This window comes from Victivallis sp. Marseille-Q1083, from assembly GCF_903645315.1.
In the GTDB taxonomy this organism is placed as follows: Bacteria; Verrucomicrobiota; Lentisphaeria; order Victivallales; family Victivallaceae; genus UMGS1518.
The window spans coordinates 519,043-576,713 of sequence record NZ_CAHJXL010000001.1; the positions used below are offsets into that span (position 1 = coordinate 519,043).

54 protein-coding genes (2 of these 54 only partly in view) are annotated in these 57,671 nt (G+C 58.9%); 33 read left to right on the top strand and 21 right to left on the bottom strand.

Going from position 1 to position 57,671, the window contains the following annotated elements; translation table 11 throughout:
- From HWX74_RS02010 to ilvD, 9 genes are all read left to right on the top strand, one after another.
- Positions 1–477 carry the end of a hypothetical protein gene (locus tag HWX74_RS02010; protein WP_176011944.1) on the top strand. 1,032 nt of this gene lie to the left of the window's left edge, so only the last 477 of its 1,509 coding nucleotides appear in the window; its start codon lies off the left edge, out of view; its stop codon occupies positions 475–477.
- A gap of 12 nt (positions 478–489) precedes the next feature.
- Entirely contained in the window at positions 490–1,056 is a 567-nt protein-coding gene (locus HWX74_RS02015; protein ID WP_176011945.1) for a hypothetical protein, read from the top strand.
- Positions 1,057–1,060: 4 nt separating this feature from the next.
- Complete coding sequence (locus tag HWX74_RS02020; RefSeq protein ID WP_176011946.1) at positions 1,061–1,984, top strand: hypothetical protein; 924 nt, start codon at positions 1,061–1,063, stop codon at positions 1,982–1,984.
- Between the two features lie 21 nt (positions 1,985–2,005).
- The gene (locus HWX74_RS02025) at positions 2,006–4,276 is read left to right on the top strand and encodes a hypothetical protein (RefSeq protein ID WP_176011947.1); all 2,271 of its coding nucleotides are present in this window, start codon (positions 2,006–2,008) and stop codon (positions 4,274–4,276) included.
- A gap of 11 nt (positions 4,277–4,287) precedes the next feature.
- Positions 4,288–4,692: a hypothetical protein gene (locus HWX74_RS02030; RefSeq protein WP_176011948.1), complete on the top strand. Its 405-nt coding sequence runs from the start codon at positions 4,288–4,290 to the stop codon at positions 4,690–4,692.
- Positions 4,689–4,859 carry a hypothetical protein gene (locus HWX74_RS02035; RefSeq protein ID WP_176011949.1) on the top strand — a complete coding sequence of 57 codons (171 nt, stop codon included), beginning with the start codon at positions 4,689–4,691 and terminating at the stop codon, positions 4,857–4,859. Before HWX74_RS02030 ends, HWX74_RS02035 begins: the two co-directional genes overlap by 4 nt.
- 111 nt (positions 4,860–4,970) lie before the next feature.
- Positions 4,971–5,726, top strand: a complete 756-nt coding sequence (locus HWX74_RS02040) for a hypothetical protein (RefSeq protein WP_176011950.1) — start codon at positions 4,971–4,973, stop codon at positions 5,724–5,726.
- A 298-nt stretch (positions 5,727–6,024) separates the two neighbouring features.
- Complete coding sequence (locus HWX74_RS02045) at positions 6,025–6,711, top strand: FadR/GntR family transcriptional regulator (protein WP_176011951.1); 687 nt, start codon at positions 6,025–6,027, stop codon at positions 6,709–6,711.
- 98 nt (positions 6,712–6,809) lie between these two features.
- Entirely contained in the window at positions 6,810–8,474 is a 1,665-nt protein-coding gene (gene ilvD / locus HWX74_RS02050; RefSeq protein ID WP_176011952.1) for a dihydroxy-acid dehydratase, read from the top strand.
- A gap of 40 nt (positions 8,475–8,514) precedes the next feature.
- On the opposite strand, the gene ispD is transcribed toward ilvD, so the two are convergent.
- Entirely contained in the window at positions 8,515–9,207 is a 693-nt protein-coding gene (gene ispD, locus HWX74_RS02055) for a 2-C-methyl-D-erythritol 4-phosphate cytidylyltransferase (protein WP_176011953.1), read from the bottom strand.
- 2 nt (positions 9,208–9,209) lie between these two features.
- Entirely contained in the window at positions 9,210–9,770 is a 561-nt protein-coding gene (locus HWX74_RS02060) for a hypothetical protein (protein WP_176011954.1), read from the bottom strand.
- Positions 9,771–10,152: 382 nt separating this feature from the next.
- Between HWX74_RS02060 and HWX74_RS02065 the strand changes: the two genes are divergently transcribed.
- From HWX74_RS02065 to HWX74_RS02105, 9 genes are all read left to right on the top strand, one after another.
- Entirely contained in the window at positions 10,153–10,635 is a 483-nt protein-coding gene (locus HWX74_RS02065; RefSeq protein ID WP_176011955.1) for a division/cell wall cluster transcriptional repressor MraZ, read from the top strand.
- Positions 10,632–11,600 carry a 16S rRNA (cytosine(1402)-N(4))-methyltransferase RsmH gene (gene rsmH, locus HWX74_RS02070; protein WP_176011956.1) on the top strand — a complete coding sequence of 323 codons (969 nt, stop codon included), beginning with the start codon at positions 10,632–10,634 and terminating at the stop codon, positions 11,598–11,600. Before HWX74_RS02065 ends, rsmH begins: the two co-directional genes overlap by 4 nt.
- Positions 11,601–11,646: 46 nt before the next feature.
- On the top strand, positions 11,647–12,072 hold the full coding sequence (locus HWX74_RS02075) for a hypothetical protein (protein ID WP_176011957.1): 426 nt from the start codon (positions 11,647–11,649) through the stop codon (positions 12,070–12,072).
- 23 nt (positions 12,073–12,095) lie between these two features.
- The gene (locus HWX74_RS02080; RefSeq protein WP_176011958.1) at positions 12,096–13,898 is read left to right on the top strand and encodes a penicillin-binding protein 2; all 1,803 of its coding nucleotides are present in this window, start codon (positions 12,096–12,098) and stop codon (positions 13,896–13,898) included.
- Positions 13,899–13,913: 15 nt separating this feature from the next.
- On the top strand, positions 13,914–15,338 hold the full coding sequence (locus HWX74_RS02085) for a Mur ligase domain-containing protein (protein WP_176011959.1): 1,425 nt from the start codon (positions 13,914–13,916) through the stop codon (positions 15,336–15,338).
- 338 nt (positions 15,339–15,676) lie between these two features.
- Entirely contained in the window at positions 15,677–17,671 is a 1,995-nt protein-coding gene (locus HWX74_RS02090; protein ID WP_176011960.1) for a serine/threonine-protein kinase, read from the top strand.
- 2 nt (positions 17,672–17,673) lie between these two features.
- Positions 17,674–18,486 (top strand): metallophosphoesterase, encoded by an 813-nt coding sequence (locus HWX74_RS02095; RefSeq protein WP_254872334.1) that lies wholly within the window; start codon positions 17,674–17,676, stop codon positions 18,484–18,486.
- Between the two features lie 2 nt (positions 18,487–18,488).
- Positions 18,489–19,790 carry a TrkH family potassium uptake protein gene (locus HWX74_RS02100; RefSeq protein ID WP_176011962.1) on the top strand — a complete coding sequence of 434 codons (1,302 nt, stop codon included), beginning with the start codon at positions 18,489–18,491 and terminating at the stop codon, positions 19,788–19,790.
- A 22-nt stretch (positions 19,791–19,812) separates the two neighbouring features.
- Entirely contained in the window at positions 19,813–20,463 is a 651-nt protein-coding gene (locus HWX74_RS02105) for a TrkA family potassium uptake protein (RefSeq protein WP_176011963.1), read from the top strand.
- Positions 20,464–20,747: 284 nt separating this feature from the next.
- Here HWX74_RS02105 and HWX74_RS02110 read toward each other — a convergent pair whose 3' ends face one another.
- From HWX74_RS02110 to ilvB, 6 genes are all read right to left on the bottom strand, one after another.
- A complete protein-coding gene (locus HWX74_RS02110; RefSeq protein ID WP_176011964.1) occupies positions 20,748–21,818 on the bottom strand; it encodes an HlyD family secretion protein in 1,071 nt (356 codons plus the stop codon).
- A gap of 236 nt (positions 21,819–22,054) precedes the next feature.
- Entirely contained in the window at positions 22,055–23,059 is a 1,005-nt protein-coding gene (locus HWX74_RS02115) for a lysophospholipid acyltransferase family protein (protein ID WP_176011965.1), read from the bottom strand.
- Positions 23,056–23,958 (bottom strand): hypothetical protein, encoded by a 903-nt coding sequence (locus HWX74_RS02120; protein ID WP_176011966.1) that lies wholly within the window; start codon positions 23,956–23,958, stop codon positions 23,056–23,058. The genes HWX74_RS02115 and HWX74_RS02120 overlap by 4 nt, the downstream gene beginning before the upstream one ends.
- A gap of 231 nt (positions 23,959–24,189) precedes the next feature.
- Positions 24,190–24,498 carry an RNA-binding protein gene (locus tag HWX74_RS02125; protein ID WP_176011967.1) on the bottom strand — a complete coding sequence of 103 codons (309 nt, stop codon included), beginning with the start codon at positions 24,496–24,498 and terminating at the stop codon, positions 24,190–24,192.
- A 421-nt stretch (positions 24,499–24,919) separates the two neighbouring features.
- Complete coding sequence (locus HWX74_RS02130; protein WP_176014520.1) at positions 24,920–25,546, bottom strand: DNA-3-methyladenine glycosylase; 627 nt, start codon at positions 25,544–25,546, stop codon at positions 24,920–24,922.
- A gap of 25 nt (positions 25,547–25,571) precedes the next feature.
- Positions 25,572–27,275 (bottom strand): biosynthetic-type acetolactate synthase large subunit, encoded by a 1,704-nt coding sequence (gene ilvB, locus HWX74_RS02135; protein WP_217704823.1) that lies wholly within the window; start codon positions 27,273–27,275, stop codon positions 25,572–25,574.
- 238 nt (positions 27,276–27,513) lie between these two features.
- On the opposite strand from ilvB, the gene HWX74_RS02140 reads away from it, so the two are divergent.
- Together HWX74_RS02140 and HWX74_RS02145 are read left to right on the top strand one after the other, a co-directional pair.
- Entirely contained in the window at positions 27,514–27,936 is a 423-nt protein-coding gene (locus HWX74_RS02140; RefSeq protein WP_176011969.1) for an HIT domain-containing protein, read from the top strand.
- Positions 27,937–27,944: 8 nt separating this feature from the next.
- Positions 27,945–29,489: a sigma 54-interacting transcriptional regulator gene (locus HWX74_RS02145; RefSeq protein WP_176011970.1), complete on the top strand. Its 1,545-nt coding sequence runs from the start codon at positions 27,945–27,947 to the stop codon at positions 29,487–29,489.
- Between the two features lie 110 nt (positions 29,490–29,599).
- On the opposite strand, the gene HWX74_RS02150 is transcribed toward HWX74_RS02145, so the two are convergent.
- The 5 genes from HWX74_RS02150 to HWX74_RS02170 form a co-directional block, all read right to left on the bottom strand.
- A complete protein-coding gene (locus tag HWX74_RS02150; protein WP_176011971.1) occupies positions 29,600–31,726 on the bottom strand; it encodes a hypothetical protein in 2,127 nt (708 codons plus the stop codon).
- Positions 31,723–32,517, bottom strand: a complete 795-nt coding sequence (locus HWX74_RS02155) for a hypothetical protein (protein WP_176011972.1) — start codon at positions 32,515–32,517, stop codon at positions 31,723–31,725. The genes HWX74_RS02150 and HWX74_RS02155 overlap by 4 nt, the downstream gene beginning before the upstream one ends.
- 12 nt (positions 32,518–32,529) lie before the next feature.
- A complete protein-coding gene (locus HWX74_RS02160; RefSeq protein WP_176011973.1) occupies positions 32,530–33,624 on the bottom strand; it encodes a hypothetical protein in 1,095 nt (364 codons plus the stop codon).
- Positions 33,625–33,725: 101 nt separating this feature from the next.
- Complete coding sequence (pgl, locus tag HWX74_RS02165; RefSeq protein WP_176011974.1) at positions 33,726–34,436, bottom strand: 6-phosphogluconolactonase; 711 nt, start codon at positions 34,434–34,436, stop codon at positions 33,726–33,728.
- Positions 34,437–34,485: 49 nt separating this feature from the next.
- The gene (locus HWX74_RS02170) at positions 34,486–34,740 is read right to left on the bottom strand and encodes a Smr/MutS family protein (protein WP_176011975.1); all 255 of its coding nucleotides are present in this window, start codon (positions 34,738–34,740) and stop codon (positions 34,486–34,488) included.
- A 159-nt stretch (positions 34,741–34,899) separates the two neighbouring features.
- Between HWX74_RS02170 and HWX74_RS02175 the strand changes: the two genes are divergently transcribed.
- The 6 genes from HWX74_RS02175 to HWX74_RS02200 all read left to right on the top strand — a co-directional run bounded on the left by HWX74_RS02175 (position 34,900) and on the right by HWX74_RS02200 (position 43,861).
- Positions 34,900–35,769, top strand: a complete 870-nt coding sequence (locus HWX74_RS02175; RefSeq protein ID WP_176011976.1) for a serine hydrolase — start codon at positions 34,900–34,902, stop codon at positions 35,767–35,769.
- Between the two features lie 12 nt (positions 35,770–35,781).
- Positions 35,782–36,255 carry a ribonuclease HI gene (gene rnhA, locus HWX74_RS02180; protein ID WP_176011977.1) on the top strand — a complete coding sequence of 158 codons (474 nt, stop codon included), beginning with the start codon at positions 35,782–35,784 and terminating at the stop codon, positions 36,253–36,255.
- Positions 36,256–36,324: 69 nt separating this feature from the next.
- Entirely contained in the window at positions 36,325–38,841 is a 2,517-nt protein-coding gene (locus HWX74_RS02185; protein WP_176011978.1) for a penicillin-binding transpeptidase domain-containing protein, read from the top strand.
- Between the two features lie 422 nt (positions 38,842–39,263).
- Entirely contained in the window at positions 39,264–40,370 is a 1,107-nt protein-coding gene (locus HWX74_RS02190) for a LacI family DNA-binding transcriptional regulator (RefSeq protein WP_176011979.1), read from the top strand.
- A 31-nt stretch (positions 40,371–40,401) separates the two neighbouring features.
- Positions 40,402–41,022 (top strand): type II secretion system protein, encoded by a 621-nt coding sequence (locus HWX74_RS02195; RefSeq protein ID WP_176011980.1) that lies wholly within the window; start codon positions 40,402–40,404, stop codon positions 41,020–41,022.
- A gap of 4 nt (positions 41,023–41,026) precedes the next feature.
- Positions 41,027–43,861: a glycoside hydrolase family 20 zincin-like fold domain-containing protein gene (locus HWX74_RS02200; protein WP_176011981.1), complete on the top strand. Its 2,835-nt coding sequence runs from the start codon at positions 41,027–41,029 to the stop codon at positions 43,859–43,861.
- 118 nt (positions 43,862–43,979) lie between these two features.
- Here the strand turns inward: HWX74_RS02200 and HWX74_RS02205 are convergent, their stop codons facing one another.
- Positions 43,980–46,079 (bottom strand): GreA/GreB family elongation factor, encoded by a 2,100-nt coding sequence (locus HWX74_RS02205; RefSeq protein ID WP_176011982.1) that lies wholly within the window; start codon positions 46,077–46,079, stop codon positions 43,980–43,982.
- Positions 46,080–46,303: 224 nt separating this feature from the next.
- Entirely contained in the window at positions 46,304–46,651 is a 348-nt protein-coding gene (locus tag HWX74_RS02210) for a DsrE family protein (protein WP_176011983.1), read from the bottom strand.
- 27 nt (positions 46,652–46,678) lie between these two features.
- Here HWX74_RS02210 and HWX74_RS02215 point away from each other — a divergent pair, with 27 nt between their 5' ends.
- Positions 46,679–47,347, top strand: coding sequence for a hypothetical protein (locus HWX74_RS02215; protein WP_176011984.1), 669 nt, complete (start codon positions 46,679–46,681; stop codon positions 47,345–47,347).
- Between the two features lie 174 nt (positions 47,348–47,521).
- Here the strand turns inward: HWX74_RS02215 and HWX74_RS02220 are convergent, their stop codons facing one another.
- From HWX74_RS02220 to HWX74_RS02245, 6 genes are all read right to left on the bottom strand, one after another.
- Positions 47,522–48,523, bottom strand: a complete 1,002-nt coding sequence (locus HWX74_RS02220) for a GGGtGRT protein (protein ID WP_176011985.1) — start codon at positions 48,521–48,523, stop codon at positions 47,522–47,524.
- A gap of 34 nt (positions 48,524–48,557) precedes the next feature.
- Complete coding sequence (locus HWX74_RS02225; RefSeq protein ID WP_176011986.1) at positions 48,558–49,250, bottom strand: iron-sulfur cluster assembly scaffold protein; 693 nt, start codon at positions 49,248–49,250, stop codon at positions 48,558–48,560.
- 117 nt (positions 49,251–49,367) lie between these two features.
- Positions 49,368–49,811: a hypothetical protein gene (locus HWX74_RS02230; RefSeq protein ID WP_176011987.1), complete on the bottom strand. Its 444-nt coding sequence runs from the start codon at positions 49,809–49,811 to the stop codon at positions 49,368–49,370.
- A 108-nt stretch (positions 49,812–49,919) separates the two neighbouring features.
- Positions 49,920–50,291, bottom strand: a complete 372-nt coding sequence (locus HWX74_RS02235; protein ID WP_176011988.1) for a hypothetical protein — start codon at positions 50,289–50,291, stop codon at positions 49,920–49,922.
- Positions 50,292–50,361: 70 nt separating this feature from the next.
- Positions 50,362–51,528 (bottom strand): DUF5309 family protein, encoded by a 1,167-nt coding sequence (locus tag HWX74_RS02240; protein ID WP_176011989.1) that lies wholly within the window; start codon positions 51,526–51,528, stop codon positions 50,362–50,364.
- Between the two features lie 43 nt (positions 51,529–51,571).
- Positions 51,572–52,102: a hypothetical protein gene (locus HWX74_RS02245; RefSeq protein WP_176011990.1), complete on the bottom strand. Its 531-nt coding sequence runs from the start codon at positions 52,100–52,102 to the stop codon at positions 51,572–51,574.
- Between the two features lie 229 nt (positions 52,103–52,331).
- Here HWX74_RS02245 and HWX74_RS02250 point away from each other — a divergent pair, with 229 nt between their 5' ends.
- The 6 genes from HWX74_RS02250 to HWX74_RS02275 all read left to right on the top strand — a co-directional run.
- Positions 52,332–53,549, top strand: a complete 1,218-nt coding sequence (locus HWX74_RS02250) for a nitrogen regulation protein NR(II) (protein WP_176011991.1) — start codon at positions 52,332–52,334, stop codon at positions 53,547–53,549.
- Positions 53,546–54,481 carry a TIM barrel protein gene (locus HWX74_RS02255; protein ID WP_176011992.1) on the top strand — a complete coding sequence of 312 codons (936 nt, stop codon included), beginning with the start codon at positions 53,546–53,548 and terminating at the stop codon, positions 54,479–54,481. Before HWX74_RS02250 ends, HWX74_RS02255 begins: the two co-directional genes overlap by 4 nt.
- Complete coding sequence (locus HWX74_RS02260; protein WP_176011993.1) at positions 54,478–55,833, top strand: sigma-54 dependent transcriptional regulator; 1,356 nt, start codon at positions 54,478–54,480, stop codon at positions 55,831–55,833. Before HWX74_RS02255 ends, HWX74_RS02260 begins: the two co-directional genes overlap by 4 nt.
- A 470-nt stretch (positions 55,834–56,303) precedes the next feature.
- Positions 56,304–56,681 carry a hypothetical protein gene (locus tag HWX74_RS02265; RefSeq protein ID WP_176011994.1) on the top strand — a complete coding sequence of 126 codons (378 nt, stop codon included), beginning with the start codon at positions 56,304–56,306 and terminating at the stop codon, positions 56,679–56,681.
- 82 nt (positions 56,682–56,763) lie between these two features.
- The gene (locus HWX74_RS02270) at positions 56,764–57,222 is read left to right on the top strand and encodes a hypothetical protein (protein WP_176011995.1); all 459 of its coding nucleotides are present in this window, start codon (positions 56,764–56,766) and stop codon (positions 57,220–57,222) included.
- 40 nt (positions 57,223–57,262) lie between these two features.
- Positions 57,263–57,671, top strand: the 5' end (the start) of a protein-coding gene (locus HWX74_RS02275; RefSeq protein ID WP_176011996.1) for a hypothetical protein. It continues 506 nt past the right edge of the window; only the first 409 of its 915 coding nucleotides appear in the window; its start codon is at positions 57,263–57,265; its stop codon lies off the right edge, out of view.

Below are 57,671 nucleotides of genomic sequence, written 5' to 3' on the forward strand. Positions count from 1 at the left end.
GACCGTTCCGACCTGGCCCGGCGGGAGGATGTCCGCATCCGCGGCGTCCGCGAATACCGCATGTCCGCCAAAGACTGCGGTTATATCCGTTCCAATCAGGGATATCTGAAAATCCGCGACTACGATCCCTACGGCTGGGATTTCGAATACAATTCTCCGCTGCGGCCGCCGAACGGCGTAACCTCCGAATGGCCGACCTACCAGATCGAACGGACGATTTTGTGCATCGAGCTTGAAATCGTCAATTTCCTGCCGGGCGGCCCGGCCGGCAATGTCGCCGACGCCATCGCCTTTTATTCGGCCAACGTCGTTTTCAACGGCGCCCTGGCCGGTTATGAAGGCTCCTGGCGCTGCGCCGACCGGCAGTTGGAGGCAATCAGCAACTCGGCCGGCGAACTCTGGTCGAAATTGACGGAACGCTGGCTGCTGGCGCCGGCCGGTTATCAGTGGAATTCCCAATACTGGCAGAAATTGTAAAGGAGCCCGATCATGGATTTTTTCTACCGCTGGCAGGACGCCGTCAGCCATCTGGCCGGTCTGCTGGAGCGCCGCCGGCCGATTCCCGGCCGCAACCTGTCGATCGAAGAATCGCCCCACGGCCTGATCTTCAACGCCGAACTGGAACTGCTCGACGACGCGGCCTATTACGGTTACTTCAAAGTTCTCGACGTCACCGACGCCGAAAGCGCCAAAATTCAGGTAATCGACGGACGATGCCGGCAGCATTGGCCGGCCAACCACGCCGCCAACCGGAATGCCGGCTACGTCACCCTCGGCAAACGGCGGCTGGCGGTTCCGCAGAGCGCGGCGCTGGCAGTCACCGGTACCGAAATGCCCGGCCTGGTTCTGCTGGATGTCCGGTTCGACGCCGGCAATGTCTCGTTTCAGTATGCCATCGAGCAGACCCTGACCGGAGAAGACGCCGACAACGCCGCCGTCATGCAGCCGAGCGCCGACCGCGAACGTCTGGTCCTCGGCCGTTTCCATTTCCGGCAGCGCCACCTCATTCTGCAGCAAACTCAATTCGGCGAAATCCGCCTCAACCGCTGGGGGTGAACCATTGAACGATCCGCTGAAATACTGGCCGGAAATCGGCCGCCGCCGCGGCATCGGCCTGCCGGCGGCGGCCGGATTGAATGCCGTCATCGCCGCCGTCAACGAACGCAACAAGGTACTGTCGCTGCCGCCACTGCCATATCTCGGGCTGGGCGACAATCTGGAATTTTCTTTGCTGGCGGCAGTTCACCAGGCGATTTCCAGCCTGTTCGATTTTTTCCTGCCGCGCGCCCTGACGCCGGCGGAGCTGGAATACCGGGAAACCTTTCCGCATTGGACGGAAAGCGAATTGCTGGCCGCCATCGGCGAACCGGCGCGCCTCGTACCGGTTTACGGTTTCCCGGCCGATGCCGCCTGGCTGTATCAGGCCTGGAAGATGCTCAACCTTCTGACGCTGGTCGAGATCCCCGGTTTCCGTTATGAATATCGTCCGCCGGAAACCGTCCGCGCCCGGCGCTCGTGCAACATTTCCGAGACCAAAACCGTCGAACGCATCCTGGAAGACCTGCGCGCCGATACCACCGGGAGCAATGAAAGCGACACCTTCTCCAGTTGCGTCATCCGGGAAAAAAACTGCCGCTGCCAAATCGGCGCCCCATTGTGGGATTTCTCCGAGGCGCCGTCTTTTCAATGCCGGCAGTGGAGCTATATCCAGGCAGTTTATTATTCGGACATTCCCATTGCCTATCCCGGTTTGACCGCCGGCCGATTGCGCCTGGTCGGACAGACCGACGCCACACTGGCCCCGCAGCTCGGCGCCGTCCCCTTCCCCGCCGCCGACGCCCTCGGCTGGCTGGATTATGCCGAACAGATCCTCCGCCGGCAATTCAATCAATTTTTCTCGCTGGAACTGCATCAGTTCATCGCCTGGGATTTTGCCGTCGCCGGCGGCTTCCGCAGTTGCGATACCGGTTCCGAAACGCTTTAACCAAGTGAAAGGAATTTTCCCATGTACGAATTGAATTTAAATTTACGACTCGGCGGCCAACCGGCCGCCATCGTCGACGACGCCCTGCAGCCGCTGGCCGATCCGCCAACTCTGCTGCGCGACGTGCCGACCCGCCTGAACCTGCGGCTTTTCCAGCCGGACGGCACGCCCTGGCCGGCCGAAACACTGCAAGAACGCAACTGGGAACTGGTGCTGGCCGACGACTGGAACACCGCCACACCGCCGCAACTGCGCGCCAGCCGGATTACCGCCGCCGCGGACCGGCTGCTCATCGAACTGACCGAAATGAACAGCCGGGAATTGGCGGCCGTCATCGCGGCCAAGCCCGGCATCTTCCTCGGCGCCGAACTGGCCGGGTTCTCCGCCGGAGAAAGCGAACCGGACCGGATCATCCAGTTCGATCTTTATGTGCGCAACCGCCGGGCGCTTGACGGCGACGCGGAACCGGTCCCGCTGCCCAAACCCTACTATACCGCTTCCCAGGTCGATTCCCTGCTGCGGGGCTGCGACGCCCGGGCCGCCGGAGCGCTGACCGCCCATGACGGCGCGCCGGATGCCCACCTCGGCCAACTGGCGACGCTGGCGGCGGCGCTGGATCCGTTCGAGCCTCCGTATGTTTACGGCATCCTGTACAATCCGAACGACCCGAGCCCGGACTGCCAGCGCATCCGCCTGATCAACAACCAGATCGTCAATGTCGATTCGTTCGATCAGACCCCGGCGCACGGTTTCCGACGCTGCGTCATCGACGACCTCGCCGGCCGCCATATCAACTATTACCTTGACCCGGACGACAGCACCAGGAAAGCCGACGGCTCCGACGCGGTATTGACCGGCGCCGATGGAGACGTGATGGTCGAAGTGCCGGTCACCTACTGGCGCTGCAAAACGCTGGCCGACGGCAAAGTCGCCTATCTGGTCAGCGACCGGCCGTTCCCGCTGGCCGAACCGCATCCGTATTTTTACGTCAGTCCGGGCGGGAACCGGCTGCGCACCCAGTATGTCGGCGCATTTTCCGGCGTGCTGTGCGACGCCGACGGCAGGCCGAAAGCGCTGGCCAACGCTTACCGCGGCAACCTCCATATGCCGGAGCTGAGCGGCCAAACAGTCGGCAGCACGGACTGGACAGCCACCTTCCGGCAGGCCGAACTGGCCGCGGACGGCAATTTTTTCTGGCTGGACCCGAAAACCAACCTGCGCGGCACCGTACTGTCGAGCAACGCCGACGGCGTAACGCTGCAGCTCATCGATTCGACCAAGACCGTCGGGTTGACGCTGACCCAGCCCGACAATGCCGCCAGCCGGACCATCGTTCTGAACAAAACCGGCAGCCTCTATACGCTGACGGTCAACGGCCGGAGCGTTTCCGGCAGCACGCCGGCAAATTTCAGTCCGCAACTCGGCACGGCCGGCTATTACCTCGACAGTTCGGTCGGCATTGCCGAGTTCAGTTTCGCAGGCCCGACTTCGGTACATTTCGGCCCCGAGCTGCTCTATCCGGCCGAAGGCACGTCCCCGGCATACGCTGACGGCGACCGGCTGCGCAGCATCGCCGGCGGCAAACAGGCATCCCGGCTGACGATAACGCAATTCCGGACGGCGGCGGCCGCCGGCGGCGCTTATCTGCAAAATTCGCTGGCGCTGCAATTTTTTTATCTGATGGCGGTCATCGATGCCGGCAGTTTCGCCGTCCAGCGCAAAATCAATTCCGGTTTCGTCGGACTGCGGACCAACTCCGCCGCCCTTTTCCGGCCGACCGGCTTGACCGCTTCCTGCGGCAACGCCACCGGTGAAATTCTGCACGATCCGAACGCCCATCCCGATTTGCGCCCGGCGGACTGGGACGCCTCGACGCCGAAACACGTGATCGCCTTCAGCTTCCACGGCATCGAAAACCTCTGGGGCGAAAGCTGGAAATACGAAGACGGCCTGATCAAGCTGCGGAACGGTTATTACCACACCGCCGATTGTTCACTCTATACCGACGAAGTGCCGCCGCCGGGCTGGCAATGGCAAGACCACCCGTGGCCGCCGCGCGGCTACGCGACCGGCTGGGCCCCGGAAACCTTCCTGCCGCTTTCGGTCGGAGGCTCTTCAACGACCTATTCGTGTTCGTACTTTTACAACAACGAAAACGACCAGGCTTATTTCCTCTATCGCGGCGGCGGCGTCGGCAACGGTTCCGGCAATACCGGACCGGGGTCGGCTTCCCCGCTGGTCCTGATCCCGAATTACACCACCAAAATCAGCGGCTGCCGGATCGCCGTTTAGGAGAAAAGACGATGCAATACGATGATGAAACGATACAACGGCAGGCGGAACGGCTGAATTTGACCGGCCGGGAAAAATTGCAGCAGCGCTTTCGAACGGAAACCGTCTGCAACGGCATCGGCGCGGCCTGGTTTCCGGCCTGGCTGCGCCGGCTGCTGGACCGGCGGCATCCCACCCTGGTGCCGGTCGCCTGGATTCACGATCTGGAATATGATGAAGGCGGTTCCCGGCTCGACCGGCTGAAAGCGGACTGGCATTTTCTGACCAACGGCTTCCGGGCGGCGGCCGGCACCTATGCGGCCGACCAGTTGCGGAGATATGCGGTCATGTTCGACGCGCTGCGTTTCTTCGTGCTGCTGCGGATCGGCGGCGCCCCGGCCTTCCGGTTCACCGGAGCGAAAGCGGGGAAAAGATGAGCTTTTACGAAGTTTTCTGCATCGCCGGGACGATGGTCTGCTGCACTTACGTCATCTGCAACAAATTGAACACCTTCGTCACCCATGAAGTGTGCACCCGCCGACGCGAAAATTGCACCTGCGTCGAAGAAATCGAACGAATCAAAAGGGAATTGAAGGAGCGCTGAACCGCTTTAACCGGCAAGGCGGTACCGGAATTTCACCGATACCGCTTGCATTTTTTCCATCCCGGGAGTAAAGTCCTTCCGGCTCAGACATTCATCCGGAGTGTGGTAAAAATGAGAAATATCCCGGTTTTTTTTCGCTTCAGCACCCCGCTTCCGCTGACAGTTCGATTCCCGGAACTGGCGATTCTTTTCGCCGTCGTCCTTTTTTCACTCTCGATTTCGCCCGTATGCGCAACCAGTTACTGCATCAGCAAAGCGGAAAGCGCAAAAATCCGCGCAACGGAACTGGGCATCTATGCCTCGCAAGGATATGTCGTTGCCAAATTGTTGCAGCAGGAGAAGTTGAACCATCAAAAAATCCTGATCCTGACCGACAAAGAATATGAGGGCGATGTACGCTTCCAGAGCCTGATACAAATGCTGCTCGACTGCGGCATTCCCCAAGCCAATCTGGTTTTCGATCCGGTGCTGGCGCCATCCCCCCTCTCTGGCCCGGACGGCCAGCGGACGAATCCGTCAATGCCGATGAGGATGCGGATGACGGCGGAGGACTTCGACCGTGCGGTGCAGAGGCATTCCGATTGTACCGTCGTCATCACTCTTTTCGGCATTCCGCTGAAGGACGGCAGAGAAATTTCCTTTCTTCGCAAGGCCTATGATCCGGCCGCTCCGCAACTGATCATGATGGGCGCGATCACCGACCATGATTTGATCCGGGACGGCCTGCAGAACGGCAATATCTTCGCGGTCGTCATCCCGCGAGAGGATGCCAATTACGAGGTGACCGAGCTTCCGCTCACCCAGGAGGAAATTTTCCGACTGCGCTATCGGCTCATCACCAAAGCCAACGCCGCCGAACTGCAATAGCTGCTCAGGAAAAAAACGGCTGTCCCGCCTTCCGGGACAGCCCGTCCGATCCGGTCATTGTTTTTCTCTCTTGCCCTGCACCGTCATCCGGTCCGTTTCGACCAGCCGTTCGCCGCCGCCATCGATTCTTCGCTGGTTTCAGCCGGAAGCTACTATAACAAATTCCTGTCCGTTTTATAATCCCCCCCGCCAAAAAAAAATCAATCCGCACTCCGGCTTCCTTTGGCAATCGGCCCAAACGATATTATGTTATACCACGAAGTAAAAAACAGCCAGTAAAATATGGAATGGAATACATATGCCCTCACGCCCCCTTACGCTGTCGGAGCGCACCGCCGCCGGAATCCTGTCGATGCTGAACGGCGACAAACCGTTTTCGCCGGGCGACAAACTGCCGAACGAAAATGAACTCTCCCGACGGCTCAACGTCAGCCGCACCACGCTGCGCGAAGCGATCCGGATGCTGATTTCCCGGCAGATTCTGGAAATCCGCCGCGGCCAGGGCACCTTCGTCACCCCGCGCGCCGCCCAGGAACAGCCGTTGACGCTCGATGAATTATCCTACGCCCGGATCGATCTGCAGGACCTTTACGAAATCCGGCTGATGTTCGAACCGCAGTCGGCCTTTTACGCCGCCAAACGGGCGACACCGGAAGAACTCGCCGCCATCCTCCGCTGCGGCCGGGAGGAGGAAGCGCTGGTTCTGGCCGGCCGGGACCGGACCGAAGCCGAACAGGCGTTTCACCAGGCGATCGCCGCCGCCACCCACAACGAGTTCGTCGAACGGCTGGTGCCGGTTCTCCATCGGGCCATCCGCCACGGCGTCCTGCTCTCCGCCGCCCGGGAAGAGATGATCCGGGAAACCGTCGCCGACCATCGGATGATCATGGATTTCCTCGAAAAACGCGATCCGCTCGGCGCCGAAACGGCGATGAAGCTGCACATCATCCACGCGATGCGCGGCTTCGGCATCGACGAACCGTAAAACGTTCCGGAATTTTTCAATGCGAATCGGATTTGACAGAATACATATGATGTCTTATATTATCATCATACATCATATTAATATATTCGGAGATTTTCATGCAAAGTCAAACCGTCACCCGGGGAATCGACCGGGCGCCGCAACGGGCGCTCTTTCACGCGTTGGGACTGACCGACGAGGAGCTGGCCCGGCCGTTGATCGGCATCGTCAATTCACAAAGCGACGTTGTGCCCGGTCACTGTCATCTGGATAAAATCACCGCCGCGGTCAAAACCGGCGTCACCCTGGCCGGCGGTACGGCGCTGGCATTTCCGGCCATCGCCGTCTGCGACGGCATCGCCATGGGCCACGCCGGCATGCGCTATTCCCTGGTCAGTCGCGAATTGATCGCCGACTCGACCGAAGCGATGGCGATCGCACACGGTTTCGACGCGCTGGTCATGGTGCCGAACTGCGACAAAAACGTTCCCGGTCTGCTGATGGCGGCGGCTCGGTTGAATTTACCGGCCATTTTCGTCAGCGGCGGACCGATGCTGGCCGGTCGTCTGGACGGCGAAACAATCAGTTACTCCCGCATTGCCGAAGCGGTCGGAGAATACCGCGCCGGCAAAATCACGCTGGAAAAGTTGCGGGAATTCGAACTGGCCGCCTGCCCCGGCTGCGGCTCCTGCGCCGGAATGTTCACCGCCAATTCAATGAACTGCCTGACCGAAGTGCTCGGCCTGGCGCTGCCGGGCAACGGCACCATCCCGGCGGTTCACGCCGCCCGGCTGCGGCTGGCCAAACAGGCCGGAATGAAGATCGTCGAGTTGCTGCGGCACAATCTCCGGCCGCGCGATTTGCTGACGCCGGAAGCGTTCCACAACGCCGTCACCGTCGATATGGCGCTCGGCTGCAGCACCAACAGCCTGCTGCACCTGCCGGCCATCGCCCATGAAGCCGGCGTCGATTTTGCCGCCATCGACATCAATGCGATCAGCCGCCGGACCCCGAATCTCTGCCGCCTGGCTCCGGCCGGAGAACATTACATCGAGGAGCTCGACGCCGCCGGCGGCATTGCGGCCGTGATGAAAGAACTCTCGAAACACCGGCTGCTGAACACCGACTTGCCCACCTGCACCGGCCGGAGCGTCGCCGCCAATCTGGCCGACGCCGTCAACCGGAATCCGAACCTGATCCGATCGGTCGAACGGGCTTTCGCGCCGAACGGCGGCCTGGCCGTCCTGTACGGCAATCTGGCGCCGGACGGCAGTGTCGTCAAACGTTCGGCGGTGGCGCCGGAAATGATGAAGCATCGCGGCCCGGCCCGGATTTTCGACGGCGAGGAAGCGGCGCTCGAAGCAATTCACGCCGGCCGGATCGCCGCCGGCGATGTCATCGTCATCCGATATGAAGGACCGAAGGGCGGACCGGGCATGCGGGAAATGCTCAATGCCACCTCGGCAATCGTCGGCCGCGGCCTGGGCGGCAGCGTCGCATTGCTGACCGACGGGCGTTTCTCCGGAGCGACCCGCGGCGCCGCCATCGGCCATATTTCCCCGGAAGCGGCGCTCGGCGGACCGATCGCCCTGGTCCGCGACGGCGACTGGATTCAAATCGACCTTGAGGCATGCCGGCTTCAGCTCGAAATTGCCGACGAAGAGTTGACCGCGCGACGGGCCGCCTGGCGGCCGCGGCCGGCAAACCTCCGAGGCTACCTTGCCCGTTATGCGGCAATGGTCACCTCCGCCAGCCACGGCGCGGTTCTGAAGCCCGTTTCATAAACAACCAACCGTTCCGGGTACGCCCCGGGACAGTCACTTTTTATTGATCACTTTGGAAGCGCCAGCGCAGATAGGCGAGGTCTTCCGGATAGGTGATTTTCAGGTTGTCCGACGCATGAGTCACCACCTCCACCGGGAACCCGGCAAATTCCATCACCGCCGCATCGTCGGTAAATTCCATTCCGGCCTCCCCGGCCCGCCGCCAGGCCTCCCGAAGCAATTCGAACTGAAACACCTGCGGCGTCTCCACCCGACGCAACCGGCCGCGGTCGACCGTCTCCACCACATGGCCGCTTTCATCGACCGCTTTCAGCGTATCGACAACCGGCCGGCCCGGCACCGCGCCGCCGCAACGCCGGGCCGCTTCGACACAGCGCGCCAACAACGCCGGCGTCGCCAACGGCCGGGCGGCATCGTGACCCGCCACCAGGGAAAGCCCCGGCGGCAAGGCGTTCAAACCATTGCGCACCGATTCCGACCGCACCGCACCGCCGGTGACCAGTTTGACCGCCCGGCCCGGCAAATCACGCCGCAACCAATCGGCAAAGCACTCCTGCTCCGCTTCCGGCGTCACCAGCACCAGCCCCCCGGCAGCACAACACGGCGAAAATTGCCGTACCGAATGCAGAAACAGCGGTATACCATCGAGGTTTTCCAGCAATTTGTTGCCGGAACCATACCGCCGGCTGCTGCCGCCGGCGACAATCACCATTCCCAGGTCCGGAAAATTCATCGCTATTTCGCCTGGCCGGCGGCGGCTTCAACCTGATCGAGCGTCGCGGCGACCGCTTCAAAATTCCCCTGCGACTCCCGGTCGGCAATCAGCAGCACCCGGATGAATGCCGCCTTCGGATACTTCCGCAGCGACAACATTACGTCGAAAACGACGCCGCTGTCATCGGCAAATTTGGCGCTTTTCGTCACGCTGCCGAGATAATTCCGGTCCTGGTCATAGACATAAACGCCGATGCCGACTGTCCCGTACCCGAACACCTTCGCCTGGAGCCGGCAAGCGTCATATTCGCCGACCGGATAATAATCGTTGGTCACAAAATGGGTCGGCGCCAGCTTCGTCGAACGCAGCCGGATCGCATTGCCGGTGCTGGCCGGATCCTTGATTTTGAACAGTTCGGTATGGCCGATCGGTTCCAGCTTCTTGTCGGTATCGACCGACCAGGTCTGCGATTTCGCATCACGCACCTTCAAAAAAGTACCGTCGATCGGCAGCGGCTCCGCCGCCACCGCACCCAAGCACACTGCCGCCAGCAAACTGCCGATTCCGATGAATTTCTGCATGATATCCTCCGTCCTGCTGCAAATTTGTTCAGAACATCCTTGACGACAAAATACCGCCGCAAGTCGGTTTTGTCAAGGATTCCGCCTTCCGGAAACGCCGGAAAACCATACCACGGCGACGCCGGCACCATCAGCTTTGCCGTCAAAAAAACAAACTTATAAGTATTACCAATAATTCAAATGCCGACTGCCGGTGCTCTCCCTTGCTAAGTTCAGCTTTTTTCAATCGGTTGCCGTAAAAAATCGTTCCGGCTGGAAAAAGTTCGGAAAAATGCCGATTTGCCGGAGAAAAAATTTGTAAAAAGGAATGAAATGTATTAAAATAGGGAGAGATAGGGATAGTTAGGGGAAAATAGGGATTCCGAGGATTGCGAGCGAAATCATGGAAGAGCTAATATTTTTTGGAGAAAAACAACATGCGCTGGATGCCCAGTGCCGTCTCTCCATTCCCGGCGAATGGCGGCGGCGTGAAGGCGAGACCAGGCTGATTCTGATCCCGACGCCGGGCGAATCGCTGTTGCTCTTCCCGTTTGAATCGTTCCAGGATTTTCTGGTCAAAGCGCGGAGCATCTCGTTTTCCGACCCGGCCGCCCAGAAAGCGCTGGCCCGGCTTGGCGCCCGGTCGCGCGATTGCCGCTGCGACAAACAGGGGCGGATCAAACTGGAGCGGGAAATGCTCAACCGGATCGGCATTCAAACCCAGGTCTGTCTGATCGGCGCGGTGACCCATATCCGGCTCTGCGCGCCGGAAATCTGGGAAAAATTACAATACGAAGACGAAGAGAGCTGTTTCGCCGAATTGCAGAAAATCGGTGAAAACAATCCGGACCTGGCCCGGCTCTTCCAGGGGACGATCGGCCGATGAAATCCTATTGCCCCGACGATTATGTCAATCCGGCCGAGCCGTGGCAGCACGTGCCGGTACTGCCGCGCGAGGTGGCCGACCTGCTGCATTTTGAAGGCGCGGCCCGAATCGTCGACGGAACGCTCGGCAACGGCGGGCACAGCGCGATTCTGCTGCAGGCAAATCCGCAACTGGAACTGCTGGGAATCGACCGCGACGGCGCGGCGCTGGGCAGAGCCGAAAAACGGCTGGCTTTCGCCGCCGGCCGGGTGCAATTGCAGCGGGGCGCATTTTCGGAGCTCAAAGCAATCGCGGCAATGGCGGGCTGGCCGAACGCCGACGGCATTCTGCTGGACATCGGGGTTTCGTCGCCGCAACTGGACGACGGCGGCCGGGGGTTTTCCTGGCGGAGCAACGGACCGCTGGATATGCGGATGGACAACCGGAGCGAATTGACGGCCAGCCGGATCGTCAATCGCTGGACAGAAGCGGAATTGGCCCGGATTTTCCGGGAATACGGCGAAGTCCGCAGCGCCGGCAAACTGGCGGCGCGCCTCGTCGAACGGCGGAATCGGCAACCGTTTGCCACCACTGGCGAACTGGCCGCTTTCGTCGAGGAGGTACTGGGGCGTTCGCGGCCGGGCGTGCTACCGACCCCGACGCTGGTGTTTCAGGCGTTGCGTATCGCCGTCAACGACGAATTGAATGAATTGGGCAAGGCGCTGGAAGCGGCGCTGGAATTGTTGCGGCCGGGCGGACGGCTGGTAGTGATCAGCTTTCACTCGCTGGAGGACCGGCTGGTCAAGAATTTTTTCCGGGAACGGGCCAGAGGCTGTATCTGTCCGCCGCAGTTGCCGGTGTGCGTTTGCGGCCACCGGCCGGAACTGAAACTGCTGACCCGTCATGTGGTGACGGTGGCGGAAGACGAATTGGCGGCCAACCGCCGGGCAGCGTCGGCCAAATTGCGGGCGGCGGAAAAATGTTGAATAAAATTTTGAACGGAAATCGGATCGATCAGGAGGCGGATGCGATATGAATATTCAAGCAAGAACGATACAGAGCCGGAAAAGCCGGCCGCGCGGCGGCGCGAAGGGTTCCCTCGCGGTAAAATTGTGGATGCTGTTCAACGTGATCCTGTTGCTGGGAGCGGCCTTTGTCATCGTCAACTACCGGATCGCCCTCAACCAGAAGATCGCCGACGTGCAGAAGGAAACCACGGCGCTGCAGAACAAACTGCACACGACGGACCGGGAAATCGAAGCGTTGCGGATCAAACGGGAGAAATTGACCAGTTGGGACCAGATCCGTGCCCGGATCACCGCCTATCAACTGCCGCTGATCCAGCCGGAGCCCCATCAGGTGCAGCAGCTGGTGCTGCGCAATCCGACGCCTTATACGCCGGAACCGCAAATTCTGTTTCCGTCGCAGCCGCAGAATCGCTATGCCGTCGTTGAATAATCAGAAACGGATTTGAGTTTCCCATGGCGATACAGAGCAGCAACGAGGCGATTCGCGGCCGGATCAAGCTGGCGGTGCTTTGCTTTGTTCTATTGTTCGCCTTCCTGGCCTGGCATCTCTACGGCGTGCAGGTGGTCCGGCACGAGGAACTGTTCGAGAAAGCCAAACGGCAGTATACGACGGTCAAGACTTCCAAAACCAAGCGCGGCGAAATCTTCGACGCCTCCGGCAACCTGCTGGTCGGCAACACGCCGTGCGAAAATATTACCGTCGACCCGACGATCGTTCCGGCCAAACAGGAACAGGCGATGGCCGCCATGCTGGCCAATCACCTGAAGCTGGATTACCGGGAAGTGCTGCGCAAGCTGAATACGAAATTCCGCGAAGTCAAGGACGAAAAAACCGGACAAACGACCAAACGCGCCATCCGTTACGCGGTCATCGCCCGCAATGTGCCGCACGATGTCGCCTTGAAAATCCGCGAAGCGGACAAACGGCTGAACCTGACCGGCCTTTTCTTCGAAGAGACCTACATGCGCGAGTATCCGAAAAGCCGGCTGCTGTCCAACGTGCTCGGCTTCACCAATATGGAACATGACAAGATCATCGCGGTCATGGGGGTCGAAAAATTCTACAACCAGGAAATGCAGGCCGTTTCCGGCAAGATCATCTACGAACGCGCCCTCGACGGCAATGTGCTGCCCTACGGCAACTCAACCGAAATCGCCGGACGCGACGGTTTGAACGTCTACCTGACGATTCACGAGCCGATCCAGGCTATCCTGGAGGAGGAACTCGATAAAGTCATGCAGGAGTGGAAGCCGAACGCCGCCTATGCGGTGATGGCCGATCCCAGGACCGGCAACATCATGGCGATGGCGCAGCGGCCGAGTTTCGACCCGAACGACCGCAGCAGCCTGAAACCGGAAGCCTACCGGATCCGGATCATCGAAGACACTTTCGAACCCGGTTCGGTGATGAAACCGCTGGCGATTTCCGGCGCGCTGGATTGCGGGCTGATCACGCCGGACACCATATTCGACTGCGAAAAAGGCCGCTGGGTTTATTTGAACCGTCCCCTCTCCGACTCCTCCCGGCTCGGATTGGTGCCGGTCCGGGAGATCGTCAAAAAATCCAGCAATATCGGCACCGCCAAAATCGGGCTGATGATGGGCGAGGACCGGCTGAACGCCACGCTCCACCGCTTCGGCCTCGGGGAACGCACCGGGCTGCCGCTCAAACCGGAATCGACCGGAATTTTCGTCGACGCCAATCCGCGCCGCGACAAACTGGCGGTCACCCGATACCCGATCGGTTACGGCGTCGGCGTCACGCCGGTGCAGATGGTCCGCGCTTATTGTGCGCTGGCCAACTACGGCAACCTGCGGGAACTGCGGCTGGTCGACCGGGTGGAAAATCCGGAAACCGGCGAAGTCATCCACAATCCGCTGCTGCAGCCGCGGGTGGTTTTCGACAACCCGAATACCTGGCATCAGATCGTCGACATGATGGTCGGCGTCACCGCCAAAGACGGCACCGGCCGCCGGGCAGGCATTCCCGGTTACCGGGTCGCCGGCAAAAGCGGCACCAGCCGGAAATTCGTCAACGGCCGTTATGATTCGGGAAAATATTACGCCTCATTCACCGGCTTCGTCCCGGCCGATGACGCCGCCTTCGTGCTGATGGTCGTCGTCGACGAACCGCACGGCTCCAGCTATTTCGGCGGCACGGTGTCGGCGCCGGTATTCAAAGCGATCGCCGAACGCACCCTGCGTTACCTGGACATCAAGCCGGACCCGGCGCTGCTGGAAGAGACCAAGAAATAAAAGAGAGGGCAAGAGATGAAATCTTCGGACCATTTGCATTTCATCGGCATCGGCGGCATCGGCATGAGCGGGGTAGCCCAGTTCTGCCGTTCGCTCGGCTGCCGGGTGACCGGCAGCGACCGCGACGCCGACAAACCGGAAAACCGGCATATCTTCGCCGCGCTGCGCCATCAGGGCATCCGCATCTACCCGCAGGACGGTTCTTTCCGGCGGGACGGCAAGCCGGACTGGCTGATTTATTCGACCGCGGTGGAGGAAGGCAATCCGGATTTCAAAGCGGACCCGACCATTCCGCGGCTGCACCGGGCCACGGCGCTGGCGGCAGCGCTGGAATTAAACGGCGATGTCTGCCAAATCGCCGTCAGCGGCAGTTGCGGCAAAACGACGGTGACGGCCTACCTGGCCGAAGCGCTGCGGCTGCTCGGACTGGATGCCGGCTGTTTGGACGGCGGGCTGGTCAAGGCCTTCCGCAACGACACCTATTGCGGCAACTTCCATCCCGGCAAAACCTTTTTCGTCTACGAAGCGGACGAAAGCGACAAAAGCCTGGTGGCCTTTTCGCCGGCTTTCGCCCTGGTGCTCAACATCGGCACCGACCATTACGACCGGGAGGAACTGATCCGGGTATTCGGCGAATTCCTGAAAAAAGTCGGGACCGGCGTCGTTTTGAGCCGGGAGGTTTACCAGGCGCTCGCGCCGGTATTGCCGCCGGCCTTGACGGTCAGCGTCTTCGATACGGCCATCCTGAACGAACCGCGGGAAAACGTGCCCCATTTCATTTCCAATTATCAAGCCGGCGACGGCGGCGCCGAAGCCGAATACGACGGCGCTTTCACCGTTCAGCTGCCGCAACCGGGTTTTCATACCGCCTTGAATCTGCTGGCCGCCGGACTGCTGCTGGAGCTGTTGAATATTCCGTTCCGCGACGCCGTAAAAACGTTAGCCCAAGTCCACGGCGTGGCCCGCCGTTTCGACTGCCGGGGCCGAACCGCCACGGGCGCTTTCGTCTATGACGACTATGCTCACAATCCCGAAAAAATCGCCTGCTGCATCCGGGCAGCGCAGGAAATGGCCGGCAACCACAGCGTCCGGGTCGCCTTTCAGCCGCACGGTTACCGGCCGCTGGGTTTCATGCGCGATGAAATTTTCGCCGAACTGCGGCAAACCCTGCGCCCCCGGGACCGTTTTGTGCTGCTGGAACCGTTTTATGCCGGCGGCACCAGCGCCTTTCGCCCGACCGCCGCCGAAGTGGTCGCCGACTGGCAAAGCCGTCAGTTGGCCGGGGTCAGCGCCGCCGCCGACCGGCCGGCGGCGGAACGGATTTTATCGGACGGCTCGGCCGAAGGCGACGTGATCGTCGTCATGGGAGCGCGGGACAACTCGCTGACCGTCTGGGCAGACTCCCTGACCCAACAGCCGGCCGCCGGTTCGAAAAAATAATTTCTCCCGCGGTTGCCTTCCGGGCCGGGAATCCGTCGACCGGAAAACGCCGGCCGGCACTCCGTCGGCGCGTTTCGGCCCGGTTTTCCGGAAAGATTTGCGGTAAAAACGCTTGAAAAATCGCCTTTGGCATTTACAGCGGTTCAAAGATGGTATATATTGCTTCATTATAGTGGAAAATCCGGCAGAAATTCAAATTAACGAAAAAGCAGCGATCGGTTACTATGCGTTTTCAATGTCCAAAATGTAACGGAATTGTGGATGTCGACCCGACTCTGGCCGGCAGTCAGGTACAATGCGGACACTGCAACCAGGCAGTTTCGGTACCGTCTGACCGTTTGGCTCCGGGAGTTGTGGTCGGCGACTTCGTCATCAAGAAAGAACTGAGCCGGGGCGGCATGGGAATCGTCTTCCTTGCCCACCAGATTTCACTCGACCGGCCGGCCGCTTTGAAAATTCTCAACGACGCCTATACCGACAATGAAGAGTTCGTCACCGGCCTGGTCCGGGAAGCGCGGGCCGCCGCCAAACTGAATCACCCCAATATCGTTCAGGCCTATGCGGTCGGCGAAGACGAAGGGTTGTTCTATTTCGCGATGGAATACATCGACGGCGAAACGATGAAGAGCGTCCTCAAGCGGGAAAAAACCATCAAGCCGGAACGGGCCGCCGAAGTGATCGAGCAGATTGCCGAAGCGTTGAAATGCGCCTGGAACGAGCAGAAGCTGGTACACCACGACATCAAACCGGAAAATATCATGCTGACCAGTTCCGGCCAGGCCAAGCTGGCCGACCTCGGTTTGTCGCAGGTCGCCGGCGAGAGCACCGAAGACGACGATTCCGACGAAGTGATGGGAACGCCGCAGTACATCAGTCCGGAACAGTTGACCGGCGAACCGTCGGACAACCGCAGCGACCTTTACAGCCTCGGCGCCACCTTTTACCACCTGGTGACCGGCCGTTTCCCCTATGAAGGCGCCGAGATCACCGACATCACCCGGCAGCATGTCGAGGGCAACCTGACGCCTCCCAAGAAAATCAATCCGCTGCTGCCGGACGCCCTGGACCGCATCATCGTCAAAATGATGAAACGGCCTATCGACGAACGTTATCAGAGCGCGGAAGATTTGATCACCGATTTGAAACAATTTCTCGGCGGCAAGATGGCTCCCGGCGGCAATTTGGACCACGGTCTGCACGCCGGCGCCGCGCCGCTGGCCGGCGGCCTGCGTCAAGGCGGCATGCGGACCATCGAAGCGCCGGGCCACGCATCCGGCGAAGGACCGAAAATCAGCATGATCCAGCCGAAACCGGTGCAGCCGCCGATTCAGGATGAGGCGCCGGCCGAAGAAGCCGCCGGGGAACCGGAAGAGGCGCCGGCAATGCTCTCCGCTGAGACGGAGCAGCCGGCCGGTCCGCATTTCACGCTGACGCCGGAAGAAGAACCGGTCCGCAAAAAATCGGCACTGCCGGCAGTCCTGCTGGTGTTGCTGCTGCTGGCCGTCCTCGGCGGCGGCGGTTTCTGGTTCTGGCAGCAGCAAAGCAAAAAACCGGCGGAACCGGCGGCCGCCCCTTCCCCGGAACCGGCGGAACCGGCCGTACCGGTGGTGGAACCGGTTGAAGAAACCGAGCCGGTCTCAAAATTCGCGCCGCCGGAACTGCCGGACGATCCGCAGGCCGCGACGGAGGAATACCGGAAGAACCTGACGCCGCGCTGGCGGAACCTGATCGCCAATATGATGCAGTTCGCCAGTGAGAACGATGCGGCGGGCGCCAAGGAAATGTTCCAGACCACCCTGGCCGAGCGGCCGAAACTGACGCCGGAAGGACTGAAGGAGGCGGCGACGTTCCGTGCTTCGGTTTCCGAATTGCAGAAAGCGTTCGACACCGGCTACCGGCTGACGATGCTGATCACCGACAGCGGCAGCGAACTGAAAGACACGCCGATCGAAATCGGCCGCGGCGAACTGGTCTACATCGAATCCATCGCCAACGGGGTCATGACGGTCCGGCACAACGACGGCGCGTTGTCCCAGGAGGCGTTCCAGGCGATCCGGCCCGCTTATCAGGAAGGCTTTTTCAAACGGTTGGACAAACGGCTCCATATCGATTACTGTTATTTCTTTTACCTGTTGTACCATGCCGAATTCAACGCCGATCTGACGAGGCTGCCGATGCCGGCGTTCTGGAAACGCCAATTGCCGACTTTCGAAGGCATTTACTACCAGGAACGCTGGAAAAATGCCGACGAGACGGAAAAACAGCAGCTGCATCAGCAATACGGACGGCTGCGTTCCTTCGCGCAAGCCATCAACAGCATATCCTATCAGTGACCATGAGAATTTTTCATTTTTCCGATCCGCACGCAGGAGGGCCCGCCGAAGATTGGCGGGCTTATTTCGATAAACGCTGGGTCGGCGTATTCAACTACCGGTTCCGCCGCCGGTTCCGGCATGACCTGGGCATGCTGCGCAATGCGGTCGACTACCTCATGGCCCACCGGGCGGATGTGGCGGTCTGCACCGGCGACTTGACCTCCACCGGCCAGCCGGGCGAATTCGCCCAGGTGCGGGAAATTCTCCGGCCGCTGCGCGACTCCGCCATCCCGATCATCTATCTGCCGGGCAATCACGACTGCTACGTCAAACGTCCCGCCTGCGTGGCGGCGATGACCGATATGGTGCATTGGCTGACGCGCGGCGATTACGAATTCGCCGCGCTGCCGCAGGTACGCACCATCGGCGGCTGCGATTTTCTGCTGCTCAACACCAGCCGGCCGTCCAATCTGCTGTGCTCCTGGGGATTCGTCAGCCGGGCGGACAGTCGTTATATCGAGGAATTCTGCCGGACGCCGAAGCAGCGGCCCCGCATTCTGGTCGGCCATTATCCGTTGTACGAAGAGCACCCGTTTCTGCGCATCCGCCACCGGCTGTTCGGCCAGCGGAAGCTGCAAGAGCTGTTGGAAAACGGCGCCATCGACCTGGCCCTCTGCGGCCATGTCCACCGCCCCTATCGCCATTTGACGCCGAAAGGCTACGGCGAGAATTGCGCCGGCAGCGTGACGCTGAACGGTTCCATGACCCAGATCGACTGCGATCCGGCCGGCGGCCGGTTTCAATTTGAACAAATCCATCTCGTCCGGGCCTGATCATGGTTATCCGCATCATCAAAAAGAGCCAGCTCTACTTCATCTTCTCCTTTGCGCTGCTGATCGTCCTCGGCGCGCTGCTGCTGAAAACGCCGTGGGTGATGAATTCCCGGGTGGCGCTGGACTGGAGCGACGCGTTGTTCACCGCCACCAGCGCGGTCTGTGTCACCGGCCTGACCGTCGTGCCGACCTCGGAATTCAACCTGGGCGGCCAACTGATCATCCTGCTGCTGATCCAATTAGGCGGCCTCGGCATCATGACGCTGAGCGCTACCATCCTGCTGGCGCTGGGCCGCAATATGAGTCTCGGCAGCACGCTGATTTATTCGACATTGAACGAGAGCGTCCCGCGCCGGACCGAAGAGCTGCTGCGGACCATCACCTATTATACGCTGGTCATCGAGGCGGTCGGTTCGGTCGTGCTGATCATCGGTTTCCTGCTCAGCGGCCAGCCGTTTTTCCAGGCGCTCTACCTGGGAATCTTTCATGCGATTTCCGCATTTTGCAACGCCGGATTCAGTCCGTTCGACGACAGCCTGACCGGAGTCAGCAGTTACATCAAAATCGCCGTGGCGGCGCTGATCATTGCCGGCGGCCTGGGAATGTACGTCATTTACGACCTGGTCCACTTCCGCCGGCAGTCCCGGGTGCTCAGCATCAATACCCGGCTGATTTTAACGGCGACGGTCATTCTGATCATCGGCGGCAGCATCGGCATCAAGTTCAGTGAAAATTTCGCCAGCGTCGAACCGATCAGTTGGCTGGACGCTTTTTTTCAGGCCGTTTCCGCCCGGACCGCCGGTTTCAATTCGGTCGATCTGTCGGCATTGAGCCAAAGCAGCATCACGCTGCTGATCATTCTGATGCTGATCGGCGCGGCGCCGGGTTCCACTGCCGGCGGCATGAAACTGACCGGCGTCTCGCTGGCGGCGATCTCCATTGTCAACACATTTTTCGGCAACCAGAAGGTTCTGCTGTTCAAGCGGGAAATTCCGATCAGCAACGTACTGAAATCCTACACGATCATCTGTACTTACATCCTGCTGACCCTGATCGGAGCGTTGACGCTGGCCGGCTGTTGCGGCGATGTGATGATCGCGTCCTTTTTCGAAGCGGCTTCGGCGGTCGGCACGGTCGGACTGACGGTCGGCACAACCGAAAAATTGACGCTGGCGGGAAAATTGACCGTTATCGCGTTGATGTTCATCGGCCGGATCGGGCCGTTCACCATGTTCCTGTTCCTGCTCGGGCGGGAAAAGAAAAGCGCATTGACCTACCCGGAAGAACGGGTCGTCATCGGTTAAAAAACGAGGAGAATCAGCGATTATGCGAGGAAATTATGCGGTACTTGGTTTGGGTTCCTTCGGATCCAAACTGGCGTTGGAACTGAGCAATGCCGGCAACAATGTCGTCGTCGTCGACCGCGACAAGGAGCAGATCAACGCGCTGAAGGACAAAGTTTCGGAAGCGATCATCGCCGACGTCAGCAATCCGGACGTCATCAAGGAACTGGACATCAAAAAATTCGACGCCACGATCATCGCGATGAGCTCACATTTCGAGGATCTGATCCTGGCGCTGACGCTGTTGAAGCAGGAAGGCGCCGGCAAAGTCATCGTCAAGACCAATACGTCGATTCAGAAGCGTATTCTGCTGCGGCTCGGCGCCGATGAGGTCATTCAGCCGGATCAGGATGTCGCGGAGCGGCTGTCCAAACGGCTGTCGATGACCAATATCACCGACATGTTTGAATTCAAAGGCTCCTATATCGCCGAGGTCAACGTGCCGGATTCGATGGACGGCAAGACGATCCGCGAGCTGGATTTGCGCAACCGTTTCAACATCATCGTCCTGTTGATCAAAAAGCCGGGCAAGCACATCGAAACGGTCTGGAACCCGGATATCGAGCTGGCCAAAGGCGATCAGCTGACCGTCATCGGCCAGGAAAAAGCGATCATCGACGTCTTCAAAAAGTAGCTCAGCGGAACCGCAAAGCGCGTAATCGGCGACAGGCCGTCACCCCGATAAGACGATTTCATTTTTCTCGCGACATCGGGGAAACTTAACTTTTCCGCCGGCGGCCGGCTTGTTTTGCTTGCAATTCGCTCAATTTATGATAGAAAATTTCCGGCCGAAGGCCCCAAAACGATTCCGGAGCCGGAAGAACGCGCCGGCAATTTATCACAACAGTCATCATTGCGATAACGGCCTGTCTCCCTTGTCCCTCCAGCTATCCGACGAAACGATTCGATATGCCCGGATTATTTATCAAAGCCGGTCAGGAAGCGGATGATGCGGTTGCGCCCGGTGATGATTTCCGCTTCGCCGGTCGAACCCAGCCGCAACGGGTACGGTTCGTCTTCGATCAGGATGCGCACCCGGTAATAAGTGCGGTCGCCGCGCGTTTCCGGCAGCTCTTCGATCAGGTACACTTTTCCTTTGAAATAACCGTAATCGAAATAGTTGTACTGGCTGCTGGAAATCCGCACCGCCTGATTTTCACGCACCTTGTGAATCTGCTGTTCGTCGATGAAGGCGATGAACTTTTTCGGGCCGGCCGCCGCCATCGAAATCAACGTCTCGCCCGGTTCGACGTAACTGCCCAGCTTGGTCGGAATATAGGAAATCGTGCCGTCTTCCGGCGCCAGGAAACGGTACTCGTTCTCGGCGGCCTCCTTGATCTTCAATTCACTCTGCCGCCCCTTGAGCCGCAATTTCAGCAATTCAAGCTCATTTTCAGCCTGGGCGATGATTTTTTCCGCCAGGCCGTCCTGCAGTTTGGCATAATCGGTTTCCAGTTTCTGCAATTCGCTGGTGTTCTTCAAATGCTCCATTTCCTTTTTCTGGAGCTCCATCAACGAAATCACCCCTTTTTCATAGAGGCCGCGGAACGTTTCCAGTTCGAACTTGCTCTTTTCCACCCGTTCGCGACACTCTTCCAGCGTGATGGTCGTATAGCGGTACTCCGGCGGCAGCGGATCGTGCTTCAGCACCGCCAGCGACCAGGTTTTGACGACGATCTCGACTTCCAATTCGCTGATCGCATTGCGCAGCATCTCGATTTCACCCTGCAGATCCCGGTCTTCCAGTTCGAGCAGCAATTCACCGGCTTTGACCGGGTCGCCGTTTTTCTTGTGAATGCGTTTGATCCGGCTCTGCACCGAAGATTTCAATTCGTATTCCCGCATTCCTTCGACCACGCCGCGGCCTTCCACCGTCTCTTCCATCGTACAGAATACCACCAGCGCGAAGCCGGAGAGAATCAGCAACAGCAATACGACAATCAGGATTCGAAACGTTCGCAATTGCGTCCGGAAATTGCTTCTGGCCATAAGATGATAATTCCTTGGTTGTTTTTGAATCGACCGGCTCTTCTACACAATTCGGCGAGGAATATACATCAGTAAAAAATCAAAACAACCGCGGGTTTCAAATAAATCGTCAAAAAAACAGCGGACGCCATTTCCCGTCCCGGCGTATGGCGCCATCCCCGGCGCTGGCGTCTTGATTCCAGACGGGCAATTTAATTTTACCGCCGGTGTACGCCGGGTCCGGCGAAGCGGTTTGGCTATTGTTTATCTTTGGGCCTGGCGTAGAATTTATCCGGCGCCACCATCGCATAAAACGGATAGCGGGCCTGCAATTCCGGCGACGCGTCCCGCGGAATATAGCGGAAGCGCTTATAGAACCAGAGGTACTGATCCGGAAACCGCCGGATATAAGATTCGGAAATATCCATCAATTCCTGAATCAGCTCCGTTTCGTCGGCATATGCTTCAAACGGCTTGGACAGCCATTCGGCATGGGCGGTCACCACCCCATTTTCCAGCCGCACCGACGTTCCGTAAACGATGACCGCCGGAAGGCGATTGACCCGGCAATAATGCATCAAACTGGCCGGCGCTTTGCTGCTCGGCACCGGCAGGCCGAAAAAGTCGACGAAAGTTCCTCCGTCGCGAAGCCGGGTATTCTGGTCGATCAGCGTTCCACCCCCCAACCCCCGCCGCAAAGCCTTCAACGACTCCTTGATCGCCCCTTTGGAAAAAATGATCTTCAAGCCCTGCTCCCTCTCCCGGCTGCCGTGATTGAGAAAGCGGTTCAAATAAGGATTGCGCATCGGCTTGGCGATCGCCACCATCTTGACGCCGGCGTAATACGGCGCCATCAGCCCGGAAGCCTCCCAACTGCCCAGGTGGGGATTGACAAAGATAATCCGTTCGCCGGCGGCGACGTGCGCTTTCAACCGTTCGGTCACCTCCGGCAGCAATAAAGTCCAACGCTCGATTCGCGCCGGTTTGCCGGCCATCCAGGTGAATTCCAGCATATTATACAGCAAATTGAAAATACTGCGGCGTCCGATCTCTTCCACTTTGCCGGCCGGCCATTCCGGAAACGCCACCCGGATATTGGCTTCGACAATTTTTCGCACCGCCGGCAGGCCATACATGACCCGCCCCAGACCGGCGGCAAGGCTTTTCACCCCGCCGTGCGGCAACAACCGGATCATGCCGTACAAAAGCATGACGATCAGATATTCCAGCAGATAACGGATCTTCAAAAACAGTTTCTTCATAACCTCTTGCGCCGCCGCCGCGGCGGCGGCTGAAACGAAACGCGCAAGTGTTCGTCGACCGCCACCCCGTTGGCGAACAACACGCTTTTGAGAGAAGTCGCCGCAATATTCAGCGCCAGGTGGCGCCGCCCCTCCTCATTGCACTGCTGGCGGGAAGCGACTTTCACCACTTTCACCTGACGGTCCGGAAAGACATGCAGCAGCCCCCAGCCATCAGCCAATTCCTCCGGCGCCAACTCGCCGGCCGGCACCGCCAGATAAAGGTAATCCGCCACCGCCGCCTGCCGGATCAGCTCCATCCGGCTGCCCTTGTAGATCACATGCTGCAAACGGCTGATTTGCTTGAGCAGTTTGTGATAGGCGGTATTGCGGCTGGCACTGTAATCATAAGATTGAAACTCTTCGAAAAGGTCATCGGAATCCTTCAATTCCGGCTCGTTCTCGCGAATGACTTTCTCCAATTTCAATTTTTCCAATTTCAGCGTCTTGAGCGTCGCCAGCAATTCTTCCCGCTCCGCGCAATCCGGCAAACAGTGTTCCCGCCGGTCAAAAATATCGATCGCCACCACCTTCTCAATGTGGTTCTGTTTGCTCTGCGGCGCAATCCAGCAGGCCGCCATGCTGACCTGGAATTTTTTCACCCGGGTCGGCACCCGGATCCCGACTGCGGTCGGCTGCTGGCCGGCCAGATATCCCAGCACGGCCTGCCGCAGGACGAAAGGAGTGACGCCGCGTTCCGTTTCCGGCGATGACTCCGCTTTCGCTGCCGCTTCGGACAACGCCGCCGGTTCCACCGATATTTCATCGGCTCCGTCAACGTTCTCCTTCACCGGCGCCGGTTCCGGAACCGGTTCGGAGAGTTCCGCAAAAAAATCAAAATTGAGCTGTTCTTCTGACATGATATCGCATTCTTAAAAATAAATCTGGCCTTTACCTCATTCTCCGCCGGCCATAAAATATCACCATCCCGCGAAACATTCAAACCCCTCCCCCCGGAAAAGTGACGGAACTATCGTAAAATCCCAATAAAAAAAATTCCTTTCCGCCCTATCTTGACGAAAAGGAATTTCCCATCCGGATATTCACGATCCGGTGTTCAGCACAACCCCGGCTGCCGCCGGTAAGCGCTGTCAGTAACGACGATGTCCGCCGCCGAAACCGCCGCGGCTGCCGCCACCCTGACGCGGCGGGCGCTCTTCCCGCGGCCGGGCTTCATTGACGACGATGGTGCGGCTGTCCAGGCTGCTGCCGTTCAACGCTTCGATCGCCGCCTGGGCTTCTCCGGCATTGTCCATCTCGACAAAACCGAATCCTTTGGCGCGGCCGCTGTCACGATCCATGACCAGACGGACGCTGGAGACGTCGCCATAAGCCGAGAAAGTGTTCTTCAGCGTTTCTTCCGTGGTCGAATAGGCCATATTTCCGACGTAGATATTCATTTTCTACCTTTTCCGGGCTGCTTCCCAGCCCTGCTAACCAACCCTCGTTACAAAATAATAATCGGTACCACACTAAAATCTTCGCCGGCAATACAGGAGGGCATCACTGAATCATACGGTAGTAATAGTGGAATCCAGAGAACCCCGCCTGGGTTTCCCCGGAAAAGATCCGCCCGCCGATAACCACACGGCCGAAGGATCAGGAGAGATAAAAAAAATTAAATCACACTCAACCCAATCAAAATAAATAAACTATTTTGATATAATATCGTTCATTCCAATAAATGCAAGGCAGTTTTTCGTAAAATTGACTTTTTTCTTCAATTTTTTTCTGCCACCGCGCCGCGACAGCCGGGAGTCCCCGTTTCCCGGTCGAGCCGAAGCGGCAATCGGAAGCGAAACAATCGTCCGGCACCGGCCTTCACTTGAGCCCTTTATCGCCATCGGCCGCCAAAGCCCAGAGGTACAAGGAAGCGGTCGTGCCGTAAGGAGTATAACGCCGCCGGAATATTTCGAAGGCCGACCGGTCAAGCTGTTCCAGCCGGTGCAGCCGCATCAGGCCGCGCCGGATGCCGAAATCATGGAAACTGAGCACATCCGGCCGGGCAAAAGTGAAAATCAGCATCATTTCCGCCGTCCAGACGCCGACACCTTTCAAAGCGGAAAGCCGGCGAATGATTTCAGCATCGTCCAACTGCTCCAGGGCGGCGAAATCCACCGCGCCGTCCAGCGCCGCCTGCGCGGCGGCGCAGATATATTCCACCTTGCGGTGCGACATGCCGCACTGCTGCATCGCCGCACGATCGGCCCGGACGACGTTCTCCGGCCTCACCCCGCCGACCAGCGCGGCGAAACGCTGCCCGACCGTTTCGGCCGCCTTGCCGGAAATCTGCTGGCTGATGATGCCGCCGACCAGCGCGGCGAACGGTTCCGGCGTCAATTCGCGGGACAGGATGCCATAGCGTTCGACCAGTTTGCCGAACCGTTCATCCCGGCGGCAAAGCCGGTCAAGCGCCTCCTCGGAACAGGTAAAACAGCCGGCGGCCATTTTCACTGCCCTCTGCCGAACTGCCTCATTCGGTGATGATCGAATGATAGTCTTTGCCGGCCGGGATCATCGGCAATACATGTTCATCATAGCCGGTATGGACGTCGAGCAGGAACGGGCCGTCGGTAGCGAGCATTTCCTCAAGGGCCGGAATCAGCTCTTCGCGGCTGTAAACCTCGCGGCCCGGAATATTGTATCCTCTGGCGATCGTCACGAAATCCGGATAGGGCCGTTCGTCCTGCTCGCTGCCCAGCACCGTGTTGCCGCGGCGGCTGCCGTAGAAACGGTCTTCCCACTGCGCCACCATGCCGAGATACTGATTGTTCAGGATAATCATCTTGACGCCAATGTTTTCGACATGCAGCGTCCCCAGTTCCTGAATGTTCATCTGAAAGCTGCCGTCGCCGTCGATGTTGATGACCAACTGATCGGGCCGGGCCACTTTGGCCCCCATCGCCGCCGGCAGACCGAAGCCCATCGAACCGAGACCGCCGGAAGTCAGGTGCTGGCGCGGAAAACTGTATTTGTAATACTGCGCCGCCCACATCTGATGCTGGCCGACCCCCGGCACGATGATCGCCCGCCCCCCGGTCAGCTCGTACAGCGTCTCGATGACGTACTGCGGCTGCACCCGGTGCGGTTTGACTTTGTAATGCAGCGGAAACTGCCGCTTCCAGGCGGCGATCTGCGCCATCCAGGCGGCATATTCCCGATACAGCGGCTCCTTGTTCAATTCGACCAGCACCTCCCGGATATCGGCGACGATGCCGTACCGGGCCGGTTTGTTCTTGTTGATTTCCGATTCGTCGATATCGACGTGAACGATCGTCGCGTCGACGGCAAAATTGGCCGGGTTGCCAGTGACCCGGTCATCGAACCGCGCCCCGAAAGTCAACAGCAAATCCGCTTCATTGACGGCATAGTTGGCGTAAACGGTGCCATGCATGCCGAGCAGCCGCAGGCTGAGCGGATGCTCGTCCGGAAAGGCGCCGAGCCCCATCAGCGTCGTCGCCACCGGAATATGGTAGCCTTCGGCAAACTTGCGCAGTTCTTCGGCCGCATTGGCGGTGATGATGCCGCCGCCGATGTAGAGGCAGGGACGTTCGGCTTTCGCGATCAACGCCTTCAGCGTCGCGATATCCTCGCTTTTGACCGGCCGTTTCGGATCATAGGAGCGGATATTCGCTTCGGCGTCCAGATCGATCAGGCATTTTTCCTGCTGGACATTTTTCGGAATATCGATCAGCACCGGGCCGGGCCGGCCGCTGGCGGCCAGATAAAACGCCTCGCTGATGATCTGCGGCAGGTCGGCCGCCTTCAACACCAGGTAACTGTGTTTGACGATCGGCCGGGTCATCCCGATGATGTCGGTCTCCTGAAAGGCATTCTTGCCGATCAGCGAAGCCGGCACCTGCCCGGTGATGATCACCACCGGGATGGAATCCATATAAGCGTCGGCGATGCCGGTCAACAAATTCGTCGCCCCCGGACCGCTGGTGGCCATGCAGACGCCGACTTTGCCGGTCGCCCGCGCATAGCCGTCCGCCGCAAAGGCGCCGCCCTGCTCATGCCGCGGCAGAATCACCCGGATTGTCGAATCCTGCAGCGCCTGATGCAATTCGATGGCCTGCCCGCCCGGATAGGCGAATACTACCTCGACACCGTGCTTTTCCAGGCATCTTATCGTGATATCGCGTCCCATCAGCAGTTGCTTGTTTTCATCATTCATCGAAATACTCTCCCAAAAGAATTGCATCGCGCCCCGTCCGTCGGATCGGCGCCGCGCCTTTTTCAACCGTTTACGATTATAATATTAATCGGTAATATATGCCATATTGCCTCAAAAGGCAAATGATTCCGGACGACTTTTTCATCTTCCGCCTGCTCCGCCGCTTGCGTTCGCCGTCCGCAAGCGGTATATTGACCGAGATACGGAAACTTTCACATATCGACACAGGAATTCAATCATGAGCAGCAACTGTATTTTCTGTAAAATCATTGCCGGAGAAATTCCGTCCGTCAAGATTTATGAAGATGAACTCGTCTACGCGTTTCTGGACATCAGCCCGATCAACCTCGGCCATGTGCTGGTCATTCCCAAAGAACACCACCAGAGCAGTTCGACGGTGCCGGAAGCGACCGCCGGCCGAATGTTCCGGGTCGGCAGCCGCATCGGCATCGCCCTCAAGCGGGCGTTGGATTACGACGCCTTCAATCTGCATCTGGCCGACGGCGCGGCGGCCGGACAGGTGGTCATGCACGTCCACCTGCATGTCGTGCCGCGCGGCGCCGAAGACAATTTCCGCTGGAACTGGCGGCAGCTGAGCTATGCCAGCGACGCCGAACGCGCCGAGATCGCCGAAGCGATCAGAACCAGGCTCAAACCCTGACGCGCTTCATGGTTCCGACCAGAGCCAGAAATCAGCATACCGCCGTCGCGGTGCTCAATCAGATCAGCCACGTCCTGGTCCATCACAAAGACGTCTCCAAACTGCTGAAGGAGGTGCTGGACATTCTGTACCGCGAAATGGGGCTGCAGCGCGGCACGCTGACCATGCGCCAGGGCGACATCCTGTCGATCGAAGCGTCGCACGGCCTGAGCGAAGCGGAGATGAAACGCGGCATTTATCATCTCGGCGAAGGCATCACCGGCCGAGTGGCGCAAACCGGCAAGCCGCAGATCATCCCGGACATCTCCCGCGAGCCGGAATTTCTCGACCGGACCCAGGCGCGGGCCGACGCCCGCCACACCGCCTTCATCTGCGTGCCGATCATTCACGAGGAAGAGGTCATCGGCACGTTGAGCATCGACCGGGAAAAAGCCGTCGGCGTCGATCTCGAACAGGATTGCAACCTGCTCGAAACGGTCGCCAACATCATGGCGGACGCCGTGTCGGTCAGCTTCCGGGAACATGAGGAGCGGGAAAAATTGCTTGAGGAAAACCGCCGGTTGAAACAGGAGCTCCACAAAGGCCTGCGCCCGGACAACATCATCGGCAACTGCAATGCGATGCGCAACGTCTATGCGATGATTCACCAGGTGGCGAAAAGCAACGCCACCGTGATGATCCGCGGCAGTTCCGGCACCGGCAAAGAACTGGTCGCCCGGGCCATCCAGAGCGCCAGCAACCGCCGCGACCGGCCGTTTGTCGTCGTCAACTGCGCCGCCCTGCCGGAGAACCTGATCGAAAGCGAACTCTTCGGCCATGAAAAAGGCGCCTTCACCGGTGCGGTCAGCCGGCGGACCGGGCGGGTGGAAGCCGCCGACGGCGGCACTATTTTTCTGGATGAGATCGGCGACCTGAGCCAACCGATGCAGGTCAAGCTGCTGCGTTTCATCCAGGAGCGCACTTTCCAGCGGGTCGGCAGCAATGAAGAACGCAAAGTCGATGTCCGGATTCTGGCCGCCACCAGCCGGGACCTGGAAGCGCTGATGGGACGGGGCGAATTCCGGGAGGACTTGTATTACCGGCTGAACGTTTTCCCGATCCATCTGCCCGATTTGCAGAACCGGCGATCCGACATCGTGCTGCTGGCCGATTATTTTCTCGACAAGTACAACAAAATTCACGGCAAAGCCATCAAACGCATTTCCACGCCGGCAATCAACATGATGATGGCCTATCACTGGCCCGGCAATGTCCGGGAACTGGAAAACTGCATGGAACGCGCCGTGTTGACCGCCGACCACGACGTCATTCACGGTTACCACCTGCCGCCGTCGCTGCAGACCGGCCAGGCGACCGGCACCGCCAAGCTGTCCACCGGCAGCAACGCCGATTTCCAGACGATGGTCGCCTCTTTCGAACGGGAATTGATCGTCGAGGCGCTGAAACTGCGGCACGGCAACGTGGCGGCGGCGGCGCGCCACCTCGGCACGACCCCGCGCATTCTTCACTACAAGATCCGGAAACTCGGCGTCACGCCGGAATGGTATCATTGAGCACTTCTTACGATCATCGCCCAGGGAAACGAACCAATGACAGGATTGAAAACGATACTGCCGGCCGGAATGGCCGCGACCGCCATCAACGCGGCAACCGGCCCGCCGGCTCAGTTGAGCTGGTCGCGAATCTCAAGCCGCAGCATCGGATTGTCCAGCTTGCGCATGACCTCTTCGATCTTGTTGCGCAGCCGGGCGATGAACTGGTAATAAATCCGGCCGTTTCGCACCTGGATGACCACCTGCAGCCTGCTCTCCCGGTCGGTCGGCAGGTCCTGCAGCAGATTACCGAGCCAGACCGCCGCCTTCGAAACGGTGTCCGCTTCCTGCTTCAGATAGTCCCGGGTCACCGGGCAACGGAAAAAACGCTTGGCGCCGGACGGCATCAAGCCGGCGGAGACCACGATATCCCGGCCGGAAACATCGATCGTGTAGGTCGCCGTCAATTGGTTGGCGTTCGGGTTGGCCGCCTCGCGGGCCGCGTCCGGATCGCGCAAATCGCGAAGCAGCGCCTGCGTTCTCAAAGCGATATCCTGCTTGACCACGTCGAACAACTGGTGGTAGCGCGTCGCCGCGTCGGCCGGACGGGTGGCAGCATCCGGCCACAAGGTGGCCAGGCGGATTTTCTGCCATTCCGATTCCAGCATTTTAACATAAGCGTTGTACAGGAAACTCTCGGTAAAACGGTCGCTGGAGGAAACCCGGTCGGCCGACGGCACATTCAGAATCTCCTGGATGGCGTTGCCGAGCTGCTGCGGGTCCTGTTTCGGCAGCAACTCCAGCACTTTCTGATTCAGGCGGTTGTAGGAGTCCTCCAGCAACCGGTCCTGGGTGGTCAGCGCCGTGTCGGCGGGGGTGAACAACTGCAGCATCTGATCCTGCGCCTGCTTGATCGTCTCATCGAACAGCCGCTTGAAATCGACCATGCCGTTGCCGAGATCAAATGCGTTGAGATTGTAAAGCGTCGCTTCCGGCCCTTCCCGCCGGAATTCCAGCAACTGCTGCTCCGTCGGCCGGAACGTATTGTTATGGAGATTGGGAAAGAACAGTTTGAACTGATCGGCGATGATCTGCTTGCGCAAATCGCGGACCGCCGGCTGAATATTGGCATCGTAATACTGGTTCAGAATCTCATCCGCCGCCGGCGCGGTCGGCACCGTCGCCTCCAGGAAATGGACCAGCTCGGCATGCGGCGCCCCGCTGAGCAAACTGCAATAACGATTGATCGCATTCTCCAGCGTCCGGCTGCGGAAACGCTGGTAAAGCGTCTGCCGGCTGCTCTCATCGGTTTTAAAATTGTCCGGGGCGAACTGCATCGCCTCCTTGACTTCTTCGAGTTGTAACGGCAGGACATACTCGGTCAGGTGCTTGAAAAATTTATCCAACGTCAACGCCTGCGCCCGGCTGGTGACGCCCGGCAGCAGGGACGGAAACAACTGATAGAATTTCCTGTTGGGCTCCGCCTCCCGCCGTTCCTCCACCGCCGCCGCCAGCGCCTTCTCCAGATAGGTGCGAAATTCGTTGACGGTCGTCGGCTCACTGGATGCCGCTCCGTTGATGAAATCCTTCTGCCACTGCCGTTGCGCCAGGGCGTCCTCCACCAGCGGCGTAACCAGCGTATCGCGAACGAAAGGACGATTTTCCTCCAAAATATTCTTGCCGGCCGCCTCCAGCAAACGCTGCTCCATCAGCTTGACCAGATCGGCCTGCTTGTACTGATCGACTTCGGACTCGCTCGGAAACACCATGCTGACCAACCCGGCGCGCTGCTCTTCGGCCAGACGCTGCCGCGCCTGCTGAAACGCCGGTTCGAACTGCTGTTCGACATTCTTCTGAACCGCCTCCGGCGGCAGGACTTTGGCCTGGTCGACGAACGCCGGATCGAACAACGCCGCACTGCCGGCCGGCTGGCTGGCGGTAATCGAGGCGAGCAGCGCATCCACCTCATCCCGGTAGGCCTTCTGCAAAGCGGTATTGTGCTGCTGCAGCAACTGCTCGCGGGCGGTCTTCAAAAAGACGAACTTGGCCGGGTCCTGTTTCATCGTCTCATAAAAAGCATTGGCGTCGGCCGCCTGCCGGCTGACGGTATCCTGCAATTGGCTGAGCAGCAGCTTCGCCGACAACAGCGCCGTTTCCCGGTCCAGCCGGCTGCCGGCCGACGCCGTCTCTTCCGCGCCGAAACACGGCAGCCGGACAGCCCCCAACAACAACAGACAACATACAACAATTCTGATCATGGCAATTCTTCCAGCATCGGACATTGGGTTTGCGTTTTCAGATATTCGAAAGCATAACGTTTCAGGACGCCGTTCAGTTCGGTCAGCAGGATTTTGCGCTGCTCCTCCGGCGCCTGGACATATTGATCGAGCAGACTCTTGACCCGGTCGCTGCGCGCTTCCGCCGGATGGTCGGCCAGATAATTCTGTACCGCAACGGCCGCCTGGGTCTGCACTTCGCGGCAGGCGGCGAGCACCGCGTTGATCTTGCCGTCCATCTGGGCGGACAGCCACTCCCGGTTGCCGGACTGCAGGGCGGCGACATCGAGCTGGGAAATCTGAGCGACCTGCTGCCGCCACTGCTCCAGCAAGGCATTCCGGTCGGAGTAATCGGCATAAACGTTGGCAGCCCCCTGCACGAAAGCATTGCGCAGCACCGCATTCGCGCTGAGCTGGCCGTTGTCGATCACCATGCCGCCGTTATAGACCAGCTTGGACTCCGGCGTGATTTCCGCCATCACCTTCAAGCCGTAACGGGTCAGAAAGAAATCCTCGGTCTTCTCCAGCGCCATGATCAACTGCTGCCGCTGCTCGGTCAACAACTGCTCCTGCCGCTGCTCCTCGGCCGCCCGCATCACCTGGTTGGTATTCAACCGGAACAGGCAGAAGCCGATCATGAAGATCATCATCAGCGCCAGCGACAACTGCAGCATCAAACCGAGCAACTCATCGATATCGGCATCGGAATTGTTGCGCAAACCGGCAATCTGCGACAGTTGGCGTTTGGCATGGGAAGAAAGACGATATTTCATGGCAACCCGGTCTTATGATTCACTGTTCTGGGAATTCGCCGCCTCGTGCAGCGCATCGTTGAGGGTGGTCAACTCCTTGTTTTTGGTCCGGAGCGCGGCATTCTCCTTCTGCAGCCCCTCCAGCTGCTCGAACAGCGACTGCTGGCCGGCATTGACCTTGTCGACGATCGCCACGCATTTGTGGAACAATTGCTCCTGCGCCTCCGACAACTGCTTGACCAACGCGTTGTTCTGTTCCTGAAATTCCTCCTGGATGACGTTCAGCCGTTCCACCGCCGCCGTGCTGCGGCGCAACTGCGACTCCTGCTCCTGCCCGAGTTTTTCAAGAAAAGCGGTATTGGTCTGCAACATGGAGCTCTGCTGCCGGCCGATTTCATCGAGATTGCCCAGCACCAGTTGAATCTTGTCCAGCAGCGTATCCAAGCCGCTGGGAAATTCATTCAAGGTATTGCCGGCATCGGCCAGCGTCGAATTGAATCGGCTGAGCTGCTCGGCGCCGACTTCGAACTTCTTGCCGGTCGCGGCGGCCGAATGGCCAAGCTGGTCGACCAGGTCCAACAGGCTGCCGGCCTCGGTGCCGCGCGAGCCGATCGCCAACTGCGCCAGCTTCAGCATCAGCGGCCGCAGGGAGATCGGCAGCAGCACCGCCACCCAGGCGACGGCAACCAATGTGGAAAAAAGCGCCGTGTGAAGGCACTGCATCAGCGTGCCGACGCTGATCTTGTCCGCCGGAAAGAAGCCGATGATGATGATTCCCCAGACCGTACCGATCAACCCCAGCGACACGTTGACCCGGTCGTAACTCTGGAAAAACGGAAAATCATCGCTGACCTGCCGGATGCCGCGGTAGAGCCGCAGACAACCGACCAGCGTGCACAGCAGGCCGAAAAACGGGATGAACGTACTGATGGTCGACACGTCCAGCGTCGACCAGTCCAGCGCTTTGAGGTAACCGCTCGGCGGCTCCAGCAGGATGTCGACCCCGCGGAACATCGCCTGGTAGCTGTGGATGGCGCAATAGATATTGTTCACCCACAACAATCCGGTAAACAGCGTCAGAATGGCAACGGCAATCAGAATCGGCAGCAGCAAAATTTTCTTTTTCATAAGCGTCTTCGGGTATCCAAACCAATTTACTCAAGATGATTGTATTGTCTAAATTAAACGCCAATCGGACCATTTTTCAAGTTGCAATTCCGCGATTTGACTCACAAAGCAGTCAGAAATTCAATTGCGGCGTGTTCCGGCCGCAGCAAACTGACCGGCCGGGCCGGTGAAGGCTCAAGCGACAGGGTCTCCTCCAGCTTCCGCAATTTTTCCGCTCCGGCGATCAGGAACAACAGGCGCGCACCGCGATTGAGCACCGGCAGCGTCAGAGTGACGCGGGCGACGGCCGGCAGCGCGGTCACCGGCGGCGGCACCTGCAGCACCCACGCCGTATCCTCCTCCAACGCCGGCGACCCGGGAAAAAGCGAGGCGAAATGACCATCCGGCCCCATGCCCAACTGAATAAAATCAAAGACCGGCACCGCGTTTTCCGTCAACTCGAAACGCTGCGCCAGCAGCCGGGCGTATCTCTCCGCCGCCAGCGGCTCCCCGGCCGCAATCCGGTAGAAATTGGCGGCCGGCAGCTCAAGCAGGCGCAAATACCGCCAAGCGCGGGCGAAATTATTGTCCGGCGAATCCGGCGCCACACAGCGCTCGTCGACCCAGAACCACTCGATCCGCCGCCAGGCCGGCGTGACGAATCGCTTCAATGCCGCAAACCAGCCGTCCGGCAGCGACCCGCCGGAAACGGCGACCCGGCAAATTTCGCCGCGTTCCAGCTTCGGCGCCACCGCATCGGCAAAGCGCCCGGCGGCACTCTGAAACAGCGCGTCGCGATCTTCGAAACGGCAGACTTCGACTCTTTCTCTCATCGTTCGCGTCCTCATTTCAAGTTTAAACCGGAATTACGAATCCGTCGCATTACAGAAAAATGGCGGTGACGCCGCTGCCGCCCGGCAGGTTGTACTCTTCGCCGAACCAGATTTCCCGGACCAGCGGGCAGCCGGCGGCCAGCTCCCGGACCGCCTGGCGCAGAACGCCGTTGCCGCAGCCGTGAACCACCAGCAGCGAACGCCCCCGGTTGCGGGCGGAATAAAGCTGGCTGCCGACCAGGCGCAACGCCTCCTCGCGGCGGCGGCCATGCAAATCCAGCGTCAAGTGATAATTCGTTTTCATCTTATTGAATAATAGACCGGAATTTCCGGCTTTTTGCAACCTGAAATGCAAGTTTTTTCCGGTTTTATCGGCCTGGGCGGCGCCTTGACAGAGCGGGAAAGCGACGGTATATTGACAGGAATCGACAGGCAAACGGAAAGTCACAGGAACAGTGTTAAGATGAAACGATGGACAGGTTGGCTGAATGGAGTGGTGATGATGGCGGCATTGACCGGCTGCATCGAGTGGCCCGGCGCGGGGAACGGGGAAATTCCCGACCTATTGGCCGGGGAGATCGCCCGGGCGCCCGGCAAAGTCAGCGTGATGGTCACCCGGGTCGACGACGGAACGGTGCAGTTCGACTGCGACGCCGCCCGGCAGGTGCCGTCGGCCAGCACGATTAAAGTGTTGATCATGGCCGAAGTGATGCGCCAGGTCGAAGCCGGCAAACTGTCGCTGGATGACATCGTGCCGGTGCCGGACGACGCCAAACTGGCGGACAGCCAGATCGGCTTGCTGGACGCCGGGGAATATACGTTGCGCGACCTGGTGACGTTGATGATCATTGTCAGCGACAACACCGCGACCAACGTGTTGATCGACCTGGTCGGATTCGAACCGGTCAACCGGCTGGCGGCGGAGCTCGGTCTGAAGGCGACCGCGTTGCAGCGCAAGATGCTCGATTTCGCCGCCGCCAAGGCCGGGCGGCAGAATTATACCAGCGCGGCGGACATGAGCAGGCTGTTCGTGCTGCTCGGCCGGCGGCAGCTGGTCTCGCCGGAAGCCAGCGACATCATGGTCGGCATTCTGAAGAACCAGAAGGACACCCAGTCGTTCAAGCGTTTCCTGCCGGAAGAGCTGGTGGTGGCGCACAAATCCGGCTGGCTGGACAATCTGGAACACGAAGTCGGCATCTTCTATCTGCCGGACGGCGATTACGTGCTGGCGGTTTTCACCAACGAGTGCACCAGCAACGCCGCGGCACGGGATTTCATCGGCCATCTGACCAGAGCCTGGTACGAGGCGATGGGCGGCGAACTGCCGCGCTGAACGACCGCCGGAATGAAAGATTGGAAGCAGGTGACGGTCTACACCGACGGTGCCTGCCGCGGCAATCCCGGCCGGGGCGGTTACGGCGTCGTGCTGAAATACGGCCGGCATCGCAAAGAGCTGTCGGCCGGTTTCCGGCGGACGACCAACAACCGCATGGAACTGCTGGCCGCCGTCGTCGCCCTGGAAAGCCTGAAGGAGCCGTGTGCGGTAACGCTCTATTCCGATTCGCGTTATCTGGTCAACGCCGTCACCAGACACTGGCTGCAATTCTGGCAGCGCAACGGCTGGAAAAAAGCGGACAAACAACCGGTGGTCAATGTCGATTTGTGGCAGCGTTACCTGGCGGCCGCCGCCCCGCACCGCCTGGAGCTGCTCTGGCTGAAAGGCCATGCCGGCCAACTGGAAAACACCCGCTGCGACCAGTTGGCGACCCGGGCGGCAGACGGCGGGGAATGGAACGAGGACGACGGCTTTTCCGGCTGAACCGGCCGGCGGCGCCGCGATGATAATCCGGGATGATTTTCCCGACAACTTTTCCGGAGGAATTCAGCGATGTTTTGTAATACCAATCGCCTGCAGCTCGCCTTGCCGGCCGCCGCCCTGACGCTGGCCGGCTGGCTGACGGCCGGCAGCAGCCAACCGGCGCTCACCCTGACCACGCTGGCGGCCGGAGCCGGTTTGCTGACCTCGGCCTGCCTTTTCCGGCCCGGCCAACTGGCCGGCCAGGCCACCCGGCTGGCGGCCGCGCTGTTCGGGGCCGCGCTGGTCGCCGCGATAATCTGGCGCCTGACGCAGCCGGCAAGCGGCTGGTGGCAGGCGATCATTCCCGCCCTGATTGCCGTCGGTTTCGTCATCGCGTTCGCCGTATTGGCCGGCAAACTGGCCAACGGCAGTTATCCGCGGCTGCTGTTGTTGTACGCCGCGGCGCTGCTCGTCGTTTTCGGCGTTTTTTCCGCCGGGACATTCGGCCTGGGCCTGGTGACGGCAATCACGCTGGCGGCGATCGGCGCCGCCACGCTGCTGCGTCCCTCTTATCCGGGCAAAGGCGGGCGGGACGGCGCCCTGGTGCTGCTGCTGATCGCCCTGACCATCGCCGCCTGGACGCTCCTCGAAAGCAACCCGGCCCGCTGGACGCAACTGCGGCTGCTGCTGTCCAGCCGGTTGCAGCAGGAAAATATCGCTTATTACATGAACACCGAGCTGCGTTCGATGGCCGCCTGGCTCGGCAGCGCCGATTGCGACGGCATCCCGCTGAAGGAAGTACTGCCGTACTGGTGGAACGAATTGTGGCCGACGCTGCTGATCGCCGGTTACGGGCGGCTGGCGCTGCTGGCGTTCCTGCTGGTCGCCGGCGTGCTGTTCTGGCAGTTGTTCCAGGGGTTCCGGCAGTGTCGCGGCACCGTCGCCCCATTGCTGGCGGTCGGTATTTTCGCCTTCCTGTCGAGTCAGTTCCTGATCAATTTTTTATGGTTCGTCGGACTGTTTCCGCTGTTCGACGCCGCCATGCCGCTGCTGGTCACCAGCCCGGCGTGGTTCATCGCCGACGCGCTGCTGCTGGGAATTTTCTTCCGGCTGATGCCGCGCCGCTGCCGGCCGTGGCCGCAGTTGCCATTGACGCTGCTGCCGTCGCTGGCACTGTTGCTGCTGCTGGGCCTTGCGGCGCACCTCGACCGCAACCGGGAACCCGACTGGCAGGCGGTTTCCCGCACGGCCATCTACGACCATGCCAACCGGCCGCTGGCCGGCAGCGGATTGACCGGCGTCGTCGGAATCGACCCTTCACGCCTGACCGGCGCAACCGCGCCGCAGCGACTGGCGCAACTCGGCCGGCAATTTTTCGGCCTGTCGCCGCAAGCCTTGCGGCAACGCCTCGAAACGGCCCGCCACGGAACGGAAAAATATCTCCGGCTGGCTACCGACATACCGCTTGACAAGCTGCCGGAATTGCGGCGCGCACTGCTGCGGAACGGTATTTTCCCGGCAGCGGTGATCGGCCCGTGGCAGAGCCGGACTTACCCGCAGGGGAATTACCTGGGCAATGTGCTGGGGCTGGTGTCGCGGGAACGCGATCAACTCTATGGCCTGAGCGGAGTGGAAAAACAGTGCGACGGCGATTGGCAGAGCATCCGGCTGACCATCGATCTCGACTGGCAGAAACGCTGTGAAAACGACCTGGCCCGTCTGGCCGGCCGGCCGGGCTGGTCGATGCTGCAACTGATTCTCGTCGATCCGACCGACGGCCGGATGCTCGCGCTGGCCCAGCGGCCGGCAACCAATCTGCTCGACCGCCGGACGGTTCCGGTCACCGGCAACCTGGCCGCCGAAACGGTTTGGGAACCGGGCGAACTGCTGGCGCCGTTGTGGCTGGCCGACTGGCTGGCCAGCGGCAAAGTCGCCGCGGACGAAACAATCGACTTGAAAACCCGGCCGGCCGCAGTGATTCTGGACGGTACCGGTTTGCGGGAAAACGCCGGGCTGGCCGCCGGCACCCCGGCGGAACTGGTGGCCGGCGGTTCCGCCACCGGCCTGGCGCTGTTGGCGGACCGTTTCAGCAACCGTGAACTGCTGGAACAACTGGCCAATCGGGGACTGACCGAAATTCCGACCGCCGACCTGCAGCCGGCCAGCGGCGGCTTGCTGGAACATTTCACCGACCTGGACCTGGCGCTGCGTTCCCGGCTGGCCAACGGCCGCGGCATCGCGGTCAGTTCGCTGCAACTGCTGCGCGCCTATTGCCCGCAGCTCAACGGCGGCTGGCTGCCGCCGTTGTATCTGATTCAGGAATGGACCGAAGCGGACGGCACGGTCAAGACCGTCCGCCGGGAGTGGCGTCCGCTCCACCCGAACGGCGAAACGCCGGAAATCGCCTGGCCGGCGACGGGATATTTCACGCAACTGCGCCAGGCCGACGGCACGACACTGGCGGCCCGCCTCGGCCGCATCGGTTCTGCCGAACAACCGCTGCTGCTGCTTTTCGTCGCCCGGGTTCCGGCCGACGACGGCCAGGCGGAAGCCGTTTCCGCCGAACTGTTTCAAAAGCTGGCCGCCTGGCACCGCCAGAACCGCTGACGCAAGAAATCATCGGGGCAGGAAAGCCGCCGGCCAATTTTCCACGGGCATCGCACTCCAGGGGCCGTCTGCCGCAGATATTTCCGGAATTGACGGACAGCCCTGATGATGAAGTGTATCTATTCGGGATTTCAATCGACCGCCGCCGTCCACCATCAGGAAATATTTCTTATTTTACAATATATTTTTCACAAAACATGATTAGATTTTTACTCTTTCCGAACCGACCGGCCAACCAGCAAGTTCGACATATTATATTAATTAAAAATAAGTTATATAAAAACAACCGTTAAATCGACGCATTTCTCAGAGGAAACATAATATTTTCAAAATAGAAATAATTACAATTTCTTTCCTGAAAATATTGACATTCCGTAAAAATTTTGCTATACTATAGGAAATGATAAAAAAACGGATGATCAATGGCAAATATTAGAAAGAAAGTGACTCAGCAGCGGATCGCCGAACTTACCGGCGTAAGCCAGGGGATCGTTTCGGCGGTGCTGCGCCAAGCGCCGTTGAGCGACCGTATTCCGGGCCCCACCAAACGCCGGATTCTTCAGGTCGCCCGGCAGAACAATTACCCCATCGGGACGCCGGTGGAACGGCCGCGGGGCTGCCGGAATAATATCATCGGCATTCTGCTGCGCAAGGAGAATTCGCAATTCCAGCAGGATCTGGCCACCGGTCTCAACGACGCGCTGGAAGCGCTGCATTACCGCTGCGTATTTTCCCGCATCAACCTGGACGGGGATCCCGCCGAGGCGGAGATTTTTCTCGACCGGATCATTGATTACGACCACGCCGGAATTATCTGCCTCGGGCATTTTTCGGCGCGGATGCCGGATGTCGTGCCGCGCAAGCTGGAACGTTGCCCCAATGTGGTCTATCTGAATCCGCCGCGCGGCATCGGCGCCGCCCCCTGCGTGCGCATCGATTACGGCGCCGGAGTAATTGAAGCGGTGCGGGCGCTGAAGGCCCGGGGACGCAAGCGCATCGCCCTGTGCCTGAACGACATCAACTGCGATGCGACCAAGGGGCGCTTCGCCGGATACTGTGCCGGCATTCTCGAAGCAGGTTACCCGATGCGCCCTGAATTATGCTGGACGGCGGAGGATTACCAGCTGTGCGGCTGGGAAGGAGCCGACCCGGCGCCGGTGGTCGAACGGATCATGGCAACCGTGGTCAAGGATCGTCAGCCGGACGCCATCATCGCCGCCAACGATCCCTGGGCGGTCGAACTGATCCAGGCGCTGAAGCAGAACAAGTTCCGGGTGCCCGAGGATATCGCGGTGATCGGCTTCGGCGATTATGCCGGCTATTGCCAGAGCAGCACTCCCCGGCTGACCAGCATCAGCCACGGGAACGACGCCATCATCGCCGCTCTGGTCGAACTGGTCGACGGGCTGGTCACCAACCGGCTCACCGGCAGCGAAGCCGACCTGACCGATCGTGAAGTCAAGTCATTCCTGGTCGAACGCGAGTCGATCGGGAGGTTAACAGAAGAGTCAAACGTCAACCAACCCTAAAAAAATACAAGAAAGGATTCGGGTGAAACAGATGAAACAAACATTCACATTGATAGAATTGCTGGTTGTTATCGCTATCATAGCCATACTTGCCAGCATGCTGCTGCCGGCGCTGTCCAAAGCGCGAGCCAAAGCACATCAGATTTCATGTATCAGCAAACTCAAGCAGATGGGACTTGCGACCGTCCTTTACGCCCAGGATAACGACGACCGGGTCCTTCCGGCCCTGCAGGGCGGCGATACCTCGAAGCCGTGGACAACCTTGATGGAAGATTACGCGACGCAGTGGGACTCCGGCTTCTTCAGCTGCCCCGCCGACAGCGAACCCCTCTATGGAGAATACAGTTATGCGATGAACGCCTTTATCGGACACCGGGACGGCTCTTCGCGCCGGCTCAGCAACTTTCGCAACCCGACCCAGGCCAGCTACCTCACCGACGCGGTTTACGACGGCAAAAACGATTACACCTATGCCAATGCCGAAACCACCGAAATCGCTTACCGGCACAGCCTGAAAAGCAATACGCTTTTCTGCGACTGGCACGCGGCGTCCCAGACCAGAGAACAAATCGGCTGGGAAGATGGCTACAGTTACTGGCTGTACGGCCGCAACGACATCTCCAACTGGGATTATGATCCGTACTGGGATTGATAAAATGAATCATGTCTTGATAGTATTCACCATCCTGGCGGCAGCTCTTTCGAGCGCCGCCGCCGAATGCCTGCCGCTTGAACTCGCCGCCCGCTTCGAAGCGCTGCCGGCCTCCGGCATCGTCGAGGCCGACGAGCTTACCCTGCCGCAGCAGCCGTGGCGCCGGCGCAATTCCGGCGGGTTGACGATCCTCCGCCGCACGCCTGAAGGCTGGAGTGCCGTACCGCAATGGAGTGAGCCCGGGACGCCGCTCTTCTTCCGGTTGAGCGAAGGAATCGCCCCTTATGGCCGGGACACTTCTTATTTTGCGGCGGATTCCGATTTTCTGCGGCAAAACGGCGTGAAACCGGCGCCGGCACTGACGGGGACCGGCCGTGAACCGGTCTCCCTGGATCCGGCTGCCTGGTCAAGCCGGGTGATCTCTTCCGGTTCGCTGGAATTGTCATGTCCGGCGGCCGGGGTGCTGCGTATCGTCTACCGGGGCGATTCTTCCCGGAGCCGGGTATTATTGACCTCGCCCGCCCTGCCGGTCAAGGGCGGCGAGGTGCTTCGATTGCGCCTGCGCGACCGCTTCGCTGCCGCGCCGGCAATCACCGCAGCGACGCTGCCCGGCCACAATCCGGACGGAACACTGCCCTCCCCGCACGAGGTGGAGGACCAATTGACCGGGGCGATCACCAATCTGGCTTTCCGGAACGCCGCCGGGCAGGAAATATCCGGCCCCGACTGGTGGACGCTTCACCGGCTCCCCTGGTCCTACCCCAAGCTCCGGGAAACCGCAATCACGGTGCCGCAGGAGGCGAGCGAGGTGGTGTTCACCTGGCTTTTTCAGGGAGAAGGCGAACTCACCTGGGAGATTCACGAAATCACCGCGATCCGCTTGCCGGAATCGTTCATCCGGTCCGGCTATCATTTGAATATCGCCGGAAAAACGACCTTCCCGCAGCGGGAAGTGCGTGATTCAACACCCGGAGAATTCCGGATAACGCCCGGCTGCCGAATCACGCTGAGTCCCCAGGCGGCAGCCCTGGGGCTGGAGCCGGCAGTGCTGCTGGACGGTTTGAAGACGTGGTCTCCGGAACTTGGAGAAAACGGCGCAATCCGAGTCGGTCTCTGGGAGGAGGAAACCGCGCGGCGCGAGCCGGCGGAGGAATTGCCGCCGGAAGGCTATCTCCTGACCGTCACGCCGCAGGGGGTGAACCTCCTAGGCAGAGATGCGCGGGGAATCTTCTACGGACTCCAGGAGCTGGGGGAACGGCTGCGGCTGGGCGGCGGCGCGACTCCGTGTGCGCAGGTTTTCGATTACCCGGAGCAGGAGCTGCGCATCGTCCATCAGCTTCTGACCTGGAACCATCCGGAAGATCCGCTGGCTTATTATCGGAAATGGCTGCCCCTATTGGCCAGGCACCGCATCAACGCCTTCGCCTTCGATGTGCGGCGCGACTGGTTCGAGCTTGACCAACCGGCACGCCGGGCCTACTGGGAGCAATTGGCCGCGCTCTGCCGCCAATGGCAGATCATGCCGATCCCGATGGGGGTGAATTTCCGCAACCTGCAGCCGGTCGAGGAAGGGATACAGTGGGCCGCCGCCCGGTGGGCCGACAGCGAACCTTACGTCCTTACCGGAACCGATGAGGTAAAATTAAGGGGACATGCCGACGGCTATTATGTGCGTTCCGGCGATGACAACGGGTTCGGTTTTGCCCGGTTGCCTGACGGAACCCGGCCGACTCTGGCCCTGACCGGCGGCGACAATCCTTTCCTGGTACGCAGCGCCGACGGCAGCATTACCTATCGCCGCGGCGAAGATTACGAAATCGAAAGCGATTACCGGTTCGTGCGGGGCTCGAATGATTTTTCGCTGCCCGGCAACAGTCTGACGCTCAAATGGCCGACCGGCATACGGCGACTGGCCGACGGCCGGATTCCGGACGGAGCGACGGTTTTGGTCAGCTATAACTATCTGTATCGACAACGGGGACAGCAGAACGAACACTTCGCCACCTGCATTTCGGAATCCCATGCCATCGCCCGGGCCCAGCAGGCGCTGGCTCAGATGATCGAAGTAATCCGGCCGGAGTGGGTGCACATCAATCAGGATGAGATCGTCGGCGTCGGCCGGGACGGCCGGGACCTGAAAGCGATGCGTGAAAAGAACCAGACGCCGGGCGCACTGTTCGCCGGCCTGCTGGAAAGTTTCAAAACGGTCGCCCGGGCACATGGAGTCAATCACCCGCTGATCGCCTGGAGTGACAATTTCACGCCGACCCATGCGGGGTGGAGTCAAAATTACAACGGACCGTTTTATCTCTATGACGTGCGCGACCATATCGATCCGGCGGATTATTTGATCGACGTCTGGGGCGGGGTCGAAACCGCGGATGATCTGCTGAAAAACGGCTACTCCATCCTGGTGGCGCCGCTGGAAAACAAAGCGGCGATCGTTGAAAGCGCATTGTACCTGGCCGACCGCAAACTCCGCTACGGCGCCAAACGGGTCCGCGGCATCCAGCTTTCCTGCTGGAACGCACCGGATGAAGCGAATTTCCTGCACTTGAAGGATTTTGCGCGCCAAGCCTGGAATCCGGGTCCCTGGGCGCAATGGCTGGACGGAGGACGCCGGCTGCGGCTCTACGACCTCTATGCCGAACCGGCGATCCTGAAATCGGCGGGAAAGCCGATCCCGCTCCGGGAGGTTCCGGCCGAGGCGGCCTGGTGGACTTCATGGCGTGGTTCCTGGAGCCGGGAAGCCTGTTTTCCGGCTCCGCCCCGGCAAACGCTGCAGACCGAGAATGTCCAGGGCTACGGCAAAACTCTACCGGCGCCATATACCGAATAATTATTTCAATTGACGGGCCTTTGGCATGGAACGCTTTTCCAGCCAGAGGCCCCTGTCCGCCGGAAGCCGAGGCAACCGGCACAAAAAACTTTCCGGGACGATCAGATTTTCCCGCGCGTTATTCCATTTCCGCCAGAACTTCTTCCGGCAGCGGTTCCACTTTGAGCAGCCGACATTCCCGGTCGCCGGGCAGATGCAATTTGCTGCCGGCATCGTGACCGTAAATGGCCTCACCCAGACGGGTTTTATAGGAAAGATAGTGTTTGTCCGGATCGCCGTCCCAGGCGCCGAGCAGATAATATTTCTCCTCGCCGCCGTCCGGGAATTGCAGCGTCACCGTACAGCCGATGACGGCGATGTCCTCGACGGTGACATTGCGGAAATTGACGCCCTGCACCCGCGACAGATCCCGTTCCAATTCGGTACGGCGGCGGGAGAGAAAATTGCGCCGCTCCTTGGCGGCGTCGAATTCGGAATTTTCCCGGAAGTCACCATGCGCCCGGGCCGCCTTCAGCGATTCCCGGTTTTCCGGCATGTGAATGTTGATGATGTCGTCCAATTCCTGCAGCAGCCGCTGATGGGAGCGCAACGACGTATAGAGCATCTCGTTCTGGCTGCTTTTCTCTTCCTTCTTGTCCGCCGCCAGCATCTTCTGGCCGACGCCGCTTTCGAGGTGTTTGAGGATATCCTTGGACAGCCGGGCGAATTTGACCAGCATGCTCTGGCGTTCGCCCGGCGAGAAGAACAAAGCCCCCTGCAAGGCGCCGGTAATCACTTTGACATTGCCGTCGGCCTCATCGACCAACTGCTGCTGAAAATCGGCTTTATCGAGCAGCTGGGTCTTCAAATCGCGCTGCGCCGCGCCCCAGGCTTTCGGCAGCTTGCCTTGGTTCAAAGCCCGGATCACGGTTTGGATATTGACCAGGCCGAGAAACGGCGCGCTGCGCTTCTTGCGATTCTTCCAGACCCACAACAGCAGATCGGAGCCGGAACCGGCCCCCGGCGTCTTGAACACTTCCTGCAGCGCCGCGTCGCTGAGCTGCTCGCACAGGACGTTCAAACTGCGCAGCGGCAGCCGCACCGCGCAACGCGCCAGATACTCTTCCGGCAGGATGGCCAGGCCGACTTCGAACAGTTTGGTCAGCATTTTGACGTTCAGATCGCCGAAAATGGCGAATTGCTCCAGCGGCGCAGTCAACGGATCGGCCGGCCAGAAGATGGTCTTCGCCGGCAGCGAGGACAGCACCTGGCGCAACTGTTCCTTGTCCAGCCGGTCCGCCAGCTTCACCAGCACATCGGCCAGCAAATCGACTTCACGCGTGATGATCGCCGGCCGCAAATTATCAAAAAATTGCTTGAAATGGGCCAGATCATCCGCTTCGATGGCCGGCGGCTTCGGCGCGGCGAGCTCCTGCGCCAGAATGATTCCCATTTCCTTCAGGCTGCGCCCCTCGCAGGAACGGCGCTCCGCGCTGCCGCCGGCCGCCGGCTTGGCGGACTCATACCAGTTTTTAAACTCTTCGGAACTCATTGCCTGCGGTGTAAAAGTCGCCAGCGCCATCTTGCGGACATCCTCCGGCGAAAGCCTGGTCAGCGCCTTGGCGGCAACGATGTTGCGGTAGTCCTGGCCGCTGAAAGAGGGTTTGCGGTTGCCGTCGGCGATTTTGAGAATTTCCGGCCCCGGCAGGAACAACCGGGCATCGTTCAGCAAATTCTGCAGCGGAATCGCCGAAGTGGCCCCGGTGCCGCCGATGCTGCTGACCGCCACCGAACCGTTCAACGCGTCGATGTTGTTGATGATGCACCAGCGCGAATTTTCCGGGATGAAAACGATCAGATTGTTTTTCAATTGCAGCAGATTGTGAAAGCGGCGGATGACGTCGCGGACCGGCACCGCCTGATCCCGCAAGCCGAGCGCCCGCAGAAACCCGCTCTTGTTCAAATACGGCGGCAGCAGCGTCTTGAGCGCCGCGCTTAACGCCCGGCGGTGCACCGCGCTGTCGGGAATATTCAGTCCGAACAACTCCAGGCAGAAGGCCGCCTGAGCCGCATCCAGATGATCTTCCCAGCTTTCCAGCAGAAAATCGACCTTTTCCACCGTATCCGCCGCGGACAGATCACCTACCGCCCGCAAGGCCTGCAACAGATTTTCAAGCACTTTGACGGAACTGTCTTCGGCAGCCGCCACCAGGAGATCTTCAAGATTTTTTTCGTTCATGACCAGATCTTAATTTCGAATTGTATTGACAACACGCCGCTTACGCACGGCAGACAATTTTGCGGCTTCAATGTCGCGGAAGCCATTTTGCATGATCTGTTAATATATCATGAACTGTAATGATTTTCAAATAAATAAAAATCTGAAACGGCCGACGGACGAACGAAAGACGGGCCGCCATCTGCGGCGGCAAGCGGTTCCGCCCGGGCCCGGAGGCCGCAAAATCATGGCTTGACGTAAGAAAATCCGCTGGCCTGCAGCTTGACCAGTTCGACGATGCCGGTCGGCACGACTTCGCAGCCGCCGATCAAATCGTGCTCGGACAAATTGGCCTTTTTCATCGCGCGGCGGCAAAGTTTGACCACCACATTCGGCCGGGATACCGCCTTGACCGCTTCGGCCAGGTCGGTATTGTCGCGGCGGAAGAACTTCACCGCCGGCCCGTTGACCAGCATCGCCACCTGCACGTTCTCATTGGCGATCACCGCCCGGTAATTTTTGATATAGTTCAATCCGGTCTGCAATTTATCCAGATCATCTTCATTGATATGTATCACTAAATTATAAGTCATTTGTCCCGTCCTCCTGATGGTAAAAACTTGCATTCCGGCAACGCGAAGACCCAACTTTACAGTATAATTCAGAAAAAGACAAAATTCAAATTTCAAATCATTGTTTTTGATAAATTGCAAAAAAATAATCGACGGTCAGCTTTCGCTGCCGTCGATTCTTCCCGCCGGCCTGCCCCTTTCGGCGACCGGCATTCCGGGACGCGTCCGCTCCGGTTCTCCTCGCTCTCCTCTTCACCGGCCAACGTCTCCCGGTATCCTTGCCCGTCCGCCGGCTCCTCTTCCGGCAAGCGGGCAATTTCCGCAGGAAAAAACGTCGTTCTCCTCCATCAACGCTTTCCCCATCGCCGGAATGCTCCGCACCGGCTCCTCTTCCGGCAGCATCGCATTCCAAACACTCGTCCGATTCCGACGCCCTGCGGCCTCCTCTTCGCGGCATCGAACGATTCATCCGGCCGGGAATCGACTGCTCCTCCATTACGCATTCCTCTTCGAGTCGCTTCCCTGCTGGACTTCACCTTATCAATGGAGCGGCTTTCGTGCCAACTTTTTATAAAGCAATTCATCCGCTTACCCGGCAAGCAGATACCGGAAATTCCTCCGACGCAGACCGGAGGTCGGACTTTTCAACTTTATTTGAAAAGGAAATTGCCGGCTTTCCGGCAAACGATTGACCATAAAATGATTAAGAAATTTTAAACAAAAGTTGATATTTTAAGTTTTATTGATCACATTAACAACACAAAAAACACAAAAATAAACAAATTATGTTTATTAAAAGATTTTTTAATCACACATTCAGCCAATAACAGTTTCAAAAAAAATCCCCTCCGACGCAGTGCGCCGGAAGGGCAAAAGAACAGCCGCAAACGGTTATTGCTGCATGGCCTGGGACACCGCCACCGCGACGGCCACCGAAGCGCCGACCATCGGATTGTTGCCCATCCCGATCAGGCCCATCATTTCCACGTGGGCCGGAACCGAAGAAGAACCGGCGAATTGCGCATCGGAGTGCATGCGGCCCATCGTATCGGTCATGCCGTAGGAAGCCGGACCGGCCGCCATGTTGTCCGGATGCAGCGTCCGGCCGGTGCCGCCGCCGGAAGCGACGGAGAAGAATTTCTTGCCTTTTTCCCAGCACTCTTTCTTATAGGTCGCCATGACCGGATGCTGGAAACGGGTCGGATTGGTCGAGTTGCCGGTGATGGCGACGTCGACATCTTCCTGGTGCATGATCTTGACGCCCTCGCGGACATCGTCGGCGCCGTAGCAGCGCACTTTGGCGCGTTCGCCGCTGGAGTACGGCGTTTCGGCGACGATATTCAATTTACCGGTCGCATAATCGAACTGCGTCTGGACGTAAGTGAAACCGTTGATGCGGGAGATGATCATCGCCGCGTCTTTGCCCAGCCCGTTCAGAATGACTTTCAACGGCGTCTTGCGCGCCTTGTTGGCGCTGCGGGCCAGACCGATGGCGCCTTCGGCGGCGGCAAACGATTCGTGGCCGGCACAGAAAGCAAAGCATTGCGTCTCTTCGCGCAGCAGCATCGCCGCCAGGTTGCCGTGGCCCAGACCGACTTTACGGTCGTCGGCTACCGAACCGGGAATACAGAAAGCCTGCAGGCCTTCGCCGAGGGTTTCGGCGACCTCGCTGGCGGCTTTCTGGCCTTTTTTGATCGCGACCGCCGCGCCGAGCGTATAGGCCCAGCAGGCGTTTTCAAAACAGATCGGCTGAACGCCCTTGACGATGGCGGCGACATCGACGCCTTTGTCCTTGCAGAGCCGGTCGGCGGCTTCGAGCGATTCGATGCCGTATTCTTTGAGCAGCGCGTTGATTTGCGCAATGCGTCTTTCATATCCTTCGAAAAGTGCCATGATTCAGATGACTCCTAAAACTGTTAAACCAAGATTACTGGTGGCGCGGGTTGATGTATTTAACCCCTTCGGCGAAACGGCCGTAAGTTCCGGTGGCTTTGGCCAGCGCTTCGCCGGCATCCATGCCCTTGTTGATGTTCTCGAGCATCGGGCCGACCTTGACGAATTTATAACCGATCACCTGATCGTCGGCATCCAGGGCCATTTCCGTCACGTAGCCTTCGGCCATTTCCAGGTAACGCACGCCCTTGGCGCTGGTGCCGAACATCGTGCCGGTCACGCTGCGCAATCCCTTGCCGAGATCTTCCAGGCCGGCGCCGATCGGCAGGCCGCCCTCGGAAAATGCCGTCTGGGTACGGCCGTAAACAATCTGCAGAAACAGTTCACGCATCGCCACATTGATCGCGTCGCAGACCAGGTCGGTATTCAACGCTTCAAGAATCGTCTTGCCCGGCAGGATTTCCGCCGCCATCGCCGCCGAATGGGTCATCCCGGTGCAGCCGATGGTCTCGACCAGCGCTTCCTGAATGATGCCGTTCTTGACGTTGAGCGTCAGTTTGCAGGCGCCCTGCTGCGGGGCACACCAGCCGACGCCGTGGGTCAAACCGGAAATGTCTTTGATCTCTTTGGCCTTCGTCCAGGCGCCTTCCTGCGGAATCGGGGCCGGGCCGTGATTCGGTCCTTTGGCCACGCATACCATCTTGTCCACTTCAGAAGTGAATTCCATGACTGCTCCTTATTTTGTTTGATGGGCAAATTTCCAATCGGGATTTCTCTCGGAAAATAAATCTTACCAATATACCACCGCCGGCACTTTTTTCAATCGGACCCGGATATTAAAATATCAAAATGCGCCCTTCCCGCCGGCCCCTACCTCTCCGACCCGTAAATAACCGCCGCCGGAACCGGTCTCCAATTCAAACGCCAACCGGTACAGCCTCTTTTCCGCCGTCCGGCAGCAGCCGATCTCCGGCAGCCAGCGGCCGGCCGGAAAAATACAGCAATAATTTGCTCCCTCCGGACGCAACTCCAGGGCGCCGGAACAATCCGAAGCCTGCCGCAACCGTTCCGGCAGGGCGTCCGTTGCCAGCGCGTTCACCAGCCACCGGTGCGGCCGGTCGACGAACAGCGTCAGGATCATGCCGGAAGTTTCCAGCCATCGCCCCTTCCCGTCCGGCGTCACCAGAATCGACAGCGGCTGAAATGCCAGGGTCAACCCGTTCACCCGGCCCAGCGGACAGTCCATGAAGAGCGCTTCGGCCGGCACAATTTTCCGTAATTTTTTCATCGTTTCGTTTTCATTTGCTGTAAACCATTGCGATTCAAAGAAACGCCCCGCCGGACCGCAACCGGTCCGGCGGGGCAACCCGTGATGACGGCGGACAAGTTTCACTTCTCATCCGCGGCTCAAACGGCAGAAGTCATTCACCCGCTCCAGCAGCAGCAAAGCCCGCGGCGCAATGTGCAGCGGCCGGCTGGCGATATGCTGATAGCTCCGGCTGCCGACGCCGTCGACCTTTTCGGCGACGATCAACTGGCCGGACGCAAGCCGGTCATAATTCTCGACCAGAAAGATCGCCTGTTCGAATACCGCCGCATACTGAAACTGTTCGGAAGCGTCGACTTCATACTGATCCAGATAAGCGGCGACATCCTGTTCGGCCATGTTCAACGCCGCCATTTTTTTCGCCTCCGGCAGAGCCTGCCAGATTTCGTACTTCAAATGCAGTTGAAAATATTCTTCCGCCTCACTGACGCTGAAAACCATCGTTTTTCCTCCTTATCCGTCCCGAATCACCGGGCCGTTTTATCGTTTTGACACTGCTGCCCCGACGGCATTACTCCGTCGCACTGCCGCCGTTCTTGATCGCCGTCAGTGCGGCGGCGCTGCCCTGCAGGCCGTGAATCCGGCAAACCCGCTGCGCCAGGTTCTTGAATTCGAAGGTCAGTTCGCCGAGCGCCATCCGTTTGATGCCGTCGAATCCTTTCGGCGTGGCATCCTCGTCGCTGATGGCGCGCCCTTTCAGGTTCGCCAGCCCGAAACCGGCCGGATCGAACACCCAGGCGTCGGTATCCGGCATGTCCGGATCGGCCATGATCGTCATGCCGCGGCCGTTGATCTCGTTGACGATCACCGCGACATAAGCGCCGCGCCGGTCATCGGCACGAATGATCTGCAACTGGTTCTTGTACTCGTTGGACAGGACGCGCGCCTGTCCCGGCGAACAGAGAATCTGCATCGGATCGCCGCCTTCGGCCAGAATCATCTGGGCGGCGTCGTTGACCAGGAAGCTGTCCAGCCGGGCGCCGGCGGCGGCGATGTTCAAATTGCCGCTCAGGGTGCCGAAGTAATACAGACCGCCGATCTCGCCGCGTACCGCCGCCGTCGCCTCCAGCCGGCGGCCGAACAGCGCCACCCGGTTCAAATCCCGGGCCAGTTCGCCGAGCGCAAACGCCGTCTGCCGGTTCAACTGGTTGTCGACGTTGCCATAGAGGTTGACCGCCAGCGCCGAACCGGTCAGGACGATATCCTTGCGGAATATCTGCGTCGCATTCCAGTTGGTCGCCAGCGTCCGGTAGTTCTCCTCGCCGTCGCCGTTCTGGCTGCCTTCGGCCATCGGCGTGGAAACGATATTCAACACATCGTCCGCCGCCGGCGTCGTTTTGGCCGAACCGTTGGCCGCTTCCAGCGACAAGGTGAAAGTCGTGGCCGAATTGACGGCGGCCACCCGGAACAACGCCGAATCGTTTTTGATCACCAGCAGGGTACCGGCTTTCACTTTGGCCACATCGGCGGCGGAAGCGGTGACCACCAGCGAGGCAACCGCCGTCGCCGTCAATGCCCGGCCGGTGATCTGGTCTTCCAGCCATTCGTGCTTGCGCCGGGAAGCCGGCTCGACCGGTTTGAAATTGGAGATGAAACGCGGCTCGTCCTTGACGACGGTCGACAGGATATCGGCAAGATCGCGCTTCCTGTTTTGAAAACTGTAACTGTAGAGAGTCATTTTGAGGATATTCCTTTGTTTTTGATCAACGATCGATTGACTGCTAACGGTATTCCGGCGCCCGGCTGATCAGCGTGACCAGATCGCCGGCCGCCGCTTCCACGCCGGTCGGCGGCGCCGGAACCGTGCCGGAACCGGCCTTCAAATCCAATTTGAACAATTTGGGCGAACGCCTGGCCAGCTCGGACATGAAGGCCGCCACCTGCGTCTCATCCTCCAGCGCCACCGACGACTGCGCCAGCAGATAATCCAGATAAGCGGCATCGCTGAACCGGTGCTGACCGGCCAGTTGTTCCACCTGCCGCCGCCGCTGCAACGTTTCCACCTGCTGCCGGGCGGCGTCGCGCTCTTCGGCGACGGTCCGCAGTTCCCGGCGCGCCGTTTCCAACTGGCCGGTCAGCGAACGTTTTTCCAGTTCATGGGCCGGCAAGTCACGATTTTCCAGCGTTTCCAGCCGTTCGGTCAGCGCTCGCACCTGTTCGGTCAACGCCTGGTTGATCCGGCCCAATTCTTCCGGTTCCATTCCGCCGCCGGCGGCCGGAGATTCCGGCGGAGAAGGTTTGACATTACTCATACTGCATACGATTCCTTTCCTGGTTGCTTGCCGCCGGTGGTTGTCGCCAGCGTTCTTCCAAGCGCAGGAGAATCCGTCAACCACAATTCATGCAATTCATTCAAATAAAATAATTTGCATAAATAAACGCCGCCAATTCCCTTTCAGGGAGCGGTGCGGTATTTTTCTTTCGGCACTTGAAAAAATCCCAAACTGTGACAAATTGTCCCAGGTTATCAATCCAGCAATCATGATGAAAAAAATGGAAAATCATAAGAAAAGTTTTCTCGACCGGTTTATCGAACGGATCGACGCGATCGATTCCAACAGTCTGCAGGCCTATATTCTGCGGCTGTCGCGCGAACGCGGTTTTTTTGAAACTGTTTTCAACGCAGTTCAGGAGGGCATTCTCGTCGTCGACCGCCGGCTGCGCATCAAATATTTCAACAAAGCTGCCCGTGAAATCCTCGGCTTGCCGGACGACCTTCGCCGCATCAAGCTGTCGCAACTGCTGCGCAGCGTCGACTGGCGGCGCATTCTGCAGCTCGATGAAGAGGAGTGGACCCGGGTGGCCCGGCAGGAGGTGGAGATCGTCTATCCCCGGCAGCGCTTTCTGCAATTTTACCTGGTGCCGCATGAGACCGGCGACTTCGCCACCGTCATTCTGCGCGACGTCACGGAATCGCGCCGCCGCACCGAAGAGGAGCTGCAGCAGGAAACCGCCCAGGCGATTTCGCTGCTGGCCGCCGGCGTCGCCCATGAGATCGGCAATCCGCTGAACAGTCTTTATCTGAATCTGCAACTGCTCAGCCGGGAATTGCGCGACGACAACAACGACGCGCTGGCAATGGTCAACGCCTGTAAAAGCGAGGTGGAGCGCCTCGACAACATCATCAATCAGTTTCTGCACGCCATCCGGCCCGGCAATCCGCAACTGCAGATCGTCGACATCCGCCAGGTGCTGCTGGAAACGCTGACCTTCATGCACCAGGAAATCGAACTGCGCCGCATCGCTGTCAACTGTGATTTTCCGGAGACGATGCCGAACATTTCCGGCGACGGCGCCCAATTGAAACAGGCCTTTTACAACATTCTGAAAAATGCCATCCAGGCGATGCCGGAAGGCGGCGCGCTGGAAATCAAGGCGGATTACAACGACGATTTTCTGATTCTGGAATTCATCGACAGCGGCAGGGGAATTTCCGCTTCCGAAATGAACCGGATTTTCGAACCGTTCCAATCGTTCAAGCCGGGCGGCCGCGGCATCGGCATGATGATCATCGAACGGATTCTGCGGGAGCACGGCGCCGAGCTTTCGATCGATTCCAGCCCCGGCCAGGGGACGGCGGTGGTGGTGAAATTTCCGCGGCACGGCCGTCAGATGCGGCTGCAGCGCCGGTTGACCGGCGGTGAAACGCCGACTTTGAATGCGCTGGCGGCCGCCAAAACGGCGGAGGAGATCCAATGAAAGTCAGAATCGACATCACTTCAGCCATATTCCGCAACCGGAAAACGGCGGACGCACGGGCGAATTTCACCGCCATGCAGCAAGCCGCAGCGCGTTACGGTTTTGAACTGGGCATGCAGTTGCACAACTCGGCAGACGACGCGGAAGTGAAGCTGGCCCGTTCGCTGCAGACGCCGTTGAGCTTCCATGCGCCGGTCGGCAATCCGTGGAATATCAACCTGGCGGCGGCCGACGCTTCCACCGCCTGGGAAGAACTGCAGGACAACGCCGAACGAATGCGCGACTGCCAAGCAACGATGGCGGTTTTTCACGCCTTCATCATGACCGACAAACCGATACCGGCCTTTGGCCGGGGCAGGAGTTATATGGAGTGCATGCAGCGCGCCTTCCGGCCGGAGTTGTCGTTCGACGGGAGCGATTGCCACTGCGGCAATTTCTTTGCACTGCCCGAATACCGTTTGCGACAGCAGCGCCTCAAAGAACGCCTGGCCGAGCTTCGGCAGCGTTATCCCGATTTGACTTTCTGCGTCGAAAACGATTTTCCCACTTTCGGCGCCGGCAATTTGCTGGCCGACCAGCTCAATTTCCTCGAACACCCGGTCTGCCTGGACACCAGCCACCTCTGGTGCACCGCCGGACTGTTCGAACTGGATTATCACCGTGAAATCGAAAAATTTCTGGCCGGACAACGGGTGCAAATGGTCCATCTGCACGCATCGAGTTACCCGCGCCACACGCCCAGGACACTCTGGTGGGACGGCCACCTGCCGCTGCGCACGCCCAACGAGATGGACCTGCCGCGCATCGTCGCCGCCTGCCGGCAATACCGGGTCGCCTATTTCGTCCTGGAAATCTCGGATGCCACGGTTGAAGATATCGACTATCTGGCTGAAATGTGGCAGCATGCCGCCAGCGGAAAGGATACCCGATGAGCATCGTCAACAAACCGGAATTGCCGCGCCTTCTGCTAGCGGACGACGAACGCAACACCCGGGAGGCGCTGGCGCGCTACCTGCGCGGCCGTTTCGACGTGACGCTGGCGGAAGACGGCGTCACCGCCATTCATCTGCTGCAGCACCAGAACTTCGACCTGGTGCTGACCGATCTGCGGATGCCCGGCGCCGACGGCATGAGCGTCCTGGACGCGGCGCTGACCAAAGAGCCGGCGCCGGGCTGTATCGTCTTTTCCGCTTACGGGTCCATTGAAAACGCGGTCGCCGCCGTCAAGCGCGGCGCGTTCGACTTCGTCACCAAGCCGGTCAACCTGGACCGGCTCGATATCGTCATCGGCCGGGCGATGGAAGCCAGGCAACTGAAAGCCGAAAACCATACTTTGCGTCAGAAATTGCAGAAAGGTTTCGATTTCAGCCGGCTGGTCGCCAACTCTCCGGCCATGCACGAAATCATCGAAACGATCAAGCAGATCGCCCCGACCCGTTCCACCGTATTGATTACCGGTGAGAGCGGCACCGGCAAAGAAGTGGTCGCCCAGGCCATTCACGCCCTCAGCGGCCGGACCGGGCCATTGGTGACGGTGCACTGCGCCGCGCTGCCGGCCAACTTGCTGGAAAGCGAATTGTTCGGTCACGAACGCGGCGCTTTCACCGGCGCCATCGAACAGAAAAAAGGCCGTTTCGAACTGGCCAACGGCGGTACGCTCTTCCTCGATGAAATCGGCGAAATCGAACCGCAGGTTCAAGTCAAGCTGCTGCGAATTCTGGAAAATCGGACTTTCGAACGGGTCGGCGGCGTGGAGGAACTGCACTGCGACGCCCGGATCATCTCCGCAACCAACCGTGATTTGACCAAAATGGTAACGGAAGGCGCTTTCCGGGAAGATCTCTTCTACCGGCTTGACGTCGTCAACCTCAAAATGCCGCCGCTGCGGGAACGCCGCGAGGATATCCCGTTGCTGGCCAAACGTTTTCTCGACGAATTCGCCAGCGATAACGGCAAATCCATCCACACCATCAGCGAAAGCGCGCTGCAAGCCCTGCAGCAATATTCCTGGCCGGGCAATATCCGGGAATTACGCAACTGTATGGAACGCATGGTTGTGCTGTCCCGGGGCGAAGAACTGGATTTGAGCAATATTCCGGCCAACATCCGTCAAAACCAAAGTGAAACGCCACTGCTGCCGGCTTCACAACTGGACCTCGGCAGCAATAAAAAAGCGCTGCTGTTCAAGGCCCTGGAAGAATGCGGCGGCGATCGGACCAAAGCGGCGGAGAAGCTGGGCATCAGCCGTCGGACATTGCACCGCTGGCTGAATGAATTACCATAAAAAGCAAACGCGATCCGGCGGGTAATGCCAATTCTAAAAATAGTCCGCTGGGCACACAGCTCCAATGTGCGAAACTAATTCCAAGAAACGCCGGAAATTCCGGCGTTTGCCCTCAAACCCGCACTTCCTCCGTGGAGTCTCAGAATTTCAAATGACAGAGTTTATATGACAGAACAATAGAGTTTTTATAAAAAAATGGATTTTTTTATAAAACAGGGATTGACTTTTGTTCAATAATTTGCTATACTTTAAATATATAAGATATTTTTTAGTTTCTTATAGATTATAATTTAGTTTTTTTATTTTGAAGATTATATAGTATATAACGTGTTTTATCAGTTGGTGCATTTGTTGTTCTGTATTCTTGGGGTAGTATAAATAATAATTTTATAATATGGTATTCTTTGAGTAAGCGTTCGTTGGTAATTTTTTTATAAAAAAACAACTTAAGCAAAAAGAAAGGGAATGCCATGTTGAAAAAGAAAATATTGGTGACAGTTGCATTTTCCTGCATGTTGTTTAGTGTGAACGCGGAACAATGGCGGGCATTTGCTGAGGCAACTGGTAAGTGTAAGAATCCTCAAACAGCACGATTACAAACAAGTTATTCAGTTTATGATAGCGATGTTGGTAACAATATAGTATTGAGGTGTCCGCCTTATTACATTGTTGCGGAAATTTTGACCGGAGATCCCCACAATGGCACAGGAAATGGTTCTCAATTCGTATCCGTATCGGTGATGTTTACGGTTTCTAAAAACGATTCAGGAGATGTGGTTATAAGTATGGGAAGTCCAAATTACTTTGACTCGGGAGCTTCCCCCAATTGCTCTTCCCATACCGAATAAATTATCTGCAGTATCTGAATCCTCCCAATGGCAGGGAGATTCGGATACTGCGCCAGGAGATAATCTAAAATCGAGTTGACAGATGAAAAAAATATTGCTGTTAATGACTGGAATAATAATATTTTCAGTTTCTTGTAGCGATTCGGAAAAGCTTGGCACTCCATTGCTGGTTTTCAGATATGACAACAGTGAAGTCAATGTTATGCTGGTTAACGGACTGACATTAACCGGGAAAGATTTCGTCGTCACCGTCCAACGGGAAAGTACCATTGACAATCCGGATACGCAAATAATCATTGGAGAAGCTGGTGATCAAGTTTTTACGGAGCAGTTGTCCGGTGTGTACAACTTCAATGTTCTGATCAGAGGCGAACACCGGGAAGTTAAAAATATCCTGTATTCCGGCGAGAGGGATCTGGAAATCGAACAAGGAAACAACTGGAGCCTGGCTATCATCAGAAAGCCGGAGAAGGAGCCGGCTCAAAGGACTGAACCGGGAAACGGTTCTGCGCGGAGTGGAATCGAAAAAGTAGAGAACTGAAAAAATCAAGAGACCTGTCGGGCCGGAGCCGGGGAATATTATGAAGAGATTAAGGTACGGAATGTTATGTTGTGTACTGCTTGTCGGTTCAGCTACGAATCGGGTAATTGCTTCGGATGAGGCCAAAGAAATATTTGAAGCCGCGTTGGAGGCCAGCCGCAGTGCGAATTTCATTGCCGAATTTGATTATATTCCAGGAACGGGAAACGACATTCCCGGCGTAAATTCCCAACGAAAAATTATCTATTACAGGTACACCGACGACGGCTTCGTATTCCGGCGGCTGGATATATCCGGAACCGGCATACAATATATTGAGAACCGGCAAGGAAAATTCGGCGTAAGCGACGTTGTGGGAAAAAAATTACGATCGATTGATTGTCTTGGACTGCCGGAATCAACTCACGCCGGGCTTTCCGAACTGGAAATGGCCAACGCCGCCTTTTCAT

What these genes read in the sequence shown, in the direction of transcription:
- HWX74_RS02065 (WP_176011955.1), top strand. Translation starts at nt 10,153, where the DNA reads ATGGAAGAGCTAATATTTTTTGGAGAAAAACAACATGCGCTGGATGCC.
- HWX74_RS02170 (WP_176011975.1), bottom strand. Translation starts at nt 34,740, where the DNA reads ATGAAAACGAATTATCACTTGACGCTGGATTTGCATGGCCGCCGCCGC.
- HWX74_RS02085 (WP_176011959.1), top strand. Translation starts at nt 13,914, where the DNA reads ATGAAATCTTCGGACCATTTGCATTTCATCGGCATCGGCGGCATCGGC.
- HWX74_RS02245 (WP_176011990.1), bottom strand. Translation starts at nt 52,102, where the DNA reads ATGAGTAATGTCAAACCTTCTCCGCCGGAATCTCCGGCCGCCGGCGGC.
- ispD (WP_176011953.1), bottom strand. Translation starts at nt 9,207, where the DNA reads ATGAATTTTCCGGACCTGGGAATGGTGATTGTCGCCGGCGGCAGCAGC.
- HWX74_RS02210 (WP_176011983.1), bottom strand. Translation starts at nt 46,651, where the DNA reads ATGACTTATAATTTAGTGATACATATCAATGAAGATGATCTGGATAAA.
- HWX74_RS02115 (WP_176011965.1), bottom strand. Translation starts at nt 23,059, where the DNA reads ATGAAGAAACTGTTTTTGAAGATCCGTTATCTGCTGGAATATCTGATC.
- HWX74_RS02260 (WP_176011993.1), top strand. Translation starts at nt 54,478, where the DNA reads ATGAGCATCGTCAACAAACCGGAATTGCCGCGCCTTCTGCTAGCGGAC.
- HWX74_RS02270 (WP_176011995.1), top strand. Translation starts at nt 56,764, where the DNA reads ATGAAAAAAATATTGCTGTTAATGACTGGAATAATAATATTTTCAGTT.
- HWX74_RS02120 (WP_176011966.1), bottom strand. Translation starts at nt 23,958, where the DNA reads ATGTCAGAAGAACAGCTCAATTTTGATTTTTTTGCGGAACTCTCCGAA.
- HWX74_RS02100 (WP_176011962.1), top strand. Translation starts at nt 18,489, where the DNA reads ATGGTTATCCGCATCATCAAAAAGAGCCAGCTCTACTTCATCTTCTCC.
- HWX74_RS02035 (WP_176011949.1), top strand. Translation starts at nt 4,689, where the DNA reads ATGAGCTTTTACGAAGTTTTCTGCATCGCCGGGACGATGGTCTGCTGC.
- HWX74_RS02230 (WP_176011987.1), bottom strand. Translation starts at nt 49,811, where the DNA reads ATGAAAAAATTACGGAAAATTGTGCCGGCCGAAGCGCTCTTCATGGAC.
- HWX74_RS02125 (WP_176011967.1), bottom strand. Translation starts at nt 24,498, where the DNA reads ATGAATATCTACGTCGGAAATATGGCCTATTCGACCACGGAAGAAACG.
- ilvD (WP_176011952.1), top strand. Translation starts at nt 6,810, where the DNA reads ATGCAAAGTCAAACCGTCACCCGGGGAATCGACCGGGCGCCGCAACGG.
- HWX74_RS02265 (WP_176011994.1), top strand. Translation starts at nt 56,304, where the DNA reads ATGTTGAAAAAGAAAATATTGGTGACAGTTGCATTTTCCTGCATGTTG.
- HWX74_RS02185 (WP_176011978.1), top strand. Translation starts at nt 36,325, where the DNA reads ATGTTTTGTAATACCAATCGCCTGCAGCTCGCCTTGCCGGCCGCCGCC.
- HWX74_RS02255 (WP_176011992.1), top strand. Translation starts at nt 53,546, where the DNA reads ATGAAAGTCAGAATCGACATCACTTCAGCCATATTCCGCAACCGGAAA.
- HWX74_RS02025 (WP_176011947.1), top strand. Translation starts at nt 2,006, where the DNA reads ATGTACGAATTGAATTTAAATTTACGACTCGGCGGCCAACCGGCCGCC.
- HWX74_RS02150 (WP_176011971.1), bottom strand. Translation starts at nt 31,726, where the DNA reads ATGATCAGAATTGTTGTATGTTGTCTGTTGTTGTTGGGGGCTGTCCGG.
- HWX74_RS02075 (WP_176011957.1), top strand. Translation starts at nt 11,647, where the DNA reads ATGAATATTCAAGCAAGAACGATACAGAGCCGGAAAAGCCGGCCGCGC.
- HWX74_RS02195 (WP_176011980.1), top strand. Translation starts at nt 40,402, where the DNA reads ATGAAACAAACATTCACATTGATAGAATTGCTGGTTGTTATCGCTATC.
- HWX74_RS02110 (WP_176011964.1), bottom strand. Translation starts at nt 21,818, where the DNA reads ATGGCCAGAAGCAATTTCCGGACGCAATTGCGAACGTTTCGAATCCTG.
- HWX74_RS02155 (WP_176011972.1), bottom strand. Translation starts at nt 32,517, where the DNA reads ATGAAATATCGTCTTTCTTCCCATGCCAAACGCCAACTGTCGCAGATT.
- HWX74_RS02160 (WP_176011973.1), bottom strand. Translation starts at nt 33,624, where the DNA reads ATGAAAAAGAAAATTTTGCTGCTGCCGATTCTGATTGCCGTTGCCATT.
- HWX74_RS02080 (WP_176011958.1), top strand. Translation starts at nt 12,096, where the DNA reads ATGGCGATACAGAGCAGCAACGAGGCGATTCGCGGCCGGATCAAGCTG.
- HWX74_RS02235 (WP_176011988.1), bottom strand. Translation starts at nt 50,291, where the DNA reads ATGGTTTTCAGCGTCAGTGAGGCGGAAGAATATTTTCAACTGCATTTG.
- HWX74_RS02190 (WP_176011979.1), top strand. Translation starts at nt 39,264, where the DNA reads ATGGCAAATATTAGAAAGAAAGTGACTCAGCAGCGGATCGCCGAACTT.
- ilvB (WP_217704823.1), bottom strand. Translation starts at nt 27,275, where the DNA reads ATGAATGATGAAAACAAGCAACTGCTGATGGGACGCGATATCACGATA.
- HWX74_RS02030 (WP_176011948.1), top strand. Translation starts at nt 4,288, where the DNA reads ATGCAATACGATGATGAAACGATACAACGGCAGGCGGAACGGCTGAAT.
- HWX74_RS02060 (WP_176011954.1), bottom strand. Translation starts at nt 9,770, where the DNA reads ATGCAGAAATTCATCGGAATCGGCAGTTTGCTGGCGGCAGTGTGCTTG.
- HWX74_RS02145 (WP_176011970.1), top strand. Translation starts at nt 27,945, where the DNA reads ATGGTTCCGACCAGAGCCAGAAATCAGCATACCGCCGTCGCGGTGCTC.
- rsmH (WP_176011956.1), top strand. Translation starts at nt 10,632, where the DNA reads ATGAAATCCTATTGCCCCGACGATTATGTCAATCCGGCCGAGCCGTGG.
- HWX74_RS02130 (WP_176014520.1), bottom strand. Translation starts at nt 25,546, where the DNA reads ATGGCCGCCGGCTGTTTTACCTGTTCCGAGGAGGCGCTTGACCGGCTT.
- HWX74_RS02205 (WP_176011982.1), bottom strand. Translation starts at nt 46,079, where the DNA reads ATGAACGAAAAAAATCTTGAAGATCTCCTGGTGGCGGCTGCCGAAGAC.
- HWX74_RS02175 (WP_176011976.1), top strand. Translation starts at nt 34,900, where the DNA reads ATGAAACGATGGACAGGTTGGCTGAATGGAGTGGTGATGATGGCGGCA.
- HWX74_RS02200 (WP_176011981.1), top strand. Translation starts at nt 41,027, where the DNA reads ATGAATCATGTCTTGATAGTATTCACCATCCTGGCGGCAGCTCTTTCG.
- HWX74_RS02040 (WP_176011950.1), top strand. Translation starts at nt 4,971, where the DNA reads ATGAGAAATATCCCGGTTTTTTTTCGCTTCAGCACCCCGCTTCCGCTG.
- HWX74_RS02095 (WP_254872334.1), top strand. Translation starts at nt 17,674, where the DNA reads ATGAGAATTTTTCATTTTTCCGATCCGCACGCAGGAGGGCCCGCCGAA.
- HWX74_RS02140 (WP_176011969.1), top strand. Translation starts at nt 27,514, where the DNA reads ATGAGCAGCAACTGTATTTTCTGTAAAATCATTGCCGGAGAAATTCCG.
- rnhA (WP_176011977.1), top strand. Translation starts at nt 35,782, where the DNA reads ATGAAAGATTGGAAGCAGGTGACGGTCTACACCGACGGTGCCTGCCGC.
- HWX74_RS02220 (WP_176011985.1), bottom strand. Translation starts at nt 48,523, where the DNA reads ATGGCACTTTTCGAAGGATATGAAAGACGCATTGCGCAAATCAACGCG.
- HWX74_RS02015 (WP_176011945.1), top strand. Translation starts at nt 490, where the DNA reads ATGGATTTTTTCTACCGCTGGCAGGACGCCGTCAGCCATCTGGCCGGT.
- HWX74_RS02250 (WP_176011991.1), top strand. Translation starts at nt 52,332, where the DNA reads ATGATGAAAAAAATGGAAAATCATAAGAAAAGTTTTCTCGACCGGTTT.
- HWX74_RS02105 (WP_176011963.1), top strand. Translation starts at nt 19,813, where the DNA reads ATGCGAGGAAATTATGCGGTACTTGGTTTGGGTTCCTTCGGATCCAAA.
- HWX74_RS02225 (WP_176011986.1), bottom strand. Translation starts at nt 49,250, where the DNA reads ATGGAATTCACTTCTGAAGTGGACAAGATGGTATGCGTGGCCAAAGGA.
- pgl (WP_176011974.1), bottom strand. Translation starts at nt 34,436, where the DNA reads ATGAGAGAAAGAGTCGAAGTCTGCCGTTTCGAAGATCGCGACGCGCTG.
- HWX74_RS02045 (WP_176011951.1), top strand. Translation starts at nt 6,025, where the DNA reads ATGCCCTCACGCCCCCTTACGCTGTCGGAGCGCACCGCCGCCGGAATC.
- HWX74_RS02240 (WP_176011989.1), bottom strand. Translation starts at nt 51,528, where the DNA reads ATGACTCTCTACAGTTACAGTTTTCAAAACAGGAAGCGCGATCTTGCC.